Origin of the sequence: Ramlibacter monticola (assembly GCF_016722785.1) — a bacterium.
Lineage (GTDB): Bacteria > Pseudomonadota > Gammaproteobacteria > Burkholderiales > Burkholderiaceae_C > Ramlibacter > Ramlibacter monticola.
Genome location: NZ_JAEQNE010000009.1, coordinates 1 through 56,492 on the forward strand (window position 1 = coordinate 1; position 56,492 = coordinate 56,492).

Below are 56,492 nucleotides of genomic sequence, written 5' to 3' on the forward strand. Positions count from 1 at the left end.
TCCGGCCTGACGCGCTTCGCTTGCCGAACAGCCGTCAAGGAAGAAAAGACGAAAATCCCCCCGTCCTGGCCTGGAGGAATTTGACCCGGCCACAGGTGGAGGAATTTGAGGTGGCCATCCGGGGACATGGAGTGATTGCAAGCCGAAGGCTGCGGGCGCCAGAAGAGCTAACACCGTCAAGACCATGACGACACGCGAGCGAGGTGGAGTGGCGTTGCTTGCGGTTGGAGAAATGCCAGAGGAGAATGAGGACGTCGGGCGCGTCTGGTCTATGTGGCCGCAACGCGAGCAACGTATCCCTTGAAAGTCCCACCAGTGGACCGCGGAGCTTGGGGCAGCGCCGATTGATGTTCGCCATTGCGTCCTTGAGAGTGCCATCGCGCGTCAAAAGGATGCGCGCGTAGTCGGAAGGGCGATGCGGCCTTCATTGCGGTTGCCACGGAATGAATACAAACTCGAGCTACTACGAAGCAAACGCAAATAGCTTCTTCTCAACGACGGTCTCGGTAGACTTGTCCTCGCTCCGTTCGAGGTTTCTGGCACACGTTCGCACCGGCGGACATGTTTTGGACGCTGGATGCGGGTCTGGTCGAGATGCCAAAGCATTCAGCGAGCAAGGTTTCCGGGTCACGGCGTTCGATGCTTCATCCGCGCTTGCCCAACTCGCTACGGGCTACTGCGGTTTCTCTGTCCAGGTTCGAGCCTTCGACGAAGTGGACGAAGTTGAGGTCTACGACGGAATCTGGTGTTGCGCGAGCCTCCTACACGTATCCACATCCGACATGCCGCGAACGCTCGCGAGCCTGTGGAGAGCGCTGAAGCCGGGCGGTGCGTTGTATGTGAGCTTTAAGCACGGCGAGGGGGAGCAATCCAAGCAGGGCCGCACGTTCACGGACGCCAGCGAGGGCCGCATTCGAGGTTGGCTCGCGCACATTCCGGACGTGGACCGGCTACAAATGTGGCGAACCAAGGACGTACTCCCCAGACGAGATGAGGAATGGCTCAATGCCATAGTCCTCAAATCACCGGCTTCGCCGCGCAAGCCAGTTGCTGGCGGAGCCACAGAGAAGGGCGTCAAGAGATTTTGACTTTGGCTATGGGGAACTGCCGGCCCGCTTAAGCGAGCAGACGGTCTCCCAGTTCACCAGAGTCGGAGCTCCGCGCAATTGGGTTGTGGCGATAACATGCTCGTCTAGAGCGCTTGCTGTGAGATCCTTAACCCACTCCCCACCGCCAAGAAGAGATACTTGTACGCACCAGTAGTTGCCCTCCGGGTCAGGGTAACCAGTTCGAGTCATAGCTTCGGCTGAAGCGATCTCAGCCTCCCCCACGATCCGAAGTAGTTCGACTCGGCCACTCGCGGGGCAGTAAAGCAGGAGTAGTTGGCTCTGGAGAAGCCCTGCGTCCTTCGGAACACCACCAGACCGAGGCTGTGCTCGCACATTGTAGGTGCGGGTTTGGCGCACCCAGTTCCAGTGCTCTTCGCTCTTGAGAAACCCAAGAAGGACAGAAGCCTTGGCAGGCGGTTCCACATAAAGGGGGTGTGTACGTTCGGGGCCGTAGACCTCTGCTTTCCACAAGGTGCTCCGCTCGTGCTGTGTAAAGCGGAGTGCGGCTTGATTTAGCACACGGTCAATAAAGCTGCGAACTGCGTTGGCCCCGGACGCCACTCCGTCCTGAGTTGGGCGCAGCACAAATGCTCCGAGTCCCGGCAAGAGCTCGTGGTATTCGCGGAACTCCCGAGACTCACCACCGGAGCCTGGGTACAAGACATAGGCGCCAGCAGTTCGCCGGATTGCGTCCCTGTAGGCGTGCATCTTCAACAGGTCCTCGCGCCTCACTGAACCTGTGGAACTGCCGGTAGTTGTAGCGGCCTCGGCGTCTACGTCTGTGGAAGCGCCAAAGATTTGCTCCAACGCCTGAACCCTGTACTTGGCATCAAAGTGGATGTGCGTCGGCTCTGGGTCTGGTGTAAAGGAATCTGAACGTGTGATGCTCAGCGTGATGTCCGGGCGCATAGGACGCGTCCAAGACGGGCGCTCCGGCGAACTGGAGTTAAACGTTCTGTTGAAGTGGAGGGCAATATGCAGCCAGCGGCCATCTCGAGCCAGCTCGCCGTGAAGGACGCTCTCCTGTCCGCTTCGTAGGTTGATTGCCAGCCCATCTGGCGAGGCCTTCAGCAATGGTGCGAGAAGGAACGGCTTCCCGATTAGGTCGCCAACGATTTCGGCAATCTGAAGAAACGCCCAGAATTCATAGAGCTCGGCTACGTCGCGCTGCCCTGCCCGATACCTTGCGTCTCGCTTGTGCCAGGTCAGCATGGCCGCGAGCTCGACCTCGATGAAGGTTCTGTAGAAGTCTCTGTATCCTTCGCGCTTCTGCAGAACCTGATTAGTGGAGGGAAACTGTTCTAGCCGACCTACTCCTCGAAAGAGCGGGGCGTCAAGAAGCTCGCTGAGGTGCTCGGCCACGTCGCGTACCTCACGACGTGCTCGGAGGATGACGACGTTGTCGCCCTTCGTTGCAAGCGCGTCTGCGAGTCGCCAGAGCAACCCTTGCCAGTGCTCCAGTGCGTAGAGAATAAAGCGATTCGGAATCGTGTCTAGTGTTTGCTCAGTCCGCGTCGAGATAATCTTTTCAGGTACGGAGCTCAGTCCAGCAAGGTGACCGATCGGGACACGCAGCCCGCCTCCACGCGCGAGTTGCTTCCAGGAGTCAGAGGTCGGCCGCACCCCGCGAGATGCCGGCACAAGCTCCGATGCGATTTCCCAGCTTACATGCGGCGTCAGCGCAATTCGAGCAAACGCCTGGCGTAGTCTGTCGCCCTGCAGTGCTGCCCGCAGGAACTCAAACTGCTCATACAGTGTCGCAGCGTCGCGTCGCTCGTCGACCTCGAAAGCCATGCGCGAAGCCGCGAAGCGCTGCATGACCAACTCGGTCATATGCTCAGCGACATCGCGCAGCATCCAGCGATACTCCGACTTGTAGTCGATTTTCTTGGAGCGGACTTCGAACGAGAAGGCCGCGAGAGGCTCGCCGCGGACGAAGAGCGAGGCGTCCACGGTGCCGGTAGAAAGGTGGGGTCGGAGTCGGCCTGTTCTTCCTGTCTCGTCGTCGACCTCAAAGAGTTCCTGAGGTTCCGTGGTGCTGGGGTGATTGCCAGGAACGGACTTCCACTCAAAACGGTATTCGCTTCCCTCGACAACCTCAAAGGCTGGAACTCCCGGATCTGAGCAGACGACGTTCGCTGCAGCCCAGAGTTCCGGCGTCTTTGCATCCCTCCTCTTCGGCAACCTGTACACCCGAAGCACAGGAGCGTTGTCGCTGGCTTGGCACAGAACCGTGACGGACTCCTGCGCTTGCACGCCTACTCCGTGTAGCTCGCGAACTGATTCACTTGGAGGGCGTACAGCATCCGGCGCACTTTGTCATACGAGATTGGGAGCTGCGCAGGCCCGTTGGAGCCTGTCAGCGCCTCCAACATGGATGAGAGTTCCTTGTCGGATTCGATCACCTCCGGGAGCTGCGTGCAGAAGCGCGCCAGACCAAGAAGCGGCAGTTCCAAACGGCGGCGCGATCCGTGCAGACGCGGTAGAACTTTCTGCATGACGATTCGATCGAGGATTGAATTGACGTCCGGGAAGCCGGCTGCTAGCCCAAACCCTCCGAATCGAAGCGCCTCCTGAAACACGCGGTGGCCGAACTCGAAATGGTGCCGAGAGAGAAAGGCGTGTAATGTCCGGAGGCGAGCTGCGAGCGCGTTCAGGGGCTCCTCTGGCGCATCGGATCCGGAACGCGAAAGCTCGAGAAGGCCGCGTACAAGCTCCATCTCGCCCGGTTGTGCATTCGTTGGCTTGTGTCGCTGCGCCACCAGGTCTTGTGTTGAAACTCGGAACTCAAACGTGTTCGCCCGGTCGAGGACTTTGGGTGAAAACATGTACGTGGTCTCGTCCACGTTGACGGTGCCGACTATGTAGAGATTGGGCGGAAAAGGGATGCTCGTCTCGAGGCCCTTCTTCATGCGCCAGGTCCCCGCGTCAAGTTCCAAGTTGGGCAGGCAATCAAGCCCGCTCTCCATTCCAGACAGAACATCAGCGAAATACCGTTCGACGTGAGCAAGGTTCATTTCGTCAAGCACGAGCAGATAGGGATGGTCTGGGTCTTCATACGCCCTCAGGATGAATGCCAGTGGAGCCGGCACGACCCATGCAGCGCGTCCATCGGCACTCTTTGGGCGGAGTGCGTCCTCGTACCCAAATAGAGCCTCTGAGCCCGTCCAGTCCGGACGTACGGCGGCCACATGCAGCCGGCCCTCCCCTAACCACTCCCCAAAGCGAACGGCAATCTGTGTCTTGCCGGACCCGGAAAGTCCTGTGAGGATCACGAACGGTTTCGCTAGGAGGCTGCACACGAATGCCGCGGCGAGTTCGTTATGGCGCGTTCCGAAGTCGACCCGCGCCGCCCGGAGCGCGGCTGAAAAGCTATTGATGGCGGCTTGGATATCAACCTTGACCGCCAGCTTCTCTGCATCGTCGGGGGATGTTCCCTTCAGCGTTCGATGATATTCGTCAATGACTCCGTCCAGAGCGGCTTCCAGCTCCGGCAGTGGGAGGTGCTTGGATGTATCCCAAGCTGCAGCGACGTAGGAGGATCCGTAGCGATCTGGGCGACCAAGGCCGCGCTCCCGAAACCACTGTTCAACGGTCCTGTTCATGTGGGACTCTTCCCAAGCCGCCTTTGGGCGGTTTTCCTCACTGACACCGTAGCAAAGTAAGAGCTGCTCCTGCGCCTTGTAGTAGAGGAGGACCGGGTAGATGCCCAGAGGTACTGTTTGACCTTCGGCAAGAAACGCAATCCAAGGAATCCGCGCGAAATTCCCTTTGCCGAAGCTAACCTTCACCTGCAATCCGCGATATTCGCCAGGGTAGCCTTGTGTCGAAAGGTCCGTGCCTTCACGGGCTTGTGCGAGGAAGCCGTCCATGAGTGCTGCGATGGGGCTTTCACCCCCGTCGCCGGCCGCAGTGTCATCCTTCAAGAGGATATTGAAGCCTAGGCGACGTAGTAGCCGGAACGCGGGAGACTTCTCGCCGCCAGAGAACTGCTCGCGATCCAGTGGCTCCCCAGTTGCGTGCTTGACCGCCAGCGATAGAACATATTTGGGCGGATATCGCTTTGCCTTGTAGACTAAGTCGTACGCCATTGACGCCGCGCTCGCGGGCACGCCATCTCGGTCAATCTCTTCCAATGCTGCGAGCACATTCGCGGGGGTCACTTCTTCTGTCGCCGCCGAAAAAGTGTCGACGCGCCATTCGTCCCGGAGAGGCTGTATGTAGTAGTCGAGTTGGGTTGTTCCGTGCTGCTGCTCAAGTCGGGTACGGATGTTCTGCAGTTCGCGGTCGATCGCGTCGGGAGAGAGCTTGTCTATCTCTCGGTTGGGTCGCCCGGTGTAGTGCCGCAGGACAGCCCTCCTGTCGGTCTTCCCGAAGATGCGTTCAAATTCATCGGGGAAGAGAAGATACAAAACCATATGCCGCAGTTGCCGCGCTTTCCCGTCCGGCAGCTGCGTAATCCACTCGTCAAATTTCCAGGGGTCGTTCAGGAGAGCCTGACGCCTCTGCTCCGGCTCCGCCTTCAACCTGGACGCGAACGCTACGCAGAACGCCAGCTCGCGCCACTGGTTCTGATTGAATCCTGGGCCCGCGCTGCCGACTCCGCTTAGAACGGCGTCCGACAGCCACTGCTCCGATGAAGATGGAAGGGGTTTGCCAGATCGCGCCCATAATGTTTGGACGGTTTCTCTCTTGTGGCTGGCGGTTAGGCTGCTCGGGCACAGGTACATTGCCCACATCATTTCAGCCGCGAGCATCTTTGCCTCCGGCGAGACGGGCGCTAATTGCTGCTCCAGCTTGTCCTGGAAGTTGCCTGCACCCTCGTCTGGACGCTGAACGAAGTACTTGTCGATTTCCTCAATGCATGCCGGCGTCCAAAGAGCTTGGCCGGACAGCGCCGACCCATCGCTCAAGAGGCAGCTCTTCTTCCAGTGCGCTGCGGCCGAAAGTACCGGTTCAGCGTCGACATCCCCACAAAAGCGGCTCATCTCCGTACCTCCACATGCGGAGCATATCCGCCAAAGCGGAATGAAGCGCCTCAGGGCGGCAGATGATGCACTACCTATGTGCCTTACGGCAAGAAAGCCAAGACTACTGCGGGTTAGATGCGGACTTCCGACCGAGCCCGGTATGCGGCAGCAGTGTCTACTGCTAATGTTGCTTGGGGACTTTGCAAAATGGAGCCGCGCGGAGCCCCGATTTCGTCTTCACCACATTAGACAGTTTGACCACGGAGGGAGAGATCATGGGCGCGACCTTGCTTCCCGACGGCGGTGGCGTGACGGGACTAGCTTCCTTCTACCTGGGGGAGGTCGTAATCGATGACCGGCATCTAGCAGCCCCAGTATGAGCCGCTGCAAAACCCAAACTCAAACTACACGTCTATGTTCGCCGCCCGCAGGGCGTTGGTCTCGATGAAATCCCTCCGCGGCTCCACCTCATCCCCCATCAGCATGGTGAAGACCTTATCCGCCTCGATCGCATCCTCGATCTGCACACGCAGCAGGCGCCGCACAGTGGGATCCATCGTCGTCTCCCATAACTGCTCGGGATTCATCTCACCCAGCCCCTTGTAGCGCTGACGCGCAGTCGACCGCTCGGCCTCGCCAATCAGCCACTTCATCGCCGACCGGAAGTCCCCAACCTTCTCTTCCTTCGCCCGCTCGCCCTCGCCGCGCTTCACGATCGCGCCATCCCCCAGCAACCCGCGGAAGGTCTCCGCAGCTTCGGCCAACGCCTTGTAGTCCGCCCCGTGCACGAAGTCCTGCGTGATGACAGAGGACTTGATGTTGCCGTGGTGGCGACGCGAAATGCGCAGGATCGGCTTGTCGGTCCGGGCGTCGAACTCCCCCGCCACTTCCGCCGGCGCGGCATTCGTCAGCTTGTCGATCTCCTGCAGCTTCGCCTGCAGCTTGACCGCACTCGCCTCGGCTTCGGTCACCGTATCCAGGTTCAGCGACACGCCATCCGCAATCGCGCGAAGCGCTTCCGCATCCATGAACCCGGACAGCCGCTCGATCACGCGCTCCGCAGCCTGGTGCTTGCGAGCCAGTTCGGCCAGCGTGTCACCCTGCAGGGTCGTCGGCGTAACCCCACCCGTCTCCACCTTCGCCCCCAGCAGCGCAATCCGCAGCAGGAACCCATCGAGCTCGGAGCCATCCTTCAGGTACAGCTCCTCCTTGCCCGCCTTCACCTTGTAAAGCGGCGGCTGCGCGATATAGATGTGCCCCCGCTCCACCAACTCCGGCATCTGCCGATAGAAGAACGTCAGCAGCAGCGTCCGGATGTGCGCACCGTCCACGTCCGCGTCGGTCATGATGATGATGCGGTGATAGCGCAGCTTCGCCACGTCGAAGTCGTCCACGCCGCTCTTGCCTGATTCAACCGCCGCCTTGCCGATCCCGGTGCCCAGCGCCGTGATCAGCGTGACGATCTCATTCGACGTCAGCAGCTTCTCGTACCGCGCCTTCTCCACGTTCAGGATCTTGCCCCGCAGCGGCAGGATCGCCTGGAACTTCCGGTCCCGCCCCTGCTTGGCGCTTCCCCCGGCGGAGTCGCCCTCCACGATGTAGATCTCGCACAGCGCCGGATCCTTCTCCTGGCAATCCGCCAGCTTGCCCGGCAAGCCCATGCCATCGAGCACGCCCTTGCGCCGCGTCATCTCGCGCGCCTTGCGAGCCGCCTCGCGGGCGCGCGCGGCTTCCACGATCTTGCCGACGATGATCTTGGCATCGTTGGGCCGCTCCTGCAGGAAGTCGTTCAGCTTGCTGGCCACCACGTCTTCCACCGGGCCGCGCACCTCGCTCGACACCAGCTTGTCCTTGGTCTGGCTCGAGAACTTGGGCTCGGGCACCTTCACGCTCAGTACGCAGGTCAGGCCCTCGCGCATGTCGTCGCCGGAGATCTCGACCTTGGCCTTCTTGGCCAGATCGTTCTCTTCGATGTACTTGTTGATGACGCGCGTCATCGCCGCGCGCAGGCCCGTCAGGTGGGTGCCGCCGTCGCGCTGCGGGATGTTGTTGGTGAAGCAGAGGACCTGTTCGTTGTAGCCGCTGTTCCACTGCATCGCGACTTCCACGCCGATCATCGTGCCCTGGTCGCTCTGCTTCTCGCCGATCGCGTTGAAGGCATTGGGGTGCAGGATCTGCTTGCCCTTGTTGATGAAGTCGACGAAGCCCTTCACGCCGCCGGCGCCGGCGAAGTCGTCTTCCTTGCCGCTGCGCTCGTCGAGCAGGCGGATGCGCACGCCGTTGTTCAGGAAGCTCAGCTCGCGCAGGCGCTTGGACAGGATCTCGTAGTGGAAATCGTAGTTTTCCTTGAAGATCTCGGTGTCCGGCAGGAAGTGCACCTCGGTGCCGCGCTTGTCCGTGTCGCCCAGGATGTGCATGGGGCGGATCAGCGCCGTCTCGCCGTTGGGGCCCGCTTCCTCGTGCACGTCGCCGCTCAGCGTGACGAAGCCCCTGCAGAACTCCAGCACGTGGACCTTGCCTTCGCGCCGCACGGTCACGCGCAGCATCTTCGACAGCGCATTCACGCAGCTCACGCCCACGCCGTGCAGGCCTCCGGATACCTTGTAGCTGTTCTGGTTGAACTTGCCGCCGGCGTGCAGCTCGGTCAGCGCGATCTCGGTGGCGCTGCGCTTGGGCTCGTGCTTGTCGTCCCACTTGATGCCGGTGGGGATGCCGCGGCCGTTGTCGACGACGCTGATCGAGTTGTCGGTGTGGATGGTGACGACGATGTCGTCGCAGTGGCCGGCCAGCGCCTCGTCGATGGAGTTGTCGACCACCTCGAAGACGAGGTGATGCAGGCCCGTGCCGTCGGAGGTGTCGCCGATGTACATGCCCGGGCGCTTGCGCACCGCTTCCAGGCCTTCCAGGATCTGGATGGAACTGGCGCCGTAGTCTCCGAGACCTTCCGGCGGAACGGCCGGCTGGCCGTTGGAGGAATCGCCGTTGTCCGGGAGTGCGGGGGTGTGATCTTGGGCCATAACCTGCTTTGTCTTGCTGTCCTATCCCCGTTCATCGTCATTCCCGCGAAGCGGGAATCCAGAGCGTTCGGGGGAAACCGCGCCGCGCGCGGTCATCGGGAGCCCTGGGCCCCCGCCTTCGCGGGGGTGACGGGATGCGGCGGCGCGTCTCGCCGCCGCGATCAGATGCGCATGGGCATCACCACGTACTTGAAGCTCTGGTTCTCCGGGATCGTGATCAGCGCGCTGCTGTTCGCATCCGCCAGTTCCATCTTCACCATGTCCTGGTCCATGTTCGCGAGCGCGTCGATCAGGTAGGTGACGTTGAAGCCGATCTCGATGTTGTCGCCGGCGTAGTCGATGTCCAGTTCGTCCACCGCCTCTTCCTGCTCGGCGTTGTTGCTCGCCACGCGCAGCGTGCCGCTCTCGATGTTGAGGCGCACGCCCTTGAACTTCTCGCTGGTCAGGATCGCGGTGCGCTGCAGGCTCGCCAGCAGCGGCGCGCGCCCGAGCGTCACGGAGTTCTTGTGGTTCTTCGGGATCACGCGGTTGTAGTCAGGGAACTTGCCCTCGACCAGCTTGGTCACGAATTCCATGCCGCCGAAGGCGAACTTCGCCTGGTTGCTGGCGAACTGCATCTCGATGGCGCCCTCGGCATCCGACAGCAGGCGCTGCAGCTCCAGCACCGTCTTGCGCGGCAGGATCACTTCCTGGCGGGGCACGTCGACGTCGAGCGTGGCGCTGGCGTAGGCGAGGCGGTGGCCGTCGGTGGCCACCAGAGAGAGCTGCCTGCCCTCGGCCACGAACAGGATGCCATTGAGGTAGTAGCGGATGTCGTGCACCGCCATCGCGAAGGAGACCTGATTCAGCAGGTCCTTCAGTGTCTTCTGCGGCACGGCGAACACGGGGCCGAAGCTCGGGGCTTCCTGCACCAACGGGAAGTCCTCGGCCGGCAGCGTCTGCAGCGTGAAGCGGCTCTTGCCGCCCTTGAGGATCACCTTGTTCTGGTTCGACTCGATCGTCACCGTCTGGTCGCCGGGCATGGTGCGCAGGATGTCGATCAGCTTGCGCGCGCCGATGGTCGTGGTGTAGGACCCGGCATCGCCGTCCATGTCGGCGCTGGTGCGGATCTGGATCTCGAGGTCGCTGGTGGTGAACTGCACGTCCTTGCCGGCCTTGCGCAGCAGCACGTTGGCGAGGATGGGCAACGTGTGCCGTTTCTCCACGATGCCGGCCACCGACTGCAGCACCGAGAGCAGTTTTTCTTGCGTTGCCTTCAGGACAATCATGTCTTCCTCTGTTTCTGATTCAGTAGGGGGCGCTGCGGAGCCCCAAAAAGCGTATTTTCGCCTGTTTTGACAAGGGCTTAGGCTGGCTGGGCAGGGGGCGGGGCGGCCGGTTCGCAGCCCCTCCCGGCGTCATTCCCGCGCGGGGGGAATCCAGGGCCTTCCGGGCGCTTCGCTCGCCGCGCGCGCTCCGGGCCCCCGCCTGCGCGGGGGTGACGGAGGAATGCGCCGGGGTGGCGAGGAGGGGCGCGCGGGGAACGGCAGCCGGGATCATCCCTTCAGCGTCTGCTCCAGCACGTGCAACTGCTGGTTCAACTCCGTCAGCTGCTGCCGCTCCGCCGAGATCTTGCGCACGGCGTGCAGCACGGTCGTGTGGTCGCGGCCGCCGAACAGCTCGCCGATCTCGGGCAGGCTCTTCTGGGTCAGCTCCTTGGCCAGGTACATCGCGATCTGGCGCGGGCGGGCGATCGAGGCCGGGCGCTTCTTCGAGTACATGTCGGCGACCTTGATCTTGTAGTAGTCGGCCACCGTCTTCTGGATGTTCTCGACGCTGATCTGCCGGTTCTGGATCGACAGCAGGTCCCGCAGGGCCTCGCGCGCCAGCTGGATCGAGATCTCCTTCTGGTTGAAGCGCGAATAGGCCAGGATCTTGCGCAGCGCGCCTTCCAGCTCCCGCACGTTGGAACGCACGTTCTTGGCCACGAAGAAGGCGACTTCCTCGGGCATCTCGGCGTTCTCCTGCCGGGCCTTGTTGATCAGGATGGCCACGCGCATCTCCAGCTCGGGCGGCTCGATCGCGACCGTGAGGCCGGAATCAAAGCGGGAGATCAGGCGCTCGTGGATGTCCGCCAGGCCCTTCGGATAGGTGTCCGACGTCATCACGATGTGGCTCTTCTTGGCCAGCAGGGCCTCGAAGGCGTTGAAGAACTCTTCCTGCGTCCTGTCCTTGTTGGCGAAGAACTGGACGTCATCTATCAACAGGAGATCCAGGGAGTGGTAGCGCTCCTTGAATTCATCGAAGGTCTTGCGTTGGTACGCCTTCACCACGTCGGAAACGAACTGTTCCGCGTGGATGTAAAGCACCTTCGCCTGCGGCCGATCGGCCAACAACCGGTTACCGACTGCATGCACCAGGTGCGTCTTTCCCAGGCCCACGCCGCCGTAGATGAAGAGCGGGTTGTACAGCTGCCCGGGGGTGCCGGCGACGTGCATGGCGGCCGCGCGGGCCATGCGGTTGGCCGTGCCTTCGACCAGGTTGTCGAAGGTCAGGGCCGTGTTCAGGCGGGTCTTGAAGGCCGCGGAAGCAGGGTCTTCCTCGATGTCCGCGGGCTCCGCGACGGGCGCGTTGGCGGCCACCACGGAAGGCGCAGGATAAGTCCTGACGGTGTTTTCCCGAGGAGTGATCGCTAACTCGAGTTGCACCGGCTGGCCATAGAGCTTCTCCAGCACGGCGTTGATGCGGCCGGCATACTGGGCGCGGATCCAGTCGAGCTTGAAGCGGTTGGCGACGAACAGCGTGACGCGCGAAAAATCGTCGGTGACCTGGGCCGACAGCGGCTTGATCCAGGTGTTGAACTGCTGCTCGGGGAGCTCCTGCGCGAGTTGCTCGACACACGCCTGCCAAAGGCTGTCGCCTGCTTCCAGGCTGGGTGTTGCCGCCAGCCTGCTGTGTTGCCCCTCGCTCATCTTTGCCCCGTCGCTCCTGTGGATTAGTTTTCGCGCACGAAACGGCGCATTCTAGGGCGTCTACACCTTATCCACAAAGGCGATCTGCATGGCCCGACAGCCAGCGTGAAGGGACTTGACATCCAATTCGTTTGCCGGGGAATGCCTTTTCTGCGAGAATGCCGGGTTTTCCCGAGAACCGACCATGAAACGCACCTACCAGCCTTCCAAAGTGCGCCGCGCGCGTACCCACGGCTTCCTCGTCCGGATGAAGACCCGTGGCGGCCGCGCCGTCATCAACGCCCGCCGCGCCAAGGGGCGCAAGCGCCTGGCTGTCTAATCGGCCGCGTCCGATCGCAAGCGCGCGCCTGCGCCTGCCGACCGTGCAGCGGCTGAAGACCCGGGCACAGTACGAGGCAGCGATGGCAGGTGGCACCGTCTCCCGGACGCCGCACTTCGTGCTGCATCGCGCGCCGCTGGCCGCGCCGTCCGAACCCTCCGAGGCCCCCAGTCCGACCACCGGCGCCGCAGGCGCCGTTGCTGTGTCCGGGGCGGGCCGCGCCAGGCCGCTGTTCCCGGTGCGCGAAGAGCCCTGGGTCGGTGCGGTCGTGCCGAAGCGCTGGGCGAAACGGGCGGTCACCCGCAACGGCATCCGGCGCCAGATCTACGCCGTGAGCGCGTCCTACGCCTCGCGCCTGCCCGCAGCCGCCCACGTGGTGCGGCTGCGGATGGACTTCGCCCGCGCGGAATTCCCCAGCGCCTGGTCCGACGCACTGAAGGCCTCGGTGCGGCGCGAACTGCTGCAGTTGTTCGAGCGGGTAGCGGCATGAACATCGCCCAGCGCATCCTGGTCGGCATCGTGAAGGCCTACCGCCTCACGCTGTCGCCGTGGATCGGCTCGGCCTGCCGCTTCACGCCGACCTGTTCCGCCTATGCCCTGCAGGCCCTGCAGGAGCATGGCGCGGCCGCGGGCGCTTATCTCACGGTCACCCGCATCGCGCGCTGCCATCCCTGGTGCGCCGGCGGGCACGATCCCGTCCCGCAAGCGAAGCCACGAATCTTCGCGTTCCTCCATCAGAAGAAACTTCCATGACCGACATCCGCCGCACCATCCTCTGGGTGATCTTCGGCTTCTCCCTCGTCATGCTGTGGGACCAGTGGCAGGTCTTCAACGGCAAGCCGGCGACCTTCTTCCCCTCGCCGCCGAAGCAGAGCGCGACCGCGCCCAAGGGCGCGGCCAGCGCGGTGCCCACGCCGGCGCCCGCGGGCCCCTCCGCGGTGCCGGCCACGGCCAGCGCCGTGGTGCCGGGCGCGGTGCCCGGGGCGTCCCCGGCCGCGTCGCGCGAGCGCATCACGGTGAAGACCGACATGATGGAAGTCGTCTTCGATCCCGAGGGCGCGACCATCGTGCACACGGACTACCCGAAGCTCGCGGGCGACAAGCCGGGCATCCCCTTCGTGCTGCTGGACCAGGGGCCGGACCGCGTGTACGTGGCGCAGTCGGGCCTGATCGGCGGCGACTTCCCGACGCACAAGACGGTGATGGCCGCGGTGCCGGGCGAACGCACGCTGCGCGACGGCCAGAACGACCTGTCCATCCGCTTCGAGTCGCCGGTGCAGGGCGGCGTGAAGCTGGCCAAGACCTACCGGTTCAAGCGCGGTGCCTATGACGTCGAGGTGAAGCACGAGGTGATCAACGCCGGCAGCGCGCCGGTGTCGCCGCAGCTGTACCTGCAGCTCGTGCGCGACGGCAACAAGCTGCCGGGCGAGTCGTCCTTCTATTCCACCTTCACCGGCCCGGCGGTCTACACGCACGAGAAGAAGTTCCAGAAGGTGGAGTTCAGCGACATCGAGAAGGGCAAGGCCGATTTCGAGAAGGCCTCCGGCGACGGCTACGTGGCGATGGTGCAGCACTACTTCGCCAGCGCCTGGCTCCTGCCGGACGGCCTCAAGCGCGACCTGTTCATGCGCAAGGTGGACAACAACCTGTATGCGGCCGGCATGATCACCTCGCTGCCCGCCATCGCCCCCGGGGCGGCGCAGACCGTGGACGCGCGCTTCTTCGCCGGCCCGCAGGAAGAAAAGACGCTGGAGAAGATCTACCCCGGCCTGGACCTGGTGAAGGACTACGGCTGGCTGACCATCCTGGCCAAGCCGCTGTACTGGCTGCTCTCCAAGCTGCACGACTTCATCCGCAACTGGGGCTGGTCCATCATGGCCCTGGTGCTGATCATCAAGATCGCCTTCTACTGGCTGCAGGCCAAGGGCTACGAGAGCATGGCCAAGATGAAGGCCATCAACCCGAAGGTGATGGCCCTGCGCGAGCGCTACAAGGACAACCCGCAGCAGATGCAGCAGGAGATGATGCGCATCTACCGCGAGGAGAAGGTCAACCCGCTGGGCGGCTGCCTGCCGATCTTCATCCAGATCCCGGTGTTCATCGCGCTGTACTGGGTGCTGCTGTCCTCGGTGGAGATGCGCGGCGCGCCCTGGATCGGCTGGATCCACGACCTGTCGCAGAAGGACCCCTACTTCATCCTGCCGGTGGTGATGACGCTGTCGACGCTGCTGCAGACCGCGCTGAACCCGGTCCCGCCGGACCCGATGCAGGCCAAGATGATGTGGTTCATGCCGCTCATCTTCTCGGTGATGTTCTTCTTCTTCCCGGCCGGCCTGGTGCTGTACTGGATCACGAACAACATCCTGTCGATCGCGCAGCAGTGGCTGATCAACACGCGGATGGGGGTGCCGCCGGAGTTCAACCTGCCGAAGTTCCGGTAACTCCGTCATCCCCGCGCAGGCGGGGGATCCAGAAAGGGCCGCTTCGCGGCCCTTTCCTTTTCAAACGCCCTGGATCCCCGCCTCCGCGGAGAGGACGGAGGGCGAGGACAATCGCCCCATGCTCTCCCGCCTCGACCAGCCCATCGCCGCCATCGCCACCGCCCCCGGCCGCGGCGCGGTGGGCATCGTGCGGGTCTCGGCGAAGGACGTGCAGGCGGTGATCGCAGCCGTCTGCGGCCGCGCCCTGCGGCCGCGCGAGGCCACCTACCTGCCCTTCCGCGCCGGCGACGGCAGCGCCATCGACCAGGGCCTCGCGATCCACTTCCCCGCGCCGCATTCCTACACCGGCGAGGACGTGCTGGAACTGCAGGCGCACGGCGGGCCGGTGGTGCTGCAGCTGCTGCTGGCGCGCTGCCTCGAAGCCGGTGCCGCGATGCAGCTGCGCGTCGCCGAGCCTGGCGAGTTCACGCGCCGCGCCTTCCTCAATGGCAAGCTCGATCTCGCGCAGGCCGAGGCCATCGCCGACCTGATCGACGCCAGCACCGAGGCGGCGGCCCGCAGCGCGACGCGCTCGCTGGCCGGCGAGTTCTCGCGCGAGATCCACGCCCTGCGCGATGCGCTGATCGACCTGCGCATGCTGGTCGAGGCCACCCTCGACTTCCCCGAGGAGGAGATCGACTTCCTGCAGAAGGCTGACGCGCAGGGCCAGCTGGACCGGCTGCAGGCCAGGCTCGCGCGCGTGATGCAGCGCGCGCACCAGGGCGCGCTGCTGCGCGAAGGCATCAACGTGGTGATCGCGGGGCAGCCGAACGCCGGCAAGAGCTCTCTGCTCAATGCGCTGGCGGGCGCGGAGCTCGCCATCGTGACGCCGATCCCCGGCACCACGCGCGACGTGGTGCGGCAGACGATCCAGATCGAGGGCGTGCCGCTGCACGTGGTCGACACCGCCGGCCTGCGCGAAGGCGCGGACCAGGTGGAGCAGATCGGCATCGAGCGCGCCTGGGGCCAGATCGAGAAGGCCGACGCGGTGGTGTTCCTCCACGACCTGACGCGCGCGGCGTCCGGGGAGTACCGCGCTGCGGATGAAGCGATCGCGGCGAAGCTGCCGACGGATGTGCCGGTGGTGGATGTGTGGAACAAGAGCGATGCCATGCCCGTCGTTCCCGCGCACGCGGGCATCCAGCTCTCCGCGAAAACCGGCGCAGGCCTCGATGCCTTGCGCAGGAAACTCCTCGAACTCGCCGGCTGGCAGTCCGCCCCCGAGGGCGTCTTCATCGCCCGCGAACGCCACCTGCACGCCCTGCGCCGCGTCGACGCGCATCTCATGGAGGCCGCCGCCCACCTCGCGCGGGAAGCGCAGGCGCTCGACCTGCTGGCGGAAGAACTGCGGCTGGCGCAGAACGCGCTGTCGGAGATCACCGGGGAGTTCAGCGCCGACGATCTGCTGGGAGTGATCTTCAGCCGCTTCTGCATCGGCAAGTAGCCCACGACGTGCATCGGCTATCGAGGCCTGGCCGCCGTCCGAAGATCGAGGGGCCCGGCCTGCCGGATCCTGTTATTCCTGACGCCGCCACCGCTCGTTCCCTCCCGCGCACCGCCCGTCCGCGCAAACCACAGAGGGGCGTTACCCGCGAAGAAAGGCACCGTATCTCGTGTAATTTGCAGGTAACAGCGCTTGTTCGGCACACCGGGCTCCGTTTAACTTGCCGGCATGAATGCGCCTCTTCCGACTCCGGTCAAATTCGACGTGCAGGGCCTGGTGCAGGCCATCGGCCGCAACCAGACCGCAGATGCCTTCCGCCCCCAGCTCAATCCCACCCAGTGGGAAATCCTCGGCTCCTACCTGCAGCCCTTCGCCGTGCGGCAGGGGCAGGTCCTCATCGAGCAGAACGCGACCGACCGCACCGTGTACATCGTGGAATCGGGCGCGCTCACGGTGCACTACGAGGACGACAAGAAACGGCTGCGGCTGGCCAGCGTGGAAGGCGGGTCCGCCGTGGGGGAAGGCGCCTTCTTCACCCGCAACCCGCGCAATGCGACCGTGCAGGCCGCCAGTGCGTGCAAGCTGTGGTCGCTGTCGCCGATCCGCTTCACCGAGCTCTCCAACCGGCAGCCCGCGCTCGCGCTGGAGCTCGCGATGGCGCTCGGCTCGCTGGTGTCGCGGCGGCTGGCCAACCGGCCCAAACGGGTGGCGGTCACCTGAGCGGCACGTGCCGCCTGTCCGGCGCACCGCGACGCTCGTCCCGGAACGCCCGCACGCGTGTGGCGGCGTGGCAAAACCCCTGAAATGCGTCGCGCACTGTCCCTAAACTGGGATCGCGGCGCCCCGATCAACCCCCAGGCAGCGCGCAGGAAGTACCCATGTCCCTCTTCAGCTGGTTCTCTTCGGGCCGGAAAAGCAAGCACGACGCGAGGCCGAGCGGCCTCCCGAGTTCGTCGTTCTCGCGCCTGGACTCCACCAAGCCGGTGAACGGCGCGCAGGCGGCCCACCACGCCTCGCACGGGCGCTCGTCGGAGCGCAAGCACGAACGCAGCGCGAACCGGGAGCACCTGTACGCGGTGGTGCGCGAGGCCATGGTGCGCGCCGGCGTGCTGTCCTCCAGCTACAAGTTCAAGGTGCTGTCGCTCGACCCGCACGGCAAGCAGTACATGGTGATGGTGGACCTGATGCGCGGCGCCGTGAGCGAGTCCTCGCGCATGGCGGAGATCGAGGCGACCGTCGCCCAGTCGGCGCGGGCCAAGTACGACATCCTCGTCACGGCGGTGTACTGGCGCGCCAGCGAGCACGTCTCGGTCGGCGATCCGCGCGTCGGCTCGGTGTCGCAGCCGGCCCCGCTGATGGCGGAGCCGCCGCAGCGCCGCCCGCATTCGCGCCCCGCGCCGCTGGAGAGCATCTCGCGTCCCGCCCCGCTGCAGGCGGTTTCCCGCCCGGCGCCGGTCGATCCCCTGCAGGCCGACGAAGTGGCGGCCTTCCAGAAGGCGCTGAATGCCGGCCTGCGCGGCGAGCGCGCACTGGCCGTGGCGAACGCGGGCCGCGGCGCGGCGCACCAGAACTACACGCTGCTGACCGGATTCGAAGACACCGAGATGGTGGCGGACGACGCGCCGGGGGCGCAGCTGAGCGCGACGCAGTACGGCGCGCTGCGTTGATCACGCGTCATTCCCGCCTGCGCGTGAATGACGACGATCAGTGCCCCGCGAAGTGCACCAGCGTGAACAGGTCCAGCCCGCCTTCGCGCAGCCGCACCGAGCCTCCCAGCTCCGGCAGGTCCACGATGGCCGCCCCTTCGATCACCGTGCCCCCCAGTTTCTCCAGCAGCTTCTTGCCGGCCATCATCGTGCCGCCGGTGGCGATCAGGTCGTCGATCAGCAGCACGCGCTGTCCCGGCTTGACGGCGTCCGTGTGCAGTTCCACCGTCGCACTGCCGTATTCGAGCTCGTAGGTCTCTTCCACCGTCGTGAACGGCAGCTTGCCCTTCTTGCGGATCGGCACGAAGCCCACCCCCAGCTCGTAGGCGATCACGGAGCCGAGGATGAAGCCGCGCGCGTCGAGGCCGGCAACCACGTCCGGGCGGCGGTCCATGTAGCGGTGCACGAAGGCGTCGATCAGGACCCGGAAGACCTTGGGGTCCTGCAGCAGCGGCGTGATGTCGCGGAACTGCACGCCGGGAGCCGGCCAGTCGGGCACGGTGCGGATGTGGCTGCGCAGGTAGTCCCCGACGCCGAACGGAATCTCTTGCATCTCGACTTTCACTTCAGCCCCGAAGGAGCATTTCCTCGGCCTGCGCCAGCGTGTCCGGGCGGCCCGACAGGACGAGAGTATCGCCGTCCTTCAGGGGCGGATCGGAAGCCGGGTCGACGACGCGGCCGTTGCTGCGGCGCAGGCTGACCACGCGCACGCCCTGCTCCCCCAGCGGCAGCTGGCTCAGGGCGCGGCCCAGCGCCTCGGCCTCCGGCGGCAGCGTCACGGTGGCCAGGCGCTCCTGCTCGAAGTCCTGCTCCTCGTCGTCGGCGCCGTGGAAGTAGCCGCGCAGCAGCTGGTAGCGCTCGTCGCGCTGGTGCTGCACGATGCGCAGCACCCGGCGCATCGGGATGCCCGCCAGCGCCAGCGCGTGGCTGGCCAGGATCAGCGAGCCCTCCAGCGTTTCCGGCACGACCTCGGTGGCGCCGGCCTTCTGCAGCTTCTCCAGGTCGTGGTCGTCCTGCGTGCGCACGATCACGGGCACCTGCGGCGCGTGCCGGCGCGCCGCAGCCAGTACCTTCATCGCGGCCGGCACGTCCAGGTAGGTGATCACCACCGCGCTCGCGCGGCCCAGGCCAGCCGCGATCAGCGCCTGCAGCCGGGAGGCGTCGCCGAACACCACCGAATCGCCGGCGGCGCTGGCCTGGCGCACGCGGTCCGGGTCGAGGTCCAGCGCGATGTAGGGAATGCCTTCCTGCCCCAGCATGCGGGCGAGGTTCTGGCCGCAGCGGCCGTAGCCGCACAGGATCACGTGCTTGTTGGCGTTGATCGCGCGGCGCGCGATCTGCGTCATCTGCAGCGACTGCATCAGCCATTCGCTCGCCACCAGCTTCATCACGATCCGGTTGCTCCACTGGATGATGAAGGGCGTGGCCAGCATCGACAGCACCATGCTGGCGAGGACCGGGTTCAGCAGCGCCGGCGGCACCAGCTCGTTCTGCTGCGCCAGCGCCAGCAGCACGAAACCGAACTCGCCGGCCTGCGCCAGGTAGAGGCCGGTGCGCAGCGACACGCCCATGGTGGCGCCGAACAGCCTGGCCAGCGCCGTCACCAGCAGCAGCTTGAACAGCACCGGCGCCACCAGCAGCAGCAGCACCAGGCGCCAGTGCTCCGCCACCGGCCGCCAGTCCAGCAGCATGCCGATCGTGATGAAGAACAGGCCCAGCAACACGTCGTGGAAGGGCCGGATGTCCGCTTCCACCATCACCTTGTATTCGGTCTCGGAGATCAGGATGCCGGCGATGAAGGCGCCCAGCGCCAGCGACAGCCCCGCCATCTCGGTGAGCCAGGCCAGCCCCAGCGTGACCATCAGCAGGTTGAGCACGAACAGCTCGTCGCTCTTGCGCCGCGCCACCAGGGTGAGCCACCAGCGCATGAGCCGCTGGCCCCCGGCCAGCAGCAGCGTGATCAGCGCGGCGCCCTTCACGCTGGCCAGCGCCACCTCGCGCAGCAGCACCTCCGGCGGGCTGCCCAGGGCGGGGATCAGCACCAGCAGCGGCACCACGGCGAGGTCCTGGAACAGCAGCACGCCGACGACGCGCTTGCCGTGCTCGCTATCGAGTTCCAGCCGGTCCGACATCATCTTGACCACGATGGCCGTGCTGCTCATGGCCAGGGCCCCCGAGAGCGCCAGGGTGCTCTGCCAGCCCATGGGCGCCAGCCGGGGGGCGTACCAGGCCAGCGCGAAGGCGCCCAGCGTGGCCGGGACCACGGTCAGCAGCACCTGCGACAGCCCCAGCCCGAACACGTGGGTGCGCATGGCGCGCAGCTTGCCGATGTTGAACTCCAGGCCGATCACGAACATCAGGAACACGACGCCGAATTCGGCCAGGTGGCGCACGCTGTCGGAGTCCTGCGCGAGCGCCAGCGCGTTCGGTCCGATCAGCACCCCGACCACGAGGTAGCCGAGCATCGGCGGCAGACGCACCAACCGGCAGAGCACCACGGCGAGCACGGCGGCCAGCAGGTAGAGCAGGGTCAGCTCGAGCGAGGTCACCCCCCGATGCTATCGGACGGGGCCCTCTAGAATCGGCGGATGACCGTTTCAGCCTCTTCCGTACCGGAGCCGCAGGGCAGCTTCGAGCCCGCGCGCGCCATGCAATTGGCCAAGGACACGCTGGAGATCGAATCGGCTGCGCTGCTGGCCCTCCGGGGCCGTCTCGGCGACAGCTTTGCCCAGGCGGTGCAGGCCATGCTCAGCGTGCGCGGCCGGGTGGTCGTGATGGGCATGGGCAAGAGCGGCCACATCGGCCGCAAGATCGCCGCCACCCTCGCCTCGACCGGAACGGCGGCGATGTTCGTGCACCCCGCCGAGGCGAGCCACGGCGACTTGGGCATGATCAAGCCGATCGACCTCGTGCTGGCGATCTCCAACGGCGGCGAAAGCGACGAGATCACGGTCATCCTGCCGGTGCTCAAGCGCCAGGGCGTGCCCCTGATCGCGATGACGGGCAAGGCCGGCTCCACCCTGGCCCGCCACGCCGACATCGTGCTGGACAGCGGGGTCGAGAAAGAGGCCTGCCCGCTGAACCTGGCGCCCACGGCGAGCACCACCGCGCAGCTCGCGCTGGGCGATGCACTGGCGGTGGCCCTGCTCGATGCGCGCGGCTTCCGGCCCGAGGACTTCGCCCGCTCGCACCCGGGCGGCGCGCTGGGGCGCAAGCTGCTGACGCACCTGGCCGACGTCATGCGCACCGGCGACAACATCCCGGCAGTGCTGCCGGACGCCAGCTTCAGCCAGCTGATGCGCGAGATCACCGCCAAGGGCCTGGGGGCGTCGGCGATCGTCGACGAGGGCGGCCGCGTCCTGGGCATCTTCACCGACGGCGACCTGCGCCGCCTGATCGAGAAGGGCGCGGACCTGCGCAACGTGAAGGCGCGCGAGGTGATGCACTCGAACCCGAAGACCATCTCCGTGGACGCGCTGGCGGCCGAGGCCGCGCAGCAGATGGAACTGCACCGCATCACCAGCGTGCTGGTGGTGGACCGCGACGGCGTCCTGGTCGGCGCAGTCAACAGCAACGACCTGATGCGCGCGAAGGTGATCTGACGTGGCGCCGGCACTGAGCTTCCCGCCCGAGCTGCTGCTGGCCGCGCAGGGCATCCGCGTCGCCTTCTTCGATGTCGACGGCGTGATGACCGACGGCGGCATCCTGTTCTCCGACGAGGGCGAGACGCTCAAGCGCTTCCACATCCTCGACGGCCTCGGGCTCAAGCTGCTGCAGCGCGCGGGCATCACGCCGGTGGTGATCACCGGGCGCGATTCCAAGCCCCTGCGGCGCCGGCTCGAGGCGCTGGGCGTGAAGCACGTGCACTACGGCACCGAGGTGAAGCTGCCGGCCGCCGAGAAGTCGCTGGCCGACCTGGGGCTGGACTGGTCGCAGGCCGCGGCCATGGGCGACGACTGGCCCGACCTGCCGGTGCTGCGCCGCGTGGCCTTCGCCGTGGCGCCGCCGCACGCGCACGTCGAGGTGCGCCACTGCGCGCGGCACGTCACGCAGGCCGCGGCCGGCCAGGGCGCGGCGCGCGAGTTCTGCGATCTCCTGCTGGTCGCCTGCGGACGCTACGCAGAATTGCTGGAGGCCTACCGGTGACGCCGCTGCGCGGCTTCGGCCGTGCCTGGGACCGGATCACGATCTACCTGCCCGTCATCCTGATGGGCCTGCTGGCGCTGGGCACCTACTGGCTGGCCCGCAGCACCCCGACCTTCGCGCCGAACGCACCCGAGCGCCCGCCCACCCACGAGCCGGACTACTTCGTGCGCGGCTTTTCGGTGAAGTCCTTCGACCCGGCCGGTCAACTGAAGAACGAGATCCGTGGCGTGGAGGCGCGCCACTTCGCCGACACCGACACGATGGAGATCGACGAGCCGCGCATCCGCTCCTTCAGCCCCGACGGCGCCGTGGTGGTGGCGAGCGCGAAGCGCGGCATCAGCAACGCCGACGGCTCGCAGGTGCAGTTGATCGGCGACGCGGTGGTCACGCGCGAGGCGGCCGCCGAGCGGCGCGCCGCCGACCCGAAGATGGAAATGCGCGGGGAGTTCCTGCACGCCTACATGGAGCAGGAGCGCGTGATCTCCAACAAGCCGGTGACGCTGCGGCGCGGCGACGACACCTTCCGCGGCAACAGCCTGAACTACGACCACCAGAAGCGCGTGCTGGAACTCTCCGGCGACGTGCGCGGCACGCTGCAGCCGAAGCAGGCAGCGCGCTGATGGCGGCGCCCCTCGCGTTCATCACGGGCGCGTCCAGCGGCATCGGGCAGGCGCTGGCGGCGCGCTATGCACGGGCCGGCTGGCGCCTCGCGCTGGTGGCGCGGCGCAGTGCGGAGATGGCCGAGTGGGCGCGCGCGCAGGGCCTCGCCCCGGAGCGCTGGCGCGCGCTCGGGGCCGACGTCGCCGACCCGGACAGCATCGCGGCGGCGGGTGCGGCCTGCCTCGCCGACCAGGGCGTGCCCGACGTGGTGATCGCCAATGCCGGCATCAGCCTGGGCGTGGACACCGCGCTACGCGAAGACCTGGCCGTGCTGGCGCGTACCTTCGCGGTCAACAACGTGGGGCTGGCCGCCACCTTCCAGCCCTTCATCGCGCCCATGCGGCAGCGGGGCAGCGGGCGCCTGGTCGGCATCGCGAGTGTCGCCGGCATCCGCGGCCTGCCGGGGCACGGCGCGTACTGCGCCAGCAAGGCGGGCGTGATCAGCTTTTGCGAGAGCCTGCGTGGCGAACTGCGCGGCACGGGCGTGCGGGTCGTGACGATCGCGCCCGGCTACATCGACACGCCGCTCACGCGCCAGAACCGCTACGGCATGCCCTTCCTGATGCGCGCGGAGGACTTCGCCGAACGCGCCTTCCGCGTGATCGACGCGGGCCGCAGCTACCGCGTGATCCCGTGGCAGATGGGCGTGGTGGCCAAGCTCCTGCGCGTGCTGCCCGACCCGCTGTTCGACCGGCTCCTCGCGGGGCGCGCGCGCAAGCAGCGGCACGGGGAGGCGTGAGGCCAAGACAAAAGGCTCCCGAAGGAGCCTTTTCGCGATTCGTTCGCGCTCAGTAGTTGTTGTTGCCGCCGCCGCCGCCGTAGCCGCCGCCACCACCGCCGCCCGAGCGCCCGCCGCGCGGGCCGGCGCCATAGGGGCTGCGGAAGCCGCCATCCTGGCCGCCACCACCACCGCCGCCGCCACGGCCACCGTAGCCGCCGCCACCGCCGGAGCGGCCACCGCCGCCGCCGCCATAGCCGCCGCCGCCACCACCGTAGCCGCCGCCGCCACCACCACCGCCGTAGCCGCCGCCACCACCGCCGAAGCCGCGCGGACGGTTCTCCATCGGGCGTGCCTCGTTGACGACGATGCTGCGGCCGCCGAGGGGCTGGCCGTTCATGCCGGTGATGGCAGCCTGCGCCTCGGCGTCGCTGGCCATCTCGACGAAACCAAAGCCCTTGGAACGACCGGTCTCGCGTTCCATCATGACCTTCGCGCTATTGACCTGGCCGAACTGGCTGAAGGCCTGTTCGAGGTCGCTGTCGCGCATCTGGTAGGGCAGGTTGCCTACGTACAGTTTATTGCCCATTCAATGGGACTCCCCAAAAAGCATTTGACGATTAGCGATGGAGTCCCGAAACCGCATTCAACCGACTGACGCGAGAAGGCACCTGTCCAACGCAACCCACGTGTAAAACTTGACCACGCGAACCCATTATGGAGCACATCAGCGTGGCGGTGGCAAGGGGGCCAAACCGCATTCGGATGAAAAAAGGAACGATGGTGCCGTGGCGGAGGCCCAAAACAAAAAGGGCCCGTAGGCCCTTTGTGTGATCGTAAGGACTCGCCTACAGGCGTGTCAGTAACGGTCGCGGCCGTAGCCGCCGCCGCCTTCGCGCCGGCCGCCGCCGAAGCCGCCGCCACCACCGCCGCCTTCACGGCCGCCGCCGAAGCCGCCGCCGTTGCCGCCGCCGCCGAAGCCGCGCGCGCGCGGCTCCATCGGACGGGCTTCGTTCACCACCAGGGCGCGGCCGCCGTTCTGCTGGCCGTTCATGCCCTGGATGGCGGCCTGCGCCTCGGCGGCGCTGCCCATCTCGACGAAGCCGAAGCCCTTGGAACGGCCGGTGTCGCGCTCCATCATGACCTTGGCACTGGCCACGGTGCCGTACTGGCTGAACGCCTGCTGGAGGTCGTCGTCGCGGAAGGAATAGGGGAGGTTCCCCACGTAAAGCTTGTTGCCCATTACGGACTCCTGAGAAAAAACGCTGGAATTAGCGATGGAGTCCGCAAACGCAGCAAAGACACGCGAGACCGACAAACACCGCACACACGGGCCGCCTTCGCGGTCCGAGGCGAGCATTATGCGCGCGATTGCGAACTTGGGTACCCCGGGATGCCCCGAAGGCGTCCTGGCCGCCCCGCCTGCGGCGCCCGCACCACAGGCTGAGCCGGGGAACGGGGCGAAATGACGGCGCGATGCCAATGCGGTTACCAGTTGGCCTCGCGCTCCGGCGTCGAGCCGATGCGGTGGATCGCCAGGTCCGCGCCCTCGTGTTCCTCTTCCGGGGACAGCCGCAGGCCCACCGCGACCTTGAGCACGCCGTAGACCGCGAAGCCTGCGGCGAGCGCCCAGGCCGCGCCCAGCAGGCTGCCGATCAACTGCGCGCCCAGGTTCACCCCGCCCAGGCCCGCGAAGGTCCTGCTGCCGAAGATGCCGCAGGCGATGCCGCCCCACAGGCCGCACAGGCCGTGCAGCGGCCACACGCCCAGCACGTCGTCGATCTTCCAGCGGTTCTGGGTCAGCGTGAACATGAAGACGAAGATCGCGCCCGCAGCGCCGCCCACGGCCAGGGCGCCGATCGGGTGCATCACGTCGCTGCCCGCGCACACCGCCACCAGGCCGGCCAGCGGCCCGTTGTGCACGAAGCCGGGGTCGTTGCGTCCCAGGGCCAGCGCCGCCAGCGTGCCGCCCACCATCGCCAGCAGCGAATTCACGGCCACCAGGCCAGAGACCTTGTCGATGGTCTGCGCGCTCATCACGTTGAAGCCGAACCAGCCCACCGTGAGCACCCAGGCGCCCAGCGCCAGGAAAGGGATGTTGGAGGGCGGGTGCGCGGAGATCGCGCCGTCCTTGCGGTAGCGGTTGCTGCGGGCCCCGAGCAACAGCACCGCGGGCAGCGCGAGCCAGCCCCCCACGGCATGCACCACGATCGAGCCGGCGAAGTCGTGGAACTCCGCGCCGGTGAGCGACTTGATCCAGCCCTGGATGCCGAAGCGCTGGTTCCAGGCCACGCCCTCGAACAGCGGGTAAACGATGCCGACGATGACCGCAGTGGCGATCAGCTGCGGGCCGAAGCGGGCGCGTTCGGCGATGCCGCCGGAGATGATGGCGGGGATCGCGGCGGCGAAGGTGAGCAGGAAGAAGAACTTCACCAGTTCGTAGCCGTTGCGCGCGACGAGCTGGTCGGCGCCCACCAGGAAGCCGGTGCCGTAGGCGACGGCGTAGCCCAGGAGGAAGTAGGCGACGGTCGACACCGAGAAATCCACCAGGATCTTCACCAGCGCATTGACCTGGTTCTTCTTGCGCACGGTGCCCAGTTCGAGGAAGGCAAACCCCGAATGCATGGCCAGGACCAGCATGGCGCCCAGCAGAATGAACAGGACGTCCGCGCCCTGTTTTAGTGCTTCCATTGTTCCCCCAGAGGAATGATTCGCGTCGTTGTGGTGCGTTTTGGCCGTGAATCCGGCCACCGCACCAAACTAAAGCAATATTTGAGCCCATCCGCGTGCATGAGCGGCCGCTGCTACAATACGGCCCAGTCATTGGGGAGTAGCCTCCCTTCACCTCGAAAGGGGCGGTTGTCAACAGACTTGCGCCTCACGGCGCATGGCACCCGCGACGCTTCGGTTTGGCGAGACCTTTGACTGTGCAGCCTCCGTTTCAGGCCGGGGATGCTGCGCAGTCAATGGTGCGTGCGTACCGGCCGGAGTCCCTCTTCCATGCAAGCCTTCCTCGTTTCCACCGGCATCGTCGCGCTCGCCGAAATCGGCGACAAGACGCAGTTGCTGTCCCTCGTGCTGGCCGCGCGCTTCCGCAAGCCCTGGCCGATCGTGCTGGGCATCTTCGTGGCCACCGTGTTCAACCATGCGCTGGCCGGCGCGCTGGGCAGCTGGGTCACCCAGGCGCTCGGCCCGGACTTGCTGCGCTGGGTGCTGGGCGGCTCGTTCATCGCGATGGCCATCTGGATGCTGATCCCCGACAAGATCGACGAAGACGAAGCCGGCGGCAAGCACCGGTTCGGCGTCTTCGGCGCGACGGTGATCGCCTTCTTCCTGGCCGAGATGGGCGACAAGACGCAGATCGCCACCGTGATGCTGGCCGCCGAGTACAACGCCTGGGCCGCGGTCGTGGCCGGCACGACGCTCGGCATGATCATCGCCAATGCGCCGGTGGTCTGGTTCGGCGACCGCCTCATGCGCAAGGTCCCGATCCGCGCGGTGCACGGCGTCGGCGCCGTGGTGTTCCTGGTGCTGGGCGTGCTCGCGCTGCTGAAGTAGGCGGGCTATACTGCCCCCAGCGCCGATTTGCCTCGCTTGCGGGCGCTCAATAAATGCCGCTAAAGAAGGCCGAGACCCGGCCCGCTTCAGCGGGGCCGGGTTTTTTTCGTTCCATGTCCTTCATCGCCACGCCTCGCTCGATGCAGTTCGACGCGCCGCTTGCCCTGCAGAGCGGCGCCTCCATCCGCGGCTACTCGCTCGCCTACGAGACCTACGGCACGCTCGACGCCGACAGGAGCAACGCCGTCCTGATCTGCCACGCGCTCAACGCCTCGCACCACGTGGCGGGCGTCTACGCGGGCCAGGACAAGTCCGAAGGCTGGTGGGACACCATGATCGGCCCCGGCAAGCCGGTGGACACCGACCGCTTCTTCGTCATCGGCGTCAACAACCTGGGCTCCTGCTTCGGCTCGACCGGGCCCATGCACGTGAACCCCGACACGGGCCGCGTGTACGGCGCCGACTTCCCCGTCGTGACGGTGGAAGACTGGGTCCACGCGCAGGCCCGCCTGCTGGACGGCCTGGGCATCCGCAAGCTGGCCGCGGTGATGGGCGGCAGCCTCGGCGGCATGCAGGCGCTGTCGTGGACGCTGCAGTACCCGGAGCGCGTGCGGCACGCGGTGGTGGTCGCCAGCGCGCCCAACCTCACCGCCGAGAACATCGCCTTCAACGAAGTCGCACGGCGCGCGATCGTCACCGACCCGGACTTCCACGGCGGCCACTTCTACGAACATGGCGTCGTGCCCAAGAGGGGGCTGCGCATCGCCCGCATGGTCGGCCACATCACCTACCTGTCCGACGACGTGATGAACGAGAAGTTCGGGCGCCAGCTGCGCGAGGGCATGGACCTGCGCTACACGACGCAGGACATCGAGTTCCAGATCGAGAGCTACCTGCGCTACCAGGGCGACAAGTTCAGCGAGTACTTCGACGCCAACACCTACCTGCTGATCACGCGCGCGCTGGACTACTTCGACCCGGCGGCGCGCCACGGCGGCAGCCTCACCCGCGCGCTGGCCGTCGCCCGGGCGAAGTTCCTGCTGGTCAGCTTCACCACCGACTGGCGCTTCTCGCCGAAACGCAGCCGCGAGATCGTCAAGGCGCTGCTGGACAACGGACGCGACGTCAGCTACGCCGAGATCGACGCGCCGCACGGGCACGATGCCTTCCTGCTGGAGGACCCGCGCTACCTGTCGCTGGTGCGCTCCTATTTCGACCGCATCGCGGCCGAGTCCGTGGCGGCAGCCGCCGACACCCTCGCCGACCTGCCCGCGGGAGCCGTGCTGTGAGCGTCGCCGGGCCGCCCCAGGACGCGAAGGCCCCCTCGGAGGCCAGCGCAGGACACGAAGTGACAAGCGTGGGGGCTCGATGACCGACAAGGCAACCTTGCACACGATCGCGAAGCTGGTGCCGCCGGGCTCGCGCGTGCTGGACCTGGGCTGCGGCGACGGCGCGCTGCTGGACCTGCTGCAGCGCGAGCGCGGCTGCACCGGCTACGGCATCGAGATCGACGACGAGAACCTGCTGGCCTGCGTCAGGCGCGGGGTCAACGTGATCCAGCTGAACCTGGACCAGGGCCTGACCGTCTTCGAGGACGACTCCTTCGACGTGGTGCTGCAGATCGACACCCTGCAGCACCTGCGCAATGCCGAATGGATGCTGCGCGAGACGGCGCGGGTGGGCAAGTTGGGGATCGTCGCCTTCCCCAACTTCGCGCACTGGCCGAACCGGCTGTCCGTCGCGCGCGGCCGCATGCCCGTGACCAAGCGCCTGCCCTACCAGTGGTACGACACGCCCAACATCCGCGTCGGCACCTACAAGGACTTCGAGGTGCTGGCGACCAAGAACCGCCTCACCATCCTGGACGCCTTCGGCCTGCAGGACGGCCAGGAGCGGCGGATGCTGCCCAACCTCACCGCCGGCACCGCGGTGTTCAAGTTCGAGCGGGGCTAGCGCGATGCAGGCGGCCGGCCCTCCCGAGGCGCTGGCCGCGCCCCCCGCGTCCGTGCCTTTCGGCGAGGCGCTGAAGTTCTGGCTCAGGCTGGGCTTCATCAGCTTCGGCGGGCCGGCCGGCCAGATCGCGATCATGCACCGCGAGCTGGTGGAGCAGAAGCGCTGGATCTCGGAGCGGCGCTTCCTGCATGCCCTCAACTACTGCATGCTGCTGCCCGGCCCCGAGGCGCAGCAGCTCGCCACCTACATCGGCTGGCTGATGCACCGCACCTGGGGAGGCATCGTCGCGGGCGCTCTGTTCGTGCTGCCCTCGCTGTTCATCCTGGTCGCGCTGAGCTGGGTCTACCTCGTCTACGGCGAGGTGGACTGGGTGGCGGGCCTGTTCTACGGCATCAAGCCCGCGGTGGCCGCGATCGTGCTGCACGCGGTATGGCGCATCGGCAGCCGCACGCTCCGGAGCCCGCGCCAGGTGCCGCTGCTGTGGGCCATCGCGCTCGCGAGCTTCGCCTGCATCGCCTGGTGGAAGTTGCCCTTTCCCCTGGTCGTCGCGGCGGCGGCACTGGCCGGCGTCGCCGGTGCGCGGATCGCGCCGGCGCAGTTCGCCGCCGGCGGCGGCCACGGCAAGGCGGACAAGCGCTGGGGCCCGGCGCTGATCGACGACCACACGCCCACGCCATCGCACGCCCGGTTCCGCAGGACGCGGCTGGCGCAGGTGGTGGGCGTGGGCGCGGTCCTGTGGCTGCTGCCCATGGCGCTGCTGGTCGTCACGCAGGGATTCGAAGGCACGCTGGCGCGCATGGGATGGTTCTTCACCAAGGCGGCCCTGCTCACCTTCGGCGGGGCGTATGCGGTGCTGCCTTACGTCTACCAGGGCGCGGTGGAGCAGTACCAGTGGCTCACGGGGGCGCAGATGATCGACGGCCTGGCCCTCGGCGAAACCACGCCCGGCCCCCTGATCATGGTCGTGGCCTTCGTCGGCTTCGTGGGTGGCTGGACCCGGCAGGTGCTCGGGCCCGACGCGCTGTTCGCGGGGGCCGCGCTCGCGGCCACGGTGGTCACCTGGTTCACCTTCCTGCCTTCCTTCCTGTTCATCCTGGCGGGCGGGCCGCTGGTGGAGTCCACCCACGGCGACCTGCGCTTCACCGCGCCGCTGACCGCGATCACGGCGGCCGTGGTGGGCGTGATCGGCAGCCTGGCCCTCTTCTTCCTGCTGCACATCGCGCAGGCCCGGCCGGCGCTGGGCCTGCCCGTCGACGGGGTGGCGCTGGCCATCGCGGCCGCGGCCGCCCTCGCGCTGTTCCACTTCAAGGCCGGCGTGATCCCGGTGATCGCCGCATGCGCGCTGCTGGGCATGGCGCTGCGACTCTCCGGCGCCGCCTGACATATGCTTGCGCATCGAACAATGCGGCCCGGGGCCGCCCACATGGAGACACACGCCAGATGAACATCCTGATCACTGGGGGCAGCGGCTTCCTCGGCGCGCGCCTCGCGCGCACGCTTCTTTCCAGGGGCACGCTGGCGCTGGCCGGCGGCGCCGCCCAGCGCATCGCCTCGATCACCCTGACGGACCGCGCGCCGCCGCCGCAGGACCTGCAGGACGACGCGCGCGTGCGCTTCGTCGGCGGCGACCTCAACGAGCTGCTCGCCGGCGGTCAGCTGCCGCAGGCCGGCACCGACTGCGTGTTCCACCTCGCGGCGGCCGTCAGCGGCGAATGCGAGGCCGACTTCGACCTCGGCATGCGCAGCAACTTCGCTGCCACCCAGACGCTGCTGGCGAACTGCCGCGCGCTGGGCACCCGGCCCACGGTGGTGTTCGCGAGTTCGCTGGCCGTGTTCGGCAAGCTGCCGGGCCAGCCCATGCCCACCGGCATCGACGACTTCACCCTGCCCACGCCGCAAAGCAGCTACGGCATCCAGAAGTTCGTCGGCGAGCAGCTGATGGCGGACTACGGCCGCAAGGGCTTCATCCGCGCCCGCAGCGTGCGGCTGATGACCGTGAGCGTGCGCCCCGGGCGGCCCAACGGCGCGGCCTCGGGCTTCCTGTCCGGCATGCTGCGCGAGCCGCTGGCCGGCGTGCGCGCGCAGGTGCCGGTGGCGGCTGCGACGGTGGTGGCGCTGGCCTCGCCGGGCCGCACCATCGAGGGCATCGTCCGCGCCGCGGAAGCGTCGGACGCCGAGTGGGGGCCGCTCACCGCGGTCAACCTGCCGGCCTTGCGCACCACGGTGGGCGAGATGGCCGCGGCGCTGGAGCGGGTGGCCGGCAGCGATGCCGCCGGGCTCCTCGACTGGACGCCGGACCCGGCGATCGAGCGCCTGGTGAGCACCTGGCCCGGCGACGTGAAGTCCACGCGCGCGCAGGGCCTGGGCCTGCGGCCCGACGGCGATTTCGAGAGCATCGTGCGCGAGTACGTGCGCGAGAACCCGCAGGCCGTCAAGCTGCCGGTGCGCTGAACCGGGGGAGCCGCCATGCCGCGTTTCGCCGCCAACCTCTCCATGCTCTATCCGGAGCATGCCTTCCTGGACCGCTTCGAGGCCGCCGCCCGCGACGGCTTCCAGGCGGTCGAGTACCTGTTCCCCTACGACTTCGAGCCGCAGGCGCTGGCCGCGCGACTGCAGGCGAACGGCCTGCAGCAGGTGCTGTTCAATGCGCCGCCCGGCCAGTGGGATGCCGGCGAGCGCGGCCTGGCCTGCCTGCCCGGGCGCGAGAAGGAGTTCCGCGAGGGCATCGCCAAGGCGCTGCGCTACGCCGAGGCGCTCGGCTGCCCGCGCGTGCACGTGATGGCGGGCCTGGTGCCGAAGGACGAGGAGCGCTCGGCCCTGCGCCCGGTCTACATCGAGAACCTGCGCTGGGCGGCGCGCGAGGCCGCGCAGCAGGGCGTGAACCTGCTGCTGGAGCCGATCAACACGCGCGACATCCCCGGCTTCTTCCTCAATCGCCAGGACGAGGCGCACCAACTGCTGTCGGAGATCGGCGCGCTCAACGTGCAGGTGCAGATGGACCTGTACCACTGCCAGATCGTCGAGGGCGACGTCGCCATGAAGATCCGCCAGTACCTGCCGACCGGCCGCGTGGGCCACTTCCAGATCGCCGGCGTGCCGCAGCGGCACGAGCCGGACCTCGGCGAGGTGAACTACGACTACCTGTTCTCGGTGATCGACGAGGTCTCGTCGGCCTGCGGCTGGGACGGCTGGGTGGGCTGCGAGTACCGGCCGGCGCGCGGCGCGCAGCCGGGCGGCACGTCCGCGGGCCTCGGGTGGATGCGCAAGGCTAGGTCTTCTTGAGGATGTCGATGTTGCCGTCGGCCTCGAGGACGGCCATGCGCATGTCCTCGACCTGGCAGTCGGCGGCGCGCAGGGCCTTGTCGAGGTCGCTGCGCGGCACCCGCTGGCTTTTCAGCACGTCGTCGTAGATCACGCCGTCCCGGCCCACCAGCACCGGCTTGCCTTGCATCGCCGCGTCGAAGCGGCGGCTGCGCGAGCTGCCGATGGCGATCAGCACGTCCAGCGCCACGAGGGTCGCCGCCGCGATCAGGCCGCCGGGCAGCGATTGGTCCTGGCCGTTGATGGAGCCGCTGACCGCTTCGGACAGCAGCATCACCACCACCAGGTCGAAGGGCGTGAACTGGCCCACCGTGCGCTTGCCGCTGATGCGCACCATGACCAGCAGCGCGATGTAGACCACGCTGGCGCGGACGACGAATTCCCACCAGGGGGCTTGCATGTCGAACATCCCGTCGTTCTCCCTTGTTACTCTCACGGAAGAGTGATGCAGCCGGATGGCTCAGCCATGTCGGACGAAGGCGGAATCGGATGTGCGCCAGCGCTGGGTTAGGCTTGCCGCATGGCCCTGACCCTGGCGCGTCCCGTCCACAGCGAATTGCTGATCAAGAAGAGCCGTTTCATCGGCTGCGTGCAGCCGGTGGCGGGCCGCCCCGAAGCGCAGCAGGTCGTCGAGTTGCTGCGGGCGCAGCATCCGGGCGCCGCCCACGTCTGCTGGGCCCTGCTGGCCGGCGGCCAGTCCGCGGCCAACGACGACGGCGAGCCGGGCGGCACGGCGGGCCGGCCGATGCTGGAGGTGCTGCGTCACCAGCAGCTCGAAGGCGTGCTGGCGACGGTGGTGCGCTACTTCGGCGGCGTGAAGCTGGGCGCCGGCGGCCTGGTGCGGGCGTACACCGACGCGGTGGCGCAGGCGCTGCTGCAGGCGGAAAAGCTGCCCTTGCGGCGCACGCTGGAGTTCGCCTGCCGGGTGCCGTATTCGCTGGAGGGGCTGGTGCGGCGCGAGCTGCAGGAGGCGGGCGCGAGCCTCGGGCAGGTGCAGCACGGGGAGGCGGTGGAGATCGCGTTCACCGTGACGGAGGATGCGGCGGCGGCGCTGCGCTCCCGGTTGAACGAGTCAGGGCAGGGGCAGCTGCACTGGCTCGATGCCGACTAGCTTCCTTCGCGCAGCTGGCGCAGGAACTCCATCGCCGCCGCCGGATTGCGTTCCTTCGCCGCGCTGATGAAGAACACGAACGCCTCGCTGCGCGGGTCCGCCGCGACCCACTCCTGCGCCCCCTTCACCCAGGCCGCGATGTCGTCCGGCCGGTAGCCGGTGGCGCAGTCCGATTCGCTGCGCATCAGGCGCAGGTACGCCAGCTCGCTGCGCGCATGGGGGATCGAAGGGAACTTGTCCGAGTCCGTGTAGACCGTGGTGCAGCCATTGCGCGCCAGCAGCTCCAGGTACTCCTCGCAGGCGAAGCTGGGATGGCGCACGTCCAGCACGTGGCGCAGCTCCCTTCCGCCCACCTCGCGCGGCAGCAGGCGCACGAAGGCCTCGAGGTCGTCCGGCCGGAAGGGCGTGGTCGGCATCAGCTGCCACAGCAGGGGCCCCAGCTTGTCGCCCAGTTCGGCGATGCCGCTGCCGACGAAGCGCGCGATGCTGTCGCCCGCCGAGGCCAGCTCCCGCCGGTGGGTGGCGAACCGGTTCGCCTTGAGGGAGAACACGAAGCCCTCCGGCGTTTCATCGCGCCACTTGGCGAAGGTGGAGGGCTGGAAGGTGCTGTAGAAGGTGCCGTTCACCTCGATCGCGGTGAGCTGGCGGCTGGCGTAGTGCAGCTCCTTGCTGTGGGGCAGCCCGGCCGGATAGAAGTTGCTGCGCCAGGGCTCGAAGGTCCAGCCGCCGACGCCGACGTGGATGCGTTGTTCCATAGGGAGGTAGAAGTGAAGGGCCAGGGGACATCCGCGGCGCATCCTAGCCCAGCCACCGGCTGCCGCGTACAGTTGCATGCATGAACAAGCCTCGCGACCTCCCCTCCACGATCCTCGACAGCGTCCGTGCCCTGGACCAGGTCACCCAGCAGTGGGACGGCGACATCGTCCGCCAGCTCACCGACTACATCGCCATTCCCGCCAAGTCGCCCGGCTTCGACCCGCAATGGGAGCAGCACGGCTACATCGAGACGGTGCTGCGCAACGCCGCCAGCTGGGTCGAGGCGCAGAAGGTCCAGGGCCTGAAGCTGGAGATCGTGCGACTGCCGGGCCGCACCCCCGTGCTGTTCTTCGAGATCGAGGGCACCCGGCCCGGGGCGGCCCAGACGATCCTGATGTACGGCCACCTCGACAAGCAGCCCGAGTTCACCGGCTGGCGCGCCGGCCTCGGCCCGTGGACGCCCAAGTACGAAGAGGGCAAGCTCTACGGCCGCGGCGGCGCCGACGACGGCTACGCGGTCTACGCCAGCATCGCCGCGGTGCAGGCGCTCAAGGCGCAGGGCAAGCCGCACGCGCGCATCGTCGGCCTCATCGAGACCTGCGAGGAGTCCGGCTCCTACGACCTGCTGCCCTACGTCGATGCCTTGCGCCCGCGCCTGGGCGACGTCGGCCTGGTGATCTGCCTGGATTCCGGCGCCGGCAACTACGACCAGCTGTGGCTCACCACCTCCCTGCGCGGCCTGGCCGGCGGCACCCTCAAGGTGCAGGTGCTGACCGAGGGCGTGCACTCCGGCGACGCCTCCGGCCTCGTGCCCTCCAGCTTCCGCATCATGCGGCAGGTGCTCGATCGCCTCGAAGACAGCCAGACCGGCCGGCTGCTGCCGGCCAGCTTCCACTGCGAGGTGCCCGCCGATCGGCTGGCGCAGGCGAAGGCGACCGCCGCCATCCTGGGCGAAGAGGTCTACAAGCGCTTCCCCTGGGCCCATGCGGACTGCGGCGGCTCCACCGTGTTCGCGCTGCCGACCACCACCGACCCGGTCGAGGCGCTCGTCAACCGCACCTGGAAGCCGACGCTGTCGGTCACCGGCGCGGAAGGCCTGCCCGCCCTGCAGGACGCCGGCAACGTGCTGCGGCCCTACACCGCCTTCAAGCTGTCGCTGCGCCTGCCGCCCCTGATCGACGCGGGCCAGGCGGTGCAGGAACTCAAGACGCTGCTGGAAGACAACGCCCCCTACCAAGCGGTCGTGACCTTCGAGTCCGGCAGCGCCGCTTCCGGCTGGAACGCGCCGCCCACCACCCCCTGGTTCGAGCAGGCGCTCAATGCCGCCTCGCTGGCGCACTTCGGCGCGCCGGTGGGCTACATCGGCCAGGGCGGCACCATCCCCCTGATGAACATGCTCAGCGCCGGCTTCCCGGCGGCGCAGATGATGGTCTGCGGCGTGTTGGGCCCGCGCAGCAACGCCCACGGGCCCAACGAGTTCCTGCACGTCCCCTACGCCAAGCGCCTGACCGCGGCGGTGGCGGAGGTGATGGCGCAAATGCCCTGAACTGCCGTCCAAACGGGTCATTGACAGGATGGGCCGGCCCGCCATGATCGGGACCGATGAGCCACCCGGGCCCCGAATCGACCCTGACCACCTATACCGCCAGTGACGGAGAGAACCTGGCGGTGCAGGACTGGCATCTGTCGTACGGCGTCCGGCCGCGGGCGCTCGTGCTGCTGGTGCATGGCCTGGGGGAACACGCCGGCCGCTACGACGGGCTGGCGCGGCTCCTGAGCCACTGGGGTTTCCTGGTCCGCGGCTACGACCACTACGGCCATGGCCAGTCCGGCGGCACGCGGGGCGCCCTGCCCCAGCCCCACCGGTTGCTGGACGACCTGGCCGACCTGGTGGAAAGCACCCGCAGCCGCAGCCCGGGCCTGCCGCTCGTCCTGCTGGGCCACAGCCTGGGCGGCCTGGTGGCCGCCGGCCTGGTGGCGCGCGGCATCGCGCCGGTCGACGGCCTGGTGCTGTCCTCGCCGGCGCTGGCGCCGCGCCTGAACCCGCTGCAGAAGCTGCTGCTGGCGGTCGTGCCGCGGGTGGCGCCCGACCTCACTGTCGGCAACGGGCTGGATCCGCGCTACCTGTCGCACGATCCCGAGGTGGTGCAGGCCTACCGCGACGACCCGCTGGTGCACGATCGCATCTCGGGGCGGCTGGCCCGCTTCATCGCCGACGAGGGCGCGCTGGTGCGGTCCTGCGCACCGCGCTGGTCCGTGCCCACGCTGCTGCTGTTCGCCGGCGACGACCACATGGTCGACCCGAAGGGCAGCAAGGTCTTCGCGAAAGCCGCCCCGCGCAACATGGTGGGCGCCCACTGCTTCGCCGGCGCCTACCACGAGGTCTTCAACGAAGCGGGGGCGCAGCCGGTCTTCAGCCACCTGCAGCAGTGGCTGGACGCCCGGTTCTGAACCCGGGCCGCTGACGCGCGGCGGCCCTCTTCACGTGTACTGCAGCTCGATGGCCTGCAGCCGTGCCGGGACGGCGGCCGGCGCCCCGGGCAGCGGGCCTTCGGCCTGCGAGCGCGCGAAATCGAGGAAGGCCCGTGCCGCCGGCGCCAGCTGCTTGCCCACCGGCCAGGCGAACTGCAGCATGCTTTCCAGCGGGAAGCCTTCCACGTCCAGGCAGACCAGTCCGGGCGGCTCGGGCTGCGCGCCCAGCAGGTGGCGGGGCAGGACGGCGACCCCCGCCCCCGCCAGGATCGCTTCCCGGATCGCTTCGTTGCTGCCCAACTCCATCCGGATGCGCGGGGCGAGCCCCCGCCGGGCGAAGGCGGCGAGCGCCGCCTCGACACGGTCCCGCTCACGGCCGACGACTGGCTGCTCATGATTCATTTCTTCTTCGTTTCCCCGCTGGCCATGGAGCTCCTGAAGCTCTACTTCCGCAGCCGCACGGCCGCTGCCGCGCGCAAGCCGGAACCGGCGGGCCCGACTTTCGTCCAACGCGTCGGAGGCAGCAGCATGGACAAGATCCTCGTCCCCGTCCGCGGTACCCGCAACTGCGAGGCCGCGATCCAGCACGTGATCCGTCTCTTCATGAACAACACCGCGCTGGAGATCCACCTGCTGAACGTGCAGCCGCCGTTCCGCATCGACGTGGCGCGCTTCGTGCGCAAGCGCGACCGCGACGGCTTCCACCGCGAGGAGGCCGAGAAGGCGCTGCGCTCCTGCCGCGAGCGGCTGGACCGCTTCGGCATCCCCTACGCCGTGCACGTGCAGGTGGGCGACAGCGCGCGCTGCATCACCCAGACGGCGGAGCGGCTGCACTGCGACCACATCGTGCTGGCCACGGCGCGCAAGAACACGCTGACGCGGCTGGTGGAGGACTCGGTCACCAACCGGGTGATGGAACTCACGACCGTCCCGGTCGAGGTGGTGGCGGGCCAAGGCGTGTCGAACTGGGAGCGCTATGGCATCCCGGCGGCGTTCGCCGCGGTGCTGGCGCTGTTCCTGGCGGCGGCCGAGTGAGGGGCGGGGAGCGCAGGGCAACGCTGCTTTCGGTATGCTGTACGGCATGCAGAAGATCCTCGTCCCCATTGCGGGCTCGCCGAATGACGAGGCCGTCCTCCGGCACGTGGTGCGGCTGGTCCTGCAGGGCAACGCGCTGGAAGTCCACCTGCTGAACGTGCAGACGCCGTTCCGCTGGCACGTCGCGCGCTTCGTTCCCCGCCACGAGCGTGAGGGCTTCTACCGGGAGCAGTCGCGCGACGCCCTGCGGCCCTGCCGCGAGCGGCTCGACCGCGCGCGCATCCCGTACACCGTGCACACCGCGGTGGGCGACAGCGCGCTGTGCATCACGCAGGCGGCGCATCGCCTGCGCTGCGATCGCATCCTGATGGGAACGGCCCGCAAGGATTCGCTGGTGCGGCTGGTGGAGGACTGCGTGGTGAACCGGGTGCTGGAACTCACCACCGTGCCGGTGGAGGTGATCGCGGGGACGGCGGTGTCGAAGTGGGAGCGGTACGGGATTCCGGCGGCCGTCGGAACGCTGCTGGCGATTGCGCTGGCCGATTAGGCGGCCAGCGTCAGCACCGCGAGCGCGGCCAGCGGCGCCGTCTCGGCCCGCAGCACCCGCGGCCCCAGGTGCACTGCCTGCCAGCCGCGCGCCAGCGCGGCATCTTCTTCCGCCGGTGCCAGGCCGCCTTCGGGCCCGCTCAGGAGCGTGACTTCGCCAAGCGATGCCGCCGCCCGCGCCAGCGCCTGCGTGCCCTCGCGCAGCGACAGCACGAAGCCGGGCTTCCCCTGCGCCGCCACCCACGCCACCAGCGGCTGCACCGGATGCACCACCGGCACCCGGTTGCGCCCGCACTGCTCGCAGGCCGCTACCGCCACCGCCTGCCAGTGCGCCTGTTTCTTCTCCGCCCGCTCGCCCGCCAGCCGCAGCACGCTGCGCTCGGCCAGCAGCGGCTGGATCGAGGCGACTCCGAGTTCCGTTGCCTTTTCCACCAGCCAGTCCATGCGTTCGTTGGCGGGCATGCCCAGCGCGAGGTGGACGGCGACGCCGGTCTCGCATTCGAGGTCGCGGTGGGCGGCGACCTGCACGCGCACCTCGGTGCGCCCCATGTGCTCGATCCGCGCGTCGTACTCGCCGCCGCGGCCGTCGAACAGGGTGATGGTGTCTCCCGGCTGCAGGCGCAGCACCTGCACGTGCCGCGCCGCGCCAGCGGCAAGCGCCAGCACGGCGCCGGTGGCGAGGGGCTCGCCGCAGTAGAGGCGGGGCACGGGTCTAGATGCGGCCGAAGGCGTAGCCGGCGACGGCGTCCGTGCCTTCCACCTCGTCGACCAGCCGCGCCAGCGGGGCCAGCTCGCGGTAGCGGTTGGCGGTGGCGCGGATGTACGCGATGAAGCGGGGCGCGTCGGCCAGGTACTTCGGCTTGCCGTCGCGCAAGGTCAGGCGCGCGAAGATGCCCGCCACCTTCAGGTGCCGCTGCAGGCCCATCCACTCGACGCCGCGGTAGAACTCGCCGAAGTCGCTGTCCACCGGCAGGCCGGCCTTCTGCGCCTTCTGCCAGTAGCGAACTGTGACGTCGAGCACGAACTCCTCGTCCCAGCTGAGGAAGGCATCGCGCATCAGGCAGGCGATGTCGTAGGTGATCGGCCCATACACGGCATCCTGGAAGTCGAGCACGCCCAGCCGCGGTTCGGCCGGGTCGCGCGGGATCATCAGGTTGCGCGGCATGAAGTCGCGGTGCACGTAGACGCCGGGCGACGCCAGGTTGCGCTGCACGATCAGCTTGAACTGCGCATCCAGCGTGGCGCGCTGCGCGGCCGTCAGTTCCAACTGCTTGTGTTGCCGCAGGTACCAGTCGGGGAACAGCGCCAGCTCGCGGGCGAGCAGGGCCTCGTCGTAGGGCGGCAGCACCCCGGGCTTCGAGGCGAGCTGCCACGCGACCAGCGCATCCACGGCGCGCAGGTACAGCGACTGGTTCGCCTGCGCATGGGCCGGATCGACCACCTCGATCATGGTCTGCGCGCCCAGGTCGTCCAGCAGCATGAAGCCCTGCGGGGCGTCCCAATCGAGCACGCGCGGCACGTTCAGCCCGGCGTCGGCCATCAGCTGCGCGACCTTTACAAAGGGCTCGCAGTTCTCGCGTTCGGGCGGCGCGTCCATCACGATGAAGGAGCGGCCCGCGCCGTCGATGCGCAGGTAGCGGCGGAAGCTGGCGTCGGCCGAGGCCGGCCGCAGCGTGGCGGGTTGCAGGGCGTGCGCCGGGGCGACCCGGGCGAGCCAGCCGTGGAATGCGGCTTCGCGCCGGGAGTCGCTCCAGGCGACGGCGGAAGGGGAGGGCGCGGAATCGCTCATGGATAATCGATTCTACAAATCCAACGTGGCGCGCCGGAGAACCGGCGCGCTGTCTTCGCCTTCCCGATGCATCACCCGAGAAACAAGGCCTGCGTCGCGCGCTTCGCGCTCAGCCCGGTGGCACTCGTCGCGGCGACGCTGCTGCAGCCCGCGGCCGGCTACGCCCAGGCCCCGGCCGATGGCGAGCCCGCCCCGCGCCTGAAGCCTGCGCCGCAACTGCGCGAGGACATCCCGCCGGCCGCGCGCCCGCAGCTGCCTGTGTTCGTCCAGGGCGACCAGGTGCGCGGCCGTCCCGACGTGGAAACGATCATCGAGGGCAACGCGGAACTGCGGCGCGGCGACACGGTGATCCGGGCCAACCGCATCGAGTACCACCAGCCGGACGACCTGGCACGCGCCAGCGGCAACGTGCGGATCAACAAGGCCGGCAACATCTTCGAAGGCACGCTGCTGGAGCTGAAGGTCGACGCCTTCGAGGGCTTCTTCAACGAGCCGCGCTACCGCTTCCTCCTCAACGACGCCTACGGCGAAGCCGAGCGGATCGAGTTCGCCGACGACAAGCACGCCCTCATCCGCAAGGCGACCTACACGACCTGCCAGCGCAAGCCGGGCCCGGGCTGGATGCCGGACTGGATCCTGCGCGCCGCCTCGATCAGCCTGGACCAGGAAGAGGAAATCGGGGTGGCCAAGGAGGCCGTCCTCAGCTTCAAGGGAGTGCCGCTGCTGCCGGTGCCGTCCCTCAGCTTCCCGCTGGGCGACGGGCGCAAGAGCGGGGTCCTGCCCCCCACCATCGGCCTGGACAACGTGAGCGGGCTGGAGGTCACGCTTCCCTACTACTGGAACATCGCCCCCAACCGCGACGCCACCTTCTATCCGACGATCATGACCCGCCGGGGCGTGGACCTGGGCGGCGAATTCCGCTACCTCGAACCGAGCTACCGGGGCCAGGTCCGCGGCAACTTCATGGCCAACGACCGCCTGCGCGAGCGCGATCGCTGGGGCTTCTCCGGCACGCACGCCCAGAGCGGCCTGCAGCTGCCGGGGCTGGGCACCAGCAACCTGTCGCTCAACCTGAACCGGGTGAGCGACGACGACTACTGGCGCGACTTCTCGCGCGATTCCTCGTCGCTGACGCAGCGCCTGCTGACCAACGACGGCACGCTGGCATGGGCCTGGAAGGACGTCAGCATGAGCGCGCGGGTGCTGCGCTGGCAGACGCTGCAGGACCTGACGGCGCCGATCATCCCGCCGTACAACCGCGCGCCGCAGTTCACCGCCCGCCAGACCCGCACCGCCCTGCCCGGCGGCTTCGACAGCTACGTCGAGGCCGACTACACGCATTTCACGCACAGCATCTCCGACGAGCTGCGCAACCTGTTCCCCACCAACCCGCCGGCGGAGATCACGCAGCCCAACGGGCAGCGCAGCTTCGCCCTGCTGCAGGTGAGCCGCCCGTTCCAGGCGCCCGGCTGGTTCGTGACGCCCAAGGGCCAGCTGCACACGCGGTACTACAACTTCGATGCCGCCACGGCGGCCGGCCAGAGCACGGCCAGCGTCACGGTGCCCACCTTCAGCCTCGACTCGGGGCTGGTGTTCGAGCGGCCCACCCACGTGTTCGGACGCGACTTCCTGCAGACGCTGGAGCCGCGCGCGTTCTACGTCTACACGCCCTTCCGCGACCAGAACAGCCTGCCCAACTACGACTCGGCGCTGAACGACTTCAACTTCGCCAGCATCTACACGGAGAACGCGTTCAGCGGCAACGACCGGATCTCCGACAACAACCTGCTGACGCTGGGCGTGTCCACCCGGCTGATCGACCAGAACACGGGCGCCGAGACGGCGCGCTTCTCGGTGGCCAACCGCCTGCGCTTCAAGGACCAGCTCGTGACCCTGCCCGGGGGCAGCCCGGTGAGCGAGCGCCTGTCGGACCTGCTGTTCGGCGCCTCGGTGAACCTCGTCCCGCGCTGGAGCACCGACATGACGCTGCAGTACAACCCGAAGACCGGGCAGTCGATCCGCTCGACCATCGGTGCGCGCTACAGCCCCGGCAACTACCGGGTGATCAGCGCGGCGTATCGCCTGCAGCGCACCATCCCCAGCGAGCAGATCGACATCGGCTGGCAGTGGCCGCTGAACGACCTGTGGGGCGACAAGGGCCAGGAACTCGGCCCCGGCCGGGGCCAGGGCGAGGGCCGCTGGTACAGCGTGGGCCGCATCAACATCAGCCTGCGGGACGTGAACCAGCCGGCGCCGAGGATCACCGAGGGCGTTCTCGGCCTCGAGTACGACGGCGGCTGCTGGCTGGGGCGCATCGTGTTCGAGCGCATGACGTCCGGCACCGACAGCGCCAACAAGCGCGTCCTGTTCCAGCTCGAGTTCGTCGGATTCAGCCGGCTCGGCTCCAACGCCCTGCAGGCACTCAAGGACAATATCCCCCGTTACCAGTACCTGCGCGAGCGCACCACCGTTCCCAGCCGGTTCAGCAATTACGATTAAAGTGCATAGACGATGAATTCCCGTTTCCTGGCCCTGGTCCTGGCCGGCAGCGCGCTGGCGGCCGGCCTGCCCGCGGCCGCGCAGGGCCTGCGACCCACGCCCCAGCTGGGCGCCGGCCGCCCTGCCGCCCGCGACAGCGGCCCTCGCCCCGCCGACTTCATCGTGGCGGTGGTCAATTCCGAGCCGATCACCAACAACGAGGTGCGCACGCGCATGCTGCGCTACGAGCAGCAGCTCGCGCAGCAGGGCTCCGCCATGCCGCCGCGCGGCCAGCTGGCCCGCGAGGTGCTGGAGCGCCTGATCACCGAGAAGGCGCAACTGCAGGTGGCGCGGGAAACCGGCGTGCGGGTCGACGAAAGCCTGGTGGACCAGGCGGAACTGAACATCGCCCGCCAGAACGGCATCGCCCTGCCCGAACTGCGCCGCCGCATGGGCCAGGAGGGCATCGACGTGGCGCAGTTCCGCGAGGACCTGCGCAACCAGATCCTGCTGCAGCGCCTGCGCGACCGCGAGCTGGAGCAGCGGGTGAAGGTCTCCGACCTCGACGTCGAGCAGTACCTGCGCGAGCAGCAGGACGGCGCCGGCGACCCGGCGCTGACCGAGCTGAACCTCGCCCACATCCTGGTGGCCGTGCCCGACGACGCCGCCCCGGCGCAGGCGGCCCAGGCCGAGGCGAAGGCGCAGCAGCTGTTGCAGCGCGCCCGCGGCGGCGAGGACTTCGGCAAGCTCGCCCGCGAGAACTCCGACGCCGCCGGCGCGGCCTCGAACAGCGGCGTGATCGGCACGCGCACCGCGGACCGGCTGCCGGGCATGTTCGTCGAGGCCACGCGCGATCTGCAGGCGGGCGGCCTCACCGGCGTGCTGCGCTCGGCAGCCGGCTTCCACATCGTCAAGGTGCTGGAAAAGCGCCGGCTCGGGAACGCGGGAGTGGCGGTCACCCAGGCCCATGCCCGGCATATCCTGCTGCGCCCGAACGCGCAGCTGACCGAGGCGGCGGCGCGCCAGAAGCTGGCCGATTTCAAGCGCCGCATCGAGGCTGGCCAGGCCGACTTCGCCCAGCTCGCGCGGGAGAACTCGCAGGACGCCAGCGCCCGCAACGGCGGCGACCTGGGCTGGGCCAGCCCCGGCATGTTCGTACCGGAGTTCGAGGAGGTGCTCGCCGCGCTGAAGCCCGGCCAGATCGCCGACCCGATCGTCAGCCGCTTCGGCGCCCACCTGATCCAGCTGCTGGAGCGCCGCCAGTCCACGCTGTCGGCGCGCGAGCAGCGTGAAGTCGTCCGCAACCTGGTGCGCGAGCGCAAGCTCGACGAAGCCTACGTCCGGTGGGCGCAGGAGGTGCGCGGCCGGGCCTACGTGGAGTACCGCGAGCCTCCCCAATAAATGGGGTCAGATTCCAATTTCCGGCGGCGGCGCCCTTCATGAAGCACGTCGCCCGCAAGCGCTTCGGCCAGCACTTCCTGTCCGACGAGAGCGTCATCGACGCCATCGTGCGCGAGATCGATCCGCGCCCCGGGCAGTCGATGGTGGAGATCGGCCCCGGGCTGGCCGCCCTCACGCAGCCGCTGGTGGAGCGCGTCGGCAAGCTGGCGGTGGTGGAGCTGGATCGCGACCTCGCCGAGCGCCTGCGCCGGCATCCGCAGCTGGAGGTCGTCGAGGCCGACGTGCTCAAGGTGGACTTCCGCGCGCTCGCCGACGCGCGCGGCGCGGCGAAACTGAGGGTGGTGGGCAACCTGCCCTACAACATCTCCAGCCCGATCCTGTTCCACCTGCTGCAGTACGTCGATCGCGTGGCCGACCAGCACTTCATGCTGCAGAAGGAAGTGGTGGACCGCATGGTGGCCGCGCCGGCGACGTCGGACTACGGACGGCTGTCGGTGATGCTGCAGTGGCGCTACGCGATGGAGGACGTGCTGTTCGTGCCGCCCGAAGCCTTCGACCCGCCGCCCAGGGTGGACAGCGCGGTGGTGCGCATGGTGCCGTACGAGCAGCCGGTGGCCGTCGACGAGCAGCTGCTGTCCGAACTGGTGCAGGTGTCCTTCTCGCAGCGGCGCAAGCTGCTGCGCCACACGCTCGGCAAGTGGCTGGAGCAGAAGGGCCACGGCGGCAGGTTCGACCTGCAGCGGCGCGCGGAGGAAGTGCCCGTGCCCGAGTACCTGGACCTCGCGGTGGCGGTGAGCCGGGACGGCGCTGGCTGGTAGGCGCCCAAAAAAAATCCCCGCGGCGCGGGGATTCTCGGGTTTCCCGCCGGCGCGGGAATGACGGCTTCGCCTCAGGCCGCCGCGAGCCAGTAACCCGCATTGAACGGGCTGCTCATGCGAAGCGCCAGCGGCGACACGTCCAGCAGCTTGTCGGTCGGCATCTTCTCGCCGCCGTCCACCACCACCGGGGGCGCCGCCTCGGCCTGGCCTTCGTTGGCCGCGCCGGCCTGCGCCGAGCGGGCGACGGAGAAGGAATAGAAACAGCGGAAAGGCACCTTGCGGTCCGACCAGTAGTCGGCGGTGTCGCGGAAGATGTCCAGCAGCTGCTCGCGCGCTTCCTTGTCGAACTTGCCGTGGGCCGGGATGTGTTCCAGCACCACGATGAAGCCCGGCTGCGGGCCCGATTTGTGCAGCGGGTCCGTCATGCAGTCGTACAGCGCATCGAAGTTCTTGCCGAAATGCGCCGGGAAGGTGAACTGCTGCGCGATCATGTCCAGCACGTCCTGCTTGCTCTGGGCGGTGGCCAGGTTGGCGTACAGGAAATGGTGGCCGAGGGCGCTGGCCGTTTCCTGCAGGTCCTGCACGCGGAACGCGCGGATCGACTGCACGATGTTGCTGCGGATGCCCTTCAGGGGCGTCTCGGAAATATCAACACGAACCGGCTTGTCCATGTCCGTTTCTTTCTCAGTGGTCACAATCTGGTCCCGCTTCATTTCGGATCTACGACGATCTTGCGAAAGCTGGTGTAGTGGTCAGCGGTGTAATAACAGGCGTGCGGCTCCCGGGCAGGACCTCCGCACACGATGCGCCGGGCCCCCCGGTCGCGTGAGCCCGGCGTCTTCACGGTGTATTCGCGGTAATACCCGCGCTTCTCCGCCGGCAGCAATCGCTCCCGGTTTCCGAACACCGTGCCATCCTTGTCGTAGGGGAACGGACCGCCTTGGCGGATCAGTTCGTACGTCTCCAGTCCCTGCCGAGGCAGCTCGGTGACATGCACCGTGGCCGCCGCTGCCGGGGCGTTCCCGTCCTTCCAGCTCCAGGCCTGCGCCTGGGAAAACCCGGTAAGCGCGACGGCCAGAAGACAGCTGGTGAGCGCCAACTTGGCTGCCGCGAATCGGGTCATGAACGGACCTTCTGGGGAGATCTTCAAGGTACGCCAACCGGTACAGTTAAGTACCGGCCTACTATTCACTTCTTTCTCTCCGGGTTAACCCGGAACTTCAAGCCCGGTAGTTTGACGCATGTGTCTCCCAAAAGCAAGCCGCTGCCCAAAAATTGGGCAGCGGGCAAGGCTTTTCGGCGTCGGGAGGCAGGCGCCAAAGTTAGCGCCTGCTGTCGGGTGAACCCTTAGCGTGCCGCGTTGGCGTCGGCCACCACAAGGGCTGCCATGTTGACGATACGGCGCACCGTCGTGCTGGCTGTCAGGATGTGAACCGGCTTGGCCGCTCCCAGCAGCACCGGGCCGATGGCGATGTTGCCGCCCGCGGCCGTCTTCAGCAGGTTGTAGGAGATGTTGGCGGCGTCGATGTTGGGCAGCACCAACAGGTTGGCCTCGCCGGACAGCGTGCTGCGCGGCATGAGCGACTCGCGGCCGTGGGCGTCGAGGGCAATGTCGCCGTGCATCTCGCCGTCCACTTCCATCCAGGGCGCCTGCTCCCGCAGCATGCACAGCGTTTCGCGCATCTTCACGGCGCTCGGCTGGTTGCTGCTGCCGAAGTTGGAGTGGCTCAGCAGCGCGACCTTCGGCTTCAGGCCGAAGCGCAGCATCTCCTCGGCCGCCATCTGGGTGATCTCGGCGAGCTGCTCCGCGCTGGGGTCGTAATTGACGTGCGTGTCCACCAGGAACACCTGGCGGCCGGGCATCATCAGGCCGTTCATGGCGGCGTAGTTCTTCACGCCGGGCCGCTTGCCGATCACCTGGTCGACGTAGCGCAGGTGGATGTCGGTGGTGCCCCAGGTGCCGCAGATCATGCCGTCGACATAATCCTTCTGCAGCATCATGGCGCCGATCAGGGTGAGGCGACGGCGCATCTCGATCTTGGCCATCTGCGCCGTCACGCCCTTGCGCTCGGTCATGCGGTGGTAGGTCTGCCAGAAGTCGCGGTAGCGCTCGTCGAACTCGGTGTTGACCACGTCGTAGTCGCGGCCCTCCTGCAGGCGCAGGCCGAAGTGCTCGACGCGCTCGGCGATGATCTTGGGCCGGCCGATCAGCGTCGGGCGCGCCACCCGCTCGTCGGAGACGATCTGGGCGGCGCGCAGCACCCGCTCTTCCTCGCCTTCGCAGAAGCACACCTTCTTCTTCGGCGCCGAGCGGGCCAGGGCGAAGATCGGCTTCATGGTCGTGCCGGAGGCGTAGACGAAGCTCTGCAGCTTCTCGCGGTAGGCGTCCATGTCCGCGATCGGGCGCGACGCCACGCCGCTGTCGGCCGCGGCTTGGGCCACGGCCGGCGCGATCTTGATCATCAGCCGCGGATCGAAGGGCTTCGGGATCAGGTACTCGGGCCCGAACGCGAGTTTCTCGCCCGCATAGGCCGCCGCCACCACCTCGCTCTGCTCCGCCTGCGCCAGCTCGGCGATGGCGTGCACCGCGGCGATCTCCATCTCCATGGTGATCGTGGTCGCGCCGCAATCGAGCGCGCCGCGGAAGATGTAGGGGAAGCACAGGACGTTGTTGACCTGGTTGGGGTAGTCCGTGCGCCCGGTGGCGATGATGCAGTCGGCCCGCGCAGCCTTCGCGTCTTCCGGCGAGATCTCCGGGTTGGGATTGGCCAGCGCCAGGATCAGCGGGTTGGCCGCCATCGTCTTGACCATGTCCGGCTTCAGCACGCCGCCGGCGGAAAGGCCCAGGAACACGTCGGCGTCCCTGATCACCTCGGACAGGGTGCGGGCGGGGGTCTCCTGCGCGAACTGCTCCTTGTCCGGGTCCATCAGTTCCTTGCGGCCCTTGTAGACCACGCCGGCCAGGTCGGTGACGTAGATGTTCTCGCGCGGCAGGCCCAGCTTCAGCAGCAGGCCCAGGCAGGCCAGGGCGGCGGCGCCGGCGCCGGAGGTCACCAGCTTGACGCTCTTGAAGTCCTTGCCGACCACCTTGAGGCCGTTCATGATCGCCGCGCCGACGACGATGGCCGTGCCGTGCTGGTCGTCGTGGAAGACCGGGATCTTCATGCGCTCGCGCAGCTTGCGCTCCACGTAGAAGCAGTCCGGCGCCTTGATGTCCTCGAGGTTCACGCCGCCGAAGGTGGGCTCCAGCGCCGCGATCACGTCGACCAGCTTGTCCAGGTTCTCCTTCTCGGCGATCTCGATGTCGAACACGTCGATGCCGGCGAACTTCTTGAACAGGACGCCCTTGCCCTCCATCACCGGCTTGGCGGCCAGCGGGCCGATGTCGCCCAGGCCCAGCACGGCGGTGCCGTTGGTGATCACCGCCACCAGGTTGCCCCGGCTGGTGTAGCGGAAGGCGTTGGCCGGATCCTTGACGATCTCCTCGCAGGGCGCCGCGACGCCGGGCGAATAGGCCAGGGACAGGTCGTGCTGGTTGATCAGCTGCTTGGTCGCCGCGATCTGCACCTTCCCGGGGGTGGGGAACTGGTGGTACTCGAGTGCGGCCTGGCGGAGTTCGGCGCGCTTGTCGCGGGACGGCGGGGAATCGGTGGACATGGAATCCAGTCTCCTGGTTGCGGGAACGGCCGGTCGGCGCCCGCGCTTGTTCGGACGAAAAGTTCGCGATTGTAATCCGCGTCGCCGGGAAAACCCTAGTACGGAGCTCTGCGTATCGGAACGCCTTCCATCGTACTGCCGTGGCGGCTGCCGCCGGTTCGACCTCGCATGGCGCTGTTGCGCAAGCTCAGCACGCGGTATGCGCAATCCGCATAGGCTCGCCGACGAGAAGGCAAAGAGCCGCCCGGACCCGGGCGTACAGTTCTTTCCCGCTGAGGAGTCCCCCATGACCGTCACTACCGAAAACCAGCGCGAGGAACGGATCGCTGCCGTGCTCGCGCTGGCCGCCAGCCGACCTGGCCAAGCCGCAGCGCAACCCCTCAATGGCTTCGGCCACGAGTACTTCCGCCAGGTCGACGTCGAGGACCTGGACGAGCGCACCCCGGAAGACCTGCTGGGCGCCTTGTTGTCGCACTGGCAGTTCGGGGCGCAGCGCCAGCCGGGCGCGCCGAAGGTGCGCGTCTTCAGCCCCTCGCCCGGCGAGGACGGCTGGGGTTCGCGCCACACCATCGTCGAGATCGTCAACGACGACATGCCCTTCCTGGTCGATTCGGTCTCGATGGAGATCCATCGCCAGGGCCTCGCCCTCCACCTGCTGGTGCACCCGGTCTACGCGGTGCAGCGCGATGCCAAGGGCTCGCTGCAGTCGATCGCACCGCGGGCCAGCGCGCCGGAGCTGCCGCGTGAATCGTGGATGTACATCGAGGTGGACCGCCTGGTCGATGCGGAACAGCGCGCCAACCTGTGCCGCGGCATCGAGCGCGTGCTCGCGGACGTGCGCGCGGCGGTCAGCGACTGGAAGCCGATGCAGGAGCGCCTGCGCGAGGCCTCCGCCGAACTCGCCTCGCCGCCGGCCAACGTGAGCCCGGAGGAGGCCGCGGAGAGCCGCGCCTTCCTCGACTGGCTGGCGGACGGCCACTTCACCATGCTGGGCTATCGCCAGCACGACCTGGTCGAGGAAGGCGAGGACCTGGCGCTGAAACTGGTGCCGGGCAGCGCGCTGGGCGTGCTGCGCGAAACCGCCGACGCCGTGCCCTCCGCCAGCTTCGCGGCGCTGCCGCCGGCAGCGCGGGCGATGGCACGCACCCCCTCCCCGGTGCTGGTGGTGACCAAGGCCAACACCCGTTCCACCGTGCACCGCGACGGCTACACCGACTACCTGGGCGTGAAACGCTTCGATGCGCAGGGGCGGGTGCTCGGCGAGCACCGCTTCATCGGCCTGTTCACCTCCACGATGTATTCGGCGCGCGTCTCCGAGACGCCGCTGCTGCGCCGCAAGGTGGAGGCGATCGCGCAGCGGGCCGGCTTCGCGCCGCAGGGCCACCTGGCCAAGGCGCTGCAGCACACTCTGGAGACCTTCCCGCGCGACGACCTGTTCCAGATCCCCGAGGACGAGCTCTACGACATCGTGCTGGGCATCCTGGCCGTGGGCGAGCGCCACCGCCTGCGCCTGTTCGCCTGGAAGGACCCATTCGGCCGCTTCGTCTCCTGCCTGGTGTTCGTGCCGCGCGAGGCCTTCTCGACGCAGCTGCGCCTGCGCTTCCAGCGCATCCTGCTGAAGGAACTGAACGGCAGCCACATCGACTTCGACGTGCTGCTCTCGGGCACGCAGCTGGCGCGCATCCACTTCAACGTGCGCATCGCGCCCAAGCCGGTGCCGGCGTTCGACCGCAAGGACCTGGAGCGCAAGCTCGCCGCGGCCGCGCGCCGCTGGGACGACGAGCTGCGCGAGGCGCTGGTCGACGCGGAAGGCGAGGCCGCGGGGCTGGCGCTGGAGCGGCGCTGGGCCAGTGGCTTCCCGGTGGCGTACCGCGAGCAGGTGCCCGCGCGCGCCGCCGTCCACGACATCCGCAAGATCGCGGCGCTCACGCCGGAGGCGCCCTTCGCTCTCGCGCTGTACTGGCCGCTGGGAGCGGCGGAAGGCCGCATCGGCCTCAAGGTGTACCGCCTCGGCGCGCCGGTGATCCTGTCCGACAGCCTGCCCATGCTGGAACACATGGGCGTGCGCGTGCTCGCCGAGGACAACCACCGCATCCAGGATGCCGACAACGCGCAGCCTGTCTGGCTGCACGACTTCGCGCTGCAGGCCCGGCCCAACGAGGAAATCGAGCAGCAGGCGCTGGCCCGCCTGTTCGAGGACGCGTTCGCGCGCGTGTTCCGGGGCGAAGTCGAGAACGACGACTTCAACCGGCTGGTGCTGCTGGCCGGGCTGTCGGCCGAAGAGGTCGTGGTGCTGCGCGCCTATGCCAAGTACCTCAAGCAGGTCGGCTTCGCCGCCTCGCAGGCGACCATCGCGTCGACGCTGGAGGCGCATCCGCGCATCGCGCGCATGCTGGTCTCGCTGTTCCGCCTGCGCTTCGATCCGCAGGCGCACGACGAGCAGGCGGCGGCCTCGCAGGTCAACGCCCTGAACCAGGCGCTGGACAAGGTCAGCAACCTGTCGGAAGACCGGGTGCTGCGGCAGCTGGTGGCGCTGGTGCAGGCCACGCTGCGCACCAACTACTGGCGCACCGGTGTCGGCGCGAGCGGCGCGGCCGGCGCGCGCCGGCCCTTCCTCAGCTTCAAGTTCGATTCGCACAAGGTGCCGGGCCTGCCCGAGCCCCGTCCGCTGTACGAGATCTGGGTCTATTCGCCGCGCTTCGAGGGCATCCACCTGCGCGGCGGCAAGGTCGCGCGCGGCGGCCTGCGCTGGTCCGACCGGCCGGACGACTTCCGCACCGAGGTGCTGGGCCTGGTCAAGGCGCAGATGGTGAAGAACACCGTGATCGTGCCCACCGGCTCCAAGGGCGGTTTCGTGCTGAAGAAGGCGCCGCCCGCCAGCGACCGCGAGGCCTTCATGAAGGAAGGCGTGGCCTGCTACCAGGAGTACCTGCGCGGCCTGCTGGACCTCACCGACAACCTGGTCGCCGGCAAGCCGGTGCCGCCGCCGCAGGTCGTGCGCATCGACGGCGAGGATCCCTACCTCGTGGTGGCCGCCGACAAGGGCACGGCCACCTTCTCGGACTACGCCAACGCGGTCAGCATCGAGTACGGCCACTGGCTGGGCGATGCCTTCGCCTCCGGCGGCAGCCAGGGCTACGACCACAAGGAGATGGGCATCACCGCCCGCGGCGCCTGGGAGAGCGTGAAGCGCCACTTCCGCGAACTGGGGCTCGACACGCAGTCCACCGACTTCACCGTGGTCGGCGTCGGCGACATGTCCGGCGACGTGTTCGGCAACGGCATGCTGCTGTCGAAGCACATCCGGCTGGTGGCGGCCTTCGACCACCGCCACATCTTCATCGACCCGGACCCGCAGGCGGAATCCTCGTTCGCGGAACGCAAGCGCATGTTCGAGCTGCCGCGTTCCTCCTGGGCCGACTACGACACGAAGCTGATTTCCGAGGGTGGCGGCGTCTGGGCCCGCTCCGAGAAGTCGGTGGCGATCTCGCCGCAGGCCCGGCGCGCGCTGGGCATCGAGGCCGAATCGCTGACCCCGGCGGAACTGATGACGGCGATCCTGAAGGCGCCCGTGGACCTCCTCTACAACGGCGGCATCGGCACCTACGTGAAGGCCGCCAGCCAGGCGAATGCCGACGTGGGCGACCGCGCCAACGACGCCGTGCGCATCAACGGCGGCGAGCTGCGCTGCCGCGTCGTCGGCGAAGGCGGCAACCTGGGCTTCACCCAGCGCGGGCGCATCGAGGCGGCGCAGAAGGGCGTGAAGCTCTACACCGACGCGATCGACAACTCCGCCGGTGTCGACACCTCGGACCACGAGGTCAACATCAAGATCCTGCTCGGGCTCGCGCAGGGCGACGGCGAGCTGACCGAGAAGCAGCGCAACACGCTGATGCCGCAGATGACCGACGAGGTCGCGGCGCTGGTGCTGCGAGACAACTACTTCCAGAGCCAGGCGCTGTCGATCGGCGGCCGGCTGGCCAGGCGCCAGCTCGAGGACCAGGCCCGCTTCATCCGCTTCCTGGAGAAGAAGGGCGAGCTGAATCGCGCGATCGAATTCCTGCCGTCCGAGGAAGAGATCGCCGAGCGCGCGGCCAAGGGCCTGGGGCTCACCCACCCCGAGCGCGCGGTCCTGCTCGCCTACAGCAAGATGTGGCTGAACGACGAGCTGCTTGCTTCGGACCTGCCGGAGGACCCGTGGGTCGCCCGGGCGCTGGAGCGCTACTTCCCCGCGCTGCTGAAGGAGAAGTTCGGCGCCTGGATCCCGCGCCATCCGCTGCGCCGCGAGATCATCGCCACCCACGTCCTGAACAGCATGGTGAACCGCGTGGGGCCGACCTTCGTGCACCGGCAGGGCGAGATCACCGGCGCCACGCCGCCGCAGGTCGTGCGCGCCTACCTCGCCACCCGCGAGGTGTTCGGGCTGGTGGGCCTGTGGCAGCAGATCGAGGCGCTGGACAACCTGGTGCCCGACGAAGTGCAGGCCGACATGGTGATCACGCTGCGGGGCCTGCTCACGCGTTCCACCACCTGGTTCCTGCGCTCGCGCCGGCTGTTCGAGCCGACCGAGCAGCAGGTCGCGCGCTTCGCGCCGGCGGTGAAGGCGCTGCGCGGGCACATGGAAGGCGACGCGCCCGAGTCGGCGCGCGCCGCACGCTGGGTCGCGGCCGGGGTGCCGCGCGCGCTGGCCGTGCAGGTGGACAACGCCGAGGCGCTGTTCCACGCGCTGGACGTCGCCGAGATCGCCGAACAGAGCCACAAGCCGCTGGAGTTGACCGCGCAGGTGCACGCCGGCGTGGGCGAGCGCCTGGGCCTGGCGCGCATGCGGCAGCAGATCGAGCAGCTGCCGGCCGACACCTTCTGGCACGAGCTGGCCAAGGTGGCGCTGAGCGACGACCTCAACGATCTGCAACGCTCCATCGCCCGGCAGGCGTTCAGCCACGAGGACGGCGAGGCCGGCCAGGTGCTGGATCGCTGGGAGCAGGGCAACCGCCAGGCGCTGGAGCGGGCGCAGCGGCTGCTGCAGGAACTGCGAGACACGGGCACGGGCGACCTGGCGATGCTGTCGGTGGCCCTGAGGGAGCTGCGGAACCTGGTGTGACGCGCGCCGCATGACGACGCCGTCGCTGGTCGCGCTCGCCGCCCTGGCCGGCATCGCCGGCCTGCTCGTGCGCATGGGGCTGCGCAGGCCGCCCCCCGCCGCCGACCCGGGCGCCCAGCTCGCCCACGCGAAGACCAACGCCCTGCTGCTGCTGGGCGTCATGGGCTGCGCGCTGGTGCTGAGCGTGTCGCTGCCGCCCGGCCTGTTCGCCGACGCATTGCGCACGACGAGCGAGGCCGCGATCGTCGGCGGGCTGGCCGACTGGTTCGCCGTGTCGGCGCTGTTCCGGCCGCTGCCGGTGCCGGTGATCGGCCGCGACACCGACGTGATCGCGCGCAAGAAGGACGAGATCGGCGACAAGCTCGCCGCCTTCGTGCAGGAGAAGTTCCTCGATCCCGATTCGCTGGCGGCGTTGATCCGTCGGCACGACCTCGCCGCCGGCCTGGCGGACTGGCTGACGCAGGAGGAGAACACGCGCCGCCTGGGCGGCTTCCTCGTCAAGTGCGTGGCCGGCTCGCTGCACCTGGTGGAGGAGCAGCGCGTGCAGCAGCTGCTGAAGGACGCGAGCCGCACGCTGCTGGCGCGGGTGGACCTGTCGCGCGGCGCCGCCGAGGTGCTGGACACGCTGACGGAAGGCGGCCGGCACCAGCAGCTGCTGGACCAGGTGATCGCGACGCTGCTGCGGCTGCTGTCTTCGGCGCGCACGCGCGCCATGCTGGCCGACAAGATCATCGAGTGGCTGCGGACCGAGCACTACAAGAAGCAACTCGTGCTGCCGACCGAGTGGATCGGCGAGAAGGGCAGCGAGCTGATCGCGCGCGAGCTGGGACGCTATCTGGACGAGGTGCGCAACGATCCGGGCCACGGGCTGCGGGTCGTGTTCGATGCGCAGGTGGCGCTGCTGATCGAGCGCCTGAAGGAGGACCCGGTGCTGCGGGCGCGCACCGAGGAGATCAAGGCCTGGCTGCTGAACGACGAGGACCTGGGGCGGTATGCCGCGCAGCTGTGGGGCACCTTCTCGCACTGGCTGCACCGCAGCGTGGAGGACGAGGACTCGGGGCTGCACCGTAACCTCATCGCCGCCGGCGGCTGGTTCGGCCGGGAACTGGCCGCCGATCCGGTGCTGCGCTCCACGCTCAACGTGCAGATCGAAACGGCTGCGCGCTCGGCCGCGCCCGAATTCTCGGCCTACCTCACCTCGCACATCCGCGACACCGTGCGCGCCTGGGATGCGCGCGAGATGGCCTCGCAGATCGAACTGAGCATCGGCCCGCAGCTGCAGAAGATCCGCATCAACGGCACCCTGGTGGGCGGCGCGATCGGGCTGGTGCTGTTCGCGGCGGGGGAAACGGTGCGCAGGCTGTCGTGGTGAGGGCTTTTTCGCGCCACGATGCTCTCCGGCCGACCAGGGCCGGAAGGCACGCCCCTCGGTTCAGCGCGCCTTCAATGGAACTCGTGGGACGAGTAGGTGGTCGTGTCGTAGCGGCAGCCTGACGGCAAGGCATTGCGCACCGGCAGCCAGTCGGAGCCGCAAATCCAGTTCTTCACGGACTTGCCCAGGTCGTCGGGCGTGGTCATGGCCGTGATGCCGTCCGACTTGGCGGGAACGAGGTAGATGTAGCGGCCGTCCACCACGCGGTCCAGGTTGCTGATCGGAACCCGGACCACGCCGTCGGAGCTCGTCTGGACCGCGCCGGCGTAATAGCTCACCCCCACGCCCTCGCAGCCCCAGCGCCCCGCCGGCGGCGCGCTGTCCATGATCGTGTAGCTCTCGCCGATCATGTTCTTGCAGCCGCCGAGCGCCATCATCACCTCGCTGAGCTTGGCGCGCCGCGTGTAATCGCGCATCTGCGCGATCGCCACGGAGCTGAGGATCGCGAGGATGCACGCCGTGATGATCAGCTCGATCACCGAGAAGCCCTGTTGTCTTTTGCGTCCCATACGTCCCATGATTCTTCCTCGTTGGTAACGCAAAGCAACTTTCGTGCACCGCAAAACCCGCGGATTTTTTCACGCCCCGCCGAGGTGGGTGACACGTTTTGACATTCCGGTCGTTCCGGGTTGACCAAGGCTGGCACAGCCGTACGAAGGGGCAGACGTCAGTGAGGCCTCACCCCTTCACGCAAACGACCTGCTTCAGCGCGTGCACGACCTCCACCAGGTCCTGCTGCGCCTCCATGACCTTGTCGATGTCCTTGTAGGCCGCCGGCGTCTCGTCGATCACGTCCTTGTCCTTGCGGCATTCGACACCGGCGGTGGCGCGGCGGTGGTCCTCCAGCGTGAAGCGGCGCCTGGCGTCGCCGCGGCTCATCGCGCGGCCGGCCCCGTGCGAGCAGGACTGGAAGCTTTCCGGGTTGCCCTTGCCGCGCACGATGTAGCTGCGCGCGCCCATGCTGCCCGGGATGATTCCCAGTTCGCCCTTCTTCGCGCTCACCGCGCCCTTTCGCGTGACGTACACGTCCTGGCCGAAGTGGGTTTCCTTCTGCACGTAGTTGTGGTGGCAGTTCACCGCCTCGACGTGGGCCTGGAAGTTCTTGCGGACCACGGTCTTCGCGGCCTCGATCACGCGCCGCATCATCACCTCGCGATTGAGCCGCGCGAACTTCTGGGCCCAGCCCACCGCGCGCACGTAGTCGCCGAAGTAGCGCGAGCCTTCCTCGAAGTAGGCGAGGTCGCGGTCCGGCAGGTGCACGTCGTTGCGCATCGCATCCTGCCGGGCCAGCTCGATGAACATCGTGCCGATCGCGTTGCCCACCCCGCGCGAACCCGAGTGCAGCATGAACCAGACGAAGCCCTCCTCGTCCAGGCAGACCTCGACGAAGTGGTTGCCGCCGCCCAGGGTGCCCAGGTGCTTGTGGTGGTTGGTCTTCTCCAGCTTGGGATAGTCGCGGCACAGCTCCGTGAACTCGGGCTCCAGCTGGGCCCAGGCGGTGTCGACCGCTCCGGGCGTCTTCTGCCAGGCGCCCGGATCGCGCG

47 protein-coding genes, 1 pseudogene and 1 riboswitch (1 of these 49 running past the window's edge) are annotated in these 56,492 nt (G+C 68.0%); of the genes and pseudogenes, 28 read left to right on the forward strand and 20 right to left on the reverse strand.

Annotated features, from left to right (window positions below):
• Window positions 1–443: 443 nt before the first annotated feature.
• Window positions 444–1,088 (forward strand): class I SAM-dependent methyltransferase, encoded by a 645-nt coding sequence (locus JJ685_RS25940; RefSeq protein ID WP_201677281.1) that lies wholly within the window; start codon window positions 444–446, stop codon window positions 1,086–1,088.
• A 6-nt stretch (window positions 1,089–1,094) separates the two neighbouring features.
• On the opposite strand, the gene JJ685_RS25945 is transcribed toward JJ685_RS25940, so the two are convergent.
• From JJ685_RS25945 to dnaA, 5 genes are all read right to left on the reverse strand, one after another.
• Window positions 1,095–3,365, reverse strand: coding sequence for a DUF2357 domain-containing protein (locus JJ685_RS25945; protein WP_201677282.1), 2,271 nt, complete (start codon window positions 3,363–3,365; stop codon window positions 1,095–1,097).
• Window positions 3,366–3,367: 2 nt separating this feature from the next.
• Entirely contained in the window at window positions 3,368–6,097 is a 2,730-nt protein-coding gene (locus JJ685_RS25950) for an McrB family protein (protein WP_201677283.1), read from the reverse strand.
• A 386-nt stretch (window positions 6,098–6,483) separates the two neighbouring features.
• The gene (gene gyrB, locus JJ685_RS25955; RefSeq protein ID WP_201677284.1) at window positions 6,484–9,096 is read right to left on the reverse strand and encodes a DNA topoisomerase (ATP-hydrolyzing) subunit B; all 2,613 of its coding nucleotides are present in this window, start codon (window positions 9,094–9,096) and stop codon (window positions 6,484–6,486) included.
• Window positions 9,097–9,257: 161 nt separating this feature from the next.
• Complete coding sequence (gene dnaN / locus JJ685_RS25960) at window positions 9,258–10,364, reverse strand: DNA polymerase III subunit beta (protein ID WP_201677285.1); 1,107 nt, start codon at window positions 10,362–10,364, stop codon at window positions 9,258–9,260.
• A gap of 267 nt (window positions 10,365–10,631) precedes the next feature.
• Window positions 10,632–12,047, reverse strand: a complete 1,416-nt coding sequence (dnaA, locus tag JJ685_RS25965; protein WP_201677286.1) for a chromosomal replication initiator protein DnaA — start codon at window positions 12,045–12,047, stop codon at window positions 10,632–10,634.
• A gap of 184 nt (window positions 12,048–12,231) precedes the next feature.
• Here dnaA and rpmH point away from each other — a divergent pair, with 184 nt between their 5' ends.
• The 7 genes from rpmH (at window position 12,232) to JJ685_RS26000 (ending at window position 17,957) form a co-directional block, all read left to right on the forward strand.
• The gene (rpmH, locus tag JJ685_RS25970; protein ID WP_027101598.1) at window positions 12,232–12,366 is read left to right on the forward strand and encodes a 50S ribosomal protein L34; all 135 of its coding nucleotides are present in this window, start codon (window positions 12,232–12,234) and stop codon (window positions 12,364–12,366) included.
• 43 nt (window positions 12,367–12,409) lie between these two features.
• Complete coding sequence (locus tag JJ685_RS25975; protein ID WP_201677287.1) at window positions 12,410–12,856, forward strand: ribonuclease P protein component; 447 nt, start codon at window positions 12,410–12,412, stop codon at window positions 12,854–12,856.
• Window positions 12,857–12,858: 2 nt separating this feature from the next.
• Window positions 12,859–13,119: a membrane protein insertion efficiency factor YidD gene (gene yidD / locus JJ685_RS25980; RefSeq protein WP_201677457.1), complete on the forward strand. Its 261-nt coding sequence runs from the start codon at window positions 12,859–12,861 to the stop codon at window positions 13,117–13,119.
• A complete protein-coding gene (gene yidC / locus JJ685_RS25985) occupies window positions 13,116–14,807 on the forward strand; it encodes a membrane protein insertase YidC (RefSeq protein ID WP_201677288.1) in 1,692 nt (563 codons plus the stop codon). Before yidD ends, yidC begins: the two co-directional genes overlap by 4 nt.
• A 118-nt stretch (window positions 14,808–14,925) precedes the next feature.
• A complete protein-coding gene (gene mnmE, locus JJ685_RS25990) occupies window positions 14,926–16,290 on the forward strand; it encodes a tRNA uridine-5-carboxymethylaminomethyl(34) synthesis GTPase MnmE (RefSeq protein WP_201677289.1) in 1,365 nt (454 codons plus the stop codon).
• A 228-nt stretch (window positions 16,291–16,518) separates the two neighbouring features.
• Window positions 16,519–17,010 (forward strand): cyclic nucleotide-binding domain-containing protein, encoded by a 492-nt coding sequence (locus JJ685_RS25995; RefSeq protein ID WP_201677290.1) that lies wholly within the window; start codon window positions 16,519–16,521, stop codon window positions 17,008–17,010.
• 158 nt (window positions 17,011–17,168) lie between these two features.
• Window positions 17,169–17,957: a hypothetical protein gene (locus tag JJ685_RS26000; RefSeq protein ID WP_201677291.1), complete on the forward strand. Its 789-nt coding sequence runs from the start codon at window positions 17,169–17,171 to the stop codon at window positions 17,955–17,957.
• A gap of 37 nt (window positions 17,958–17,994) precedes the next feature.
• Here JJ685_RS26000 and JJ685_RS26005 read toward each other — a convergent pair whose 3' ends face one another.
• Complete coding sequence (locus JJ685_RS26005; protein WP_201677292.1) at window positions 17,995–18,549, reverse strand: adenine phosphoribosyltransferase; 555 nt, start codon at window positions 18,547–18,549, stop codon at window positions 17,995–17,997.
• Window positions 18,550–18,562: 13 nt separating this feature from the next.
• On the reverse strand, window positions 18,563–20,545 hold the full coding sequence (locus JJ685_RS26010; protein WP_201677293.1) for a cation:proton antiporter domain-containing protein: 1,983 nt from the start codon (window positions 20,543–20,545) through the stop codon (window positions 18,563–18,565).
• A 99-nt stretch (window positions 20,546–20,644) separates the two neighbouring features.
• On the opposite strand from JJ685_RS26010, the gene JJ685_RS26015 reads away from it, so the two are divergent.
• From JJ685_RS26015 to JJ685_RS26030, 4 genes are read left to right on the forward strand one after another with little or no spacing between them, the layout of a single operon-like run.
• Window positions 20,645–21,598: a KpsF/GutQ family sugar-phosphate isomerase gene (locus JJ685_RS26015; RefSeq protein WP_236599307.1), complete on the forward strand. Its 954-nt coding sequence runs from the start codon at window positions 20,645–20,647 to the stop codon at window positions 21,596–21,598.
• 1 nt (window position 21,599) lies between these two features.
• Complete coding sequence (locus JJ685_RS26020; protein WP_201677295.1) at window positions 21,600–22,142, forward strand: KdsC family phosphatase; 543 nt, start codon at window positions 21,600–21,602, stop codon at window positions 22,140–22,142.
• Window positions 22,139–22,762 carry an LPS export ABC transporter periplasmic protein LptC gene (lptC, locus tag JJ685_RS26025; RefSeq protein ID WP_330901852.1) on the forward strand — a complete coding sequence of 208 codons (624 nt, stop codon included), beginning with the start codon at window positions 22,139–22,141 and terminating at the stop codon, window positions 22,760–22,762. The genes JJ685_RS26020 and lptC overlap by 4 nt, the downstream gene beginning before the upstream one ends.
• A complete protein-coding gene (locus JJ685_RS26030; protein ID WP_408015500.1) occupies window positions 22,762–23,541 on the forward strand; it encodes an SDR family oxidoreductase in 780 nt (259 codons plus the stop codon). Before lptC ends, JJ685_RS26030 begins: the two co-directional genes overlap by 1 nt.
• Window positions 23,542–23,590: 49 nt before the next feature.
• Here the strand turns inward: JJ685_RS26030 and JJ685_RS26035 are convergent, their stop codons facing one another.
• The 3 genes from JJ685_RS26035 to JJ685_RS26045 form a co-directional block, all read right to left on the reverse strand.
• Window positions 23,591–24,109, reverse strand: a complete 519-nt coding sequence (locus tag JJ685_RS26035; protein ID WP_201677296.1) for an RNA recognition motif domain-containing protein — start codon at window positions 24,107–24,109, stop codon at window positions 23,591–23,593.
• A gap of 270 nt (window positions 24,110–24,379) precedes the next feature.
• A complete protein-coding gene (locus JJ685_RS30155; RefSeq protein ID WP_201677297.1) occupies window positions 24,380–24,763 on the reverse strand; it encodes an RNA recognition motif domain-containing protein in 384 nt (127 codons plus the stop codon).
• 245 nt (window positions 24,764–25,008) lie between these two features.
• The gene (locus JJ685_RS26045; RefSeq protein WP_201677298.1) at window positions 25,009–26,211 is read right to left on the reverse strand and encodes an ammonium transporter; all 1,203 of its coding nucleotides are present in this window, start codon (window positions 26,209–26,211) and stop codon (window positions 25,009–25,011) included.
• 120 nt (window positions 26,212–26,331) lie between these two features.
• A riboswitch (yybP-ykoY riboswitch) is annotated at window positions 26,332–26,513 on the forward strand.
• A 7-nt stretch (window positions 26,514–26,520) separates the two neighbouring features.
• Here JJ685_RS26045 and JJ685_RS26050 point away from each other — a divergent pair.
• From JJ685_RS26050 to otnI, 6 genes are all read left to right on the forward strand, one after another.
• Window positions 26,521–27,078: a TMEM165/GDT1 family protein gene (locus JJ685_RS26050; RefSeq protein WP_201677299.1), complete on the forward strand. Its 558-nt coding sequence runs from the start codon at window positions 26,521–26,523 to the stop codon at window positions 27,076–27,078.
• A gap of 113 nt (window positions 27,079–27,191) precedes the next feature.
• A complete protein-coding gene (gene metX / locus JJ685_RS26055; protein WP_201677300.1) occupies window positions 27,192–28,367 on the forward strand; it encodes a homoserine O-succinyltransferase MetX in 1,176 nt (391 codons plus the stop codon).
• Window positions 28,368–28,446: 79 nt separating this feature from the next.
• The gene (gene metW / locus JJ685_RS26060) at window positions 28,447–29,031 is read left to right on the forward strand and encodes a methionine biosynthesis protein MetW (RefSeq protein ID WP_201677301.1); all 585 of its coding nucleotides are present in this window, start codon (window positions 28,447–28,449) and stop codon (window positions 29,029–29,031) included.
• Window positions 29,032–29,035: 4 nt separating this feature from the next.
• Window positions 29,036–30,412, forward strand: coding sequence for a chromate efflux transporter (chrA, locus tag JJ685_RS26065; protein WP_201677302.1), 1,377 nt, complete (start codon window positions 29,036–29,038; stop codon window positions 30,410–30,412).
• Between the two features lie 59 nt (window positions 30,413–30,471).
• Entirely contained in the window at window positions 30,472–31,482 is a 1,011-nt protein-coding gene (denD, locus tag JJ685_RS26070; protein ID WP_201677303.1) for a D-erythronate dehydrogenase, read from the forward strand.
• 15 nt (window positions 31,483–31,497) lie between these two features.
• A complete protein-coding gene (gene otnI, locus JJ685_RS26075; RefSeq protein ID WP_201677304.1) occupies window positions 31,498–32,313 on the forward strand; it encodes a 2-oxo-tetronate isomerase in 816 nt (271 codons plus the stop codon).
• On the opposite strand, the gene JJ685_RS26080 is transcribed toward otnI, so the two are convergent.
• On the reverse strand, window positions 32,300–32,761 hold the full coding sequence (locus JJ685_RS26080; RefSeq protein ID WP_201677305.1) for a DUF421 domain-containing protein: 462 nt from the start codon (window positions 32,759–32,761) through the stop codon (window positions 32,300–32,302). The two genes, otnI and JJ685_RS26080, sit on opposite strands and share 14 nt — an antisense overlap.
• Before the next feature lie 111 nt (window positions 32,762–32,872).
• Between JJ685_RS26080 and JJ685_RS26085 the strand changes: the two genes are divergently transcribed.
• Window positions 32,873–33,463 (forward strand): IMPACT family protein, encoded by a 591-nt coding sequence (locus JJ685_RS26085; protein ID WP_201677306.1) that lies wholly within the window; start codon window positions 32,873–32,875, stop codon window positions 33,461–33,463.
• On the opposite strand, the gene JJ685_RS26090 is transcribed toward JJ685_RS26085, so the two are convergent.
• A complete protein-coding gene (locus JJ685_RS26090) occupies window positions 33,460–34,218 on the reverse strand; it encodes a DUF72 domain-containing protein (protein WP_201677307.1) in 759 nt (252 codons plus the stop codon). The two genes, JJ685_RS26085 and JJ685_RS26090, sit on opposite strands and share 4 nt — an antisense overlap.
• 80 nt (window positions 34,219–34,298) lie before the next feature.
• On the opposite strand from JJ685_RS26090, the gene JJ685_RS26095 reads away from it, so the two are divergent.
• Together JJ685_RS26095 and JJ685_RS26100 are read left to right on the forward strand one after the other, a co-directional pair.
• Window positions 34,299–35,765, forward strand: a complete 1,467-nt coding sequence (locus tag JJ685_RS26095) for a M20 family metallopeptidase (protein ID WP_201677308.1) — start codon at window positions 34,299–34,301, stop codon at window positions 35,763–35,765.
• A gap of 56 nt (window positions 35,766–35,821) precedes the next feature.
• Window positions 35,822–36,670, forward strand: a complete 849-nt coding sequence (locus JJ685_RS26100) for an alpha/beta hydrolase (protein ID WP_201677309.1) — start codon at window positions 35,822–35,824, stop codon at window positions 36,668–36,670.
• A gap of 30 nt (window positions 36,671–36,700) precedes the next feature.
• Here the strand turns inward: JJ685_RS26100 and JJ685_RS26105 are convergent, their stop codons facing one another.
• Window positions 36,701–37,093, reverse strand: a complete 393-nt coding sequence (locus JJ685_RS26105) for a LysR substrate-binding domain-containing protein (protein WP_201677310.1) — start codon at window positions 37,091–37,093, stop codon at window positions 36,701–36,703.
• On the opposite strand from JJ685_RS26105, the gene JJ685_RS26110 reads away from it, so the two are divergent.
• Together JJ685_RS26110 and JJ685_RS26115 are read left to right on the forward strand one after the other, a co-directional pair.
• Window positions 37,085–37,726 (forward strand): universal stress protein, encoded by a 642-nt coding sequence (locus JJ685_RS26110; protein ID WP_236599300.1) that lies wholly within the window; start codon window positions 37,085–37,087, stop codon window positions 37,724–37,726. The genes JJ685_RS26105 and JJ685_RS26110 overlap by 9 nt on opposite strands.
• 46 nt (window positions 37,727–37,772) lie before the next feature.
• Window positions 37,773–38,273, forward strand: a complete 501-nt coding sequence (locus JJ685_RS26115; protein ID WP_201677311.1) for a universal stress protein — start codon at window positions 37,773–37,775, stop codon at window positions 38,271–38,273.
• Here the strand turns inward: JJ685_RS26115 and JJ685_RS26120 are convergent.
• Window positions 38,270–38,980 (reverse strand): 16S rRNA (uracil(1498)-N(3))-methyltransferase, encoded by a 711-nt coding sequence (locus JJ685_RS26120; protein WP_201677312.1) that lies wholly within the window; start codon window positions 38,978–38,980, stop codon window positions 38,270–38,272. The two genes, JJ685_RS26115 and JJ685_RS26120, sit on opposite strands and share 4 nt — an antisense overlap.
• Before the next feature lie 4 nt (window positions 38,981–38,984).
• Complete coding sequence (locus JJ685_RS26125) at window positions 38,985–40,061, reverse strand: aminoglycoside phosphotransferase family protein (RefSeq protein WP_201677313.1); 1,077 nt, start codon at window positions 40,059–40,061, stop codon at window positions 38,985–38,987.
• A gap of 66 nt (window positions 40,062–40,127) precedes the next feature.
• Between JJ685_RS26125 and JJ685_RS26130 the strand changes: the two genes are divergently transcribed.
• From JJ685_RS26130 to rsmA, 3 genes are read left to right on the forward strand one after another with little or no spacing between them, the layout of a single operon-like run.
• Window positions 40,128–42,560: an LPS-assembly protein LptD gene (locus JJ685_RS26130; protein ID WP_201677314.1), complete on the forward strand. Its 2,433-nt coding sequence runs from the start codon at window positions 40,128–40,130 to the stop codon at window positions 42,558–42,560.
• 12 nt (window positions 42,561–42,572) lie between these two features.
• Complete coding sequence (locus JJ685_RS26135; protein WP_201677315.1) at window positions 42,573–43,940, forward strand: peptidylprolyl isomerase; 1,368 nt, start codon at window positions 42,573–42,575, stop codon at window positions 43,938–43,940.
• A 38-nt stretch (window positions 43,941–43,978) separates the two neighbouring features.
• Entirely contained in the window at window positions 43,979–44,758 is a 780-nt protein-coding gene (rsmA, locus tag JJ685_RS26140; protein WP_201677316.1) for a 16S rRNA (adenine(1518)-N(6)/adenine(1519)-N(6))-dimethyltransferase RsmA, read from the forward strand.
• Window positions 44,759–45,006: 248 nt separating this feature from the next.
• Here the strand turns inward: rsmA and JJ685_RS26145 are convergent.
• The 3 genes and pseudogenes from JJ685_RS26145 to JJ685_RS26155 form a co-directional block, all read right to left on the reverse strand.
• Window positions 45,007–45,429, reverse strand: a pseudogene (locus tag JJ685_RS26145) (barstar family protein); the annotation flags it as partial.
• Window positions 45,430–45,467: 38 nt separating this feature from the next.
• The gene (locus tag JJ685_RS26150; protein WP_201677318.1) at window positions 45,468–45,881 is read right to left on the reverse strand and encodes a ribonuclease domain-containing protein; all 414 of its coding nucleotides are present in this window, start codon (window positions 45,879–45,881) and stop codon (window positions 45,468–45,470) included.
• Window positions 45,882–46,105: 224 nt separating this feature from the next.
• A complete protein-coding gene (locus JJ685_RS26155; protein ID WP_201677319.1) occupies window positions 46,106–48,415 on the reverse strand; it encodes an NADP-dependent malic enzyme in 2,310 nt (769 codons plus the stop codon).
• 286 nt (window positions 48,416–48,701) lie between these two features.
• On the opposite strand from JJ685_RS26155, the gene JJ685_RS26160 reads away from it, so the two are divergent.
• Together JJ685_RS26160 and JJ685_RS26165 are read left to right on the forward strand one after the other, a co-directional pair.
• Window positions 48,702–53,516 carry an NAD-glutamate dehydrogenase gene (locus tag JJ685_RS26160; RefSeq protein ID WP_201677320.1) on the forward strand — a complete coding sequence of 1,605 codons (4,815 nt, stop codon included), beginning with the start codon at window positions 48,702–48,704 and terminating at the stop codon, window positions 53,514–53,516.
• A 10-nt stretch (window positions 53,517–53,526) separates the two neighbouring features.
• The gene (locus JJ685_RS26165; RefSeq protein ID WP_201677321.1) at window positions 53,527–54,888 is read left to right on the forward strand and encodes a DUF445 domain-containing protein; all 1,362 of its coding nucleotides are present in this window, start codon (window positions 53,527–53,529) and stop codon (window positions 54,886–54,888) included.
• Between the two features lie 71 nt (window positions 54,889–54,959).
• Here the strand turns inward: JJ685_RS26165 and JJ685_RS26170 are convergent, their stop codons facing one another.
• Together JJ685_RS26170 and JJ685_RS26175 are read right to left on the reverse strand one after the other, a co-directional pair.
• Window positions 54,960–55,457: a pilin gene (locus tag JJ685_RS26170; RefSeq protein WP_201677322.1), complete on the reverse strand. Its 498-nt coding sequence runs from the start codon at window positions 55,455–55,457 to the stop codon at window positions 54,960–54,962.
• A 169-nt stretch (window positions 55,458–55,626) separates the two neighbouring features.
• On the reverse strand, window positions 55,627–56,492 hold the 3' portion of the coding sequence (locus JJ685_RS26175; RefSeq protein WP_201677323.1) for an RtcB family protein. Its footprint extends 358 nt past the window's final position; the window shows 866 of its 1,224 coding nt (coding positions 359–1,224); its start codon lies off the right edge, out of view; the stop codon is at window positions 55,627–55,629.

What these genes read in the sequence shown, in the direction of transcription:
- JJ685_RS25940 (WP_201677281.1), top strand. Translation starts at nt 444, where the DNA reads ATGAATACAAACTCGAGCTACTACGAAGCAAACGCAAATAGCTTCTTC.
- JJ685_RS25950 (WP_201677283.1), bottom strand. Translation starts at nt 6,097, where the DNA reads ATGAGCCGCTTTTGTGGGGATGTCGACGCTGAACCGGTACTTTCGGCC.
- gyrB (WP_201677284.1), bottom strand. Translation starts at nt 9,096, where the DNA reads ATGGCCCAAGATCACACCCCCGCACTCCCGGACAACGGCGATTCCTCC.
- dnaN (WP_201677285.1), bottom strand. Translation starts at nt 10,364, where the DNA reads ATGATTGTCCTGAAGGCAACGCAAGAAAAACTGCTCTCGGTGCTGCAG.
- dnaA (WP_201677286.1), bottom strand. Translation starts at nt 12,047, where the DNA reads ATGAGCGAGGGGCAACACAGCAGGCTGGCGGCAACACCCAGCCTGGAA.
- rpmH (WP_027101598.1), top strand. Translation starts at nt 12,232, where the DNA reads ATGAAACGCACCTACCAGCCTTCCAAAGTGCGCCGCGCGCGTACCCAC.
- yidC (WP_201677288.1), top strand. Translation starts at nt 13,116, where the DNA reads ATGACCGACATCCGCCGCACCATCCTCTGGGTGATCTTCGGCTTCTCC.
- mnmE (WP_201677289.1), top strand. Translation starts at nt 14,926, where the DNA reads ATGCTCTCCCGCCTCGACCAGCCCATCGCCGCCATCGCCACCGCCCCC.
- JJ685_RS25995 (WP_201677290.1), top strand. Translation starts at nt 16,519, where the DNA reads ATGAATGCGCCTCTTCCGACTCCGGTCAAATTCGACGTGCAGGGCCTG.
- JJ685_RS26000 (WP_201677291.1), top strand. Translation starts at nt 17,169, where the DNA reads ATGTCCCTCTTCAGCTGGTTCTCTTCGGGCCGGAAAAGCAAGCACGAC.
- JJ685_RS26005 (WP_201677292.1), bottom strand. Translation starts at nt 18,549, where the DNA reads ATGCAAGAGATTCCGTTCGGCGTCGGGGACTACCTGCGCAGCCACATC.
- JJ685_RS26015 (WP_236599307.1), top strand. Translation starts at nt 20,645, where the DNA reads ATGCAATTGGCCAAGGACACGCTGGAGATCGAATCGGCTGCGCTGCTG.
- JJ685_RS26030 (WP_408015500.1), top strand. Translation starts at nt 22,762, where the DNA reads ATGGCGGCGCCCCTCGCGTTCATCACGGGCGCGTCCAGCGGCATCGGG.
- JJ685_RS26035 (WP_201677296.1), bottom strand. Translation starts at nt 24,109, where the DNA reads ATGGGCAATAAACTGTACGTAGGCAACCTGCCCTACCAGATGCGCGAC.
- JJ685_RS30155 (WP_201677297.1), bottom strand. Translation starts at nt 24,763, where the DNA reads ATGGGCAACAAGCTTTACGTGGGGAACCTCCCCTATTCCTTCCGCGAC.
- JJ685_RS26045 (WP_201677298.1), bottom strand. Translation starts at nt 26,211, where the DNA reads ATGGAAGCACTAAAACAGGGCGCGGACGTCCTGTTCATTCTGCTGGGC.
- JJ685_RS26050 (WP_201677299.1), top strand. Translation starts at nt 26,521, where the DNA reads ATGCAAGCCTTCCTCGTTTCCACCGGCATCGTCGCGCTCGCCGAAATC.
- metX (WP_201677300.1), top strand. Translation starts at nt 27,192, where the DNA reads ATGTCCTTCATCGCCACGCCTCGCTCGATGCAGTTCGACGCGCCGCTT.
- metW (WP_201677301.1), top strand. Translation starts at nt 28,447, where the DNA reads ATGACCGACAAGGCAACCTTGCACACGATCGCGAAGCTGGTGCCGCCG.
- chrA (WP_201677302.1), top strand. Translation starts at nt 29,036, where the DNA reads ATGCAGGCGGCCGGCCCTCCCGAGGCGCTGGCCGCGCCCCCCGCGTCC.
- denD (WP_201677303.1), top strand. Translation starts at nt 30,472, where the DNA reads ATGAACATCCTGATCACTGGGGGCAGCGGCTTCCTCGGCGCGCGCCTC.
- otnI (WP_201677304.1), top strand. Translation starts at nt 31,498, where the DNA reads ATGCCGCGTTTCGCCGCCAACCTCTCCATGCTCTATCCGGAGCATGCC.
- JJ685_RS26080 (WP_201677305.1), bottom strand. Translation starts at nt 32,761, where the DNA reads ATGTTCGACATGCAAGCCCCCTGGTGGGAATTCGTCGTCCGCGCCAGC.
- JJ685_RS26085 (WP_201677306.1), top strand. Translation starts at nt 32,873, where the DNA reads ATGGCCCTGACCCTGGCGCGTCCCGTCCACAGCGAATTGCTGATCAAG.
- JJ685_RS26090 (WP_201677307.1), bottom strand. Translation starts at nt 34,218, where the DNA reads ATGGAACAACGCATCCACGTCGGCGTCGGCGGCTGGACCTTCGAGCCC.
- JJ685_RS26095 (WP_201677308.1), top strand. Translation starts at nt 34,299, where the DNA reads ATGAACAAGCCTCGCGACCTCCCCTCCACGATCCTCGACAGCGTCCGT.
- JJ685_RS26100 (WP_201677309.1), top strand. Translation starts at nt 35,822, where the DNA reads ATGAGCCACCCGGGCCCCGAATCGACCCTGACCACCTATACCGCCAGT.
- JJ685_RS26110 (WP_236599300.1), top strand. Translation starts at nt 37,085, where the DNA reads ATGATTCATTTCTTCTTCGTTTCCCCGCTGGCCATGGAGCTCCTGAAG.
- JJ685_RS26105 (WP_201677310.1), bottom strand. Translation starts at nt 37,093, where the DNA reads ATGAATCATGAGCAGCCAGTCGTCGGCCGTGAGCGGGACCGTGTCGAG.
- JJ685_RS26115 (WP_201677311.1), top strand. Translation starts at nt 37,773, where the DNA reads ATGCAGAAGATCCTCGTCCCCATTGCGGGCTCGCCGAATGACGAGGCC.
- JJ685_RS26125 (WP_201677313.1), bottom strand. Translation starts at nt 40,061, where the DNA reads ATGAGCGATTCCGCGCCCTCCCCTTCCGCCGTCGCCTGGAGCGACTCC.
- JJ685_RS26130 (WP_201677314.1), top strand. Translation starts at nt 40,128, where the DNA reads ATGCATCACCCGAGAAACAAGGCCTGCGTCGCGCGCTTCGCGCTCAGC.
- JJ685_RS26135 (WP_201677315.1), top strand. Translation starts at nt 42,573, where the DNA reads ATGAATTCCCGTTTCCTGGCCCTGGTCCTGGCCGGCAGCGCGCTGGCG.
- rsmA (WP_201677316.1), top strand. Translation starts at nt 43,979, where the DNA reads ATGAAGCACGTCGCCCGCAAGCGCTTCGGCCAGCACTTCCTGTCCGAC.
- JJ685_RS26150 (WP_201677318.1), bottom strand. Translation starts at nt 45,881, where the DNA reads ATGACCCGATTCGCGGCAGCCAAGTTGGCGCTCACCAGCTGTCTTCTG.
- JJ685_RS26155 (WP_201677319.1), bottom strand. Translation starts at nt 48,415, where the DNA reads ATGTCCACCGATTCCCCGCCGTCCCGCGACAAGCGCGCCGAACTCCGC.
- JJ685_RS26160 (WP_201677320.1), top strand. Translation starts at nt 48,702, where the DNA reads ATGACCGTCACTACCGAAAACCAGCGCGAGGAACGGATCGCTGCCGTG.
- JJ685_RS26165 (WP_201677321.1), top strand. Translation starts at nt 53,527, where the DNA reads ATGACGACGCCGTCGCTGGTCGCGCTCGCCGCCCTGGCCGGCATCGCC.
- JJ685_RS26170 (WP_201677322.1), bottom strand. Translation starts at nt 55,457, where the DNA reads ATGGGACGCAAAAGACAACAGGGCTTCTCGGTGATCGAGCTGATCATC.